Source organism: Deltaproteobacteria bacterium (assembly GCA_029210625.1).
GTDB lineage: Bacteria > Myxococcota > Myxococcia > SLRQ01 > SLRQ01 > JARGFU01.
In genome coordinates, this window is sequence record JARGFU010000016.1 from 115,343 (window position 1) to 162,887 (window position 47,545).

Sequence of the window (47,545 nt, forward strand, 5' to 3'; positions counted from 1 at the left end):
CCGAGGTCCGCGTCCGCCTGCGGGAGGCCCTCGCCCGGGACGAGGCCGCCCGGGACGCCCTGGAGCGCCGGGCGATGGAGCTGGCCGAGGCGGCGGTGGACGGCACCGAGGAGCGGGCCGACGAGGACCTCATCGTCTCGGGGCAGGAGGCCCTGCTGGCCGCCCCGGAGTTCGCCACCCGCGAGAAGCTCCAGGAGGTGCTCGAGCTCATCGCCCGGCGGGAGCAGCTCCTGCGGGTCCTCGAGCAGGCCGAGGGCTCCCAGGGCATCCAGATCTACATCGGGACCGAGTCCGAGTTCGGCGGCGAGGACCTCTCCCTGGTGGTCACCACCTACCAGCGCGGGGGCCAGGTGCTCGGCGCCCTGGGTGTGATCGGCCCCACACGCATGGACTACGGTCGCGTGGTAGCTTCGGTGCGGTATACGGCGGCGCACCTCTCGCGCGCCTTCGATGCCTGACGCGACCCACCGACCGATTGCTTTTCACCTGAAAGATCGGATAGTTCGACCCCGATGACCAACGAGCCCAGCGATCTGACGCCGCCCGGCGAGGGCGACGAGCAGGAGAAGGCCACCGAGGAGGAGGCTGCGCCCGAAGAGGGCGCGCCCGAGCCCCCCCCGGGGACCTTCGACATGGACCCCGCCCTGGCCGCCGCCATGGCCGACGCCGACGCCGCCTACGCGAAGCGCAAGGCGGAGGCCTCTGGTGAGGTCTTCGTCGACGAGTCGGACGACGACGAGGGCGAGGAGATCCCGATCGAGGCCCCCTCCCGGGCGCCGCCGCTGCCCTCCGGGGCCGGCGAGGGCACCATCCGGGCCCTCGCCCAGCTCAAGGAGACGATGGAGCGGCTCGAGCAGGTCGAGGCCGAGAAGAAGCAGCTGGAAGAGCGGCTGCTGCGGGCCCGCGCCGATCTCGAGAACTACAAGAAGCGGGCGCAGCGAGAGGTCGAGCAGGAGCGCAAGTTCGCCAACGAGAAGCTCCTCAAGGAGCTCTTCCCGGTCATGGACAACATGGAGCGGGCCATCGACGCCACCGAGAACACCACCCTGGAGGCCTACGCCCAGGGGCTCGAGATGGTGGAGAAGAGCTTCATGGACGCGCTGGCCCGCTTCGGCGTCGAGAAGTTCAGCTGTCTGCACGAGCCCTTCGATCCCGAGCGGATGGAGGCCATGCAGCAGATGGAGTCCGCCGACCACCCTCCGGGGACGGTCGTGATGGAGTACATGAAGGGCTACCTCCTCAAGGGACGGCTGGTCCGCCCCTCCATGGTGGTGGTCTCCAAGGCCCCGGCCGGCGCTCCGCTTGCGGCGGAAGGCCAGCCGGATCAGGATCAGGGGGGGGCGCCTTCGACGGATGAGGCGTCCGCTGCAGCAGCCGGGGGTGGCGTCGATGCGGGGACCAGCGACGCTGCGGGCGAGAACGAAGGTGATGGATGAGCAAGGTCATCGGGATTGACCTGGGGACGACCAACTCTTGCGTGGCGGTGATCGAGGGCGGGGAGCCCGTCGTGATCCCCAACTCGGAAGGCAGCCGCACCACGCCCTCCATGGTCGCCTTCACGGAGTCGGACGAGCGCCTGGTGGGGCAGATCGCCAAGCGGCAGGCGGTGACCAACGCCGACAACACGCTCTATGCGGTCAAGCGCCTCATCGGCCGGAAGTTCGACGAGCCCGAGGTGCAGCGCACCATCGAGCTGGCGCCCTTCGCGATCGTCAGGTCCGACAACGGCGACGCCTGGGTCGAGGTGCGGGGCGAGAAGATGAGCCCCCAGCAGATCAGCGCGATGATCCTGGGGAAGATGAAGGAGACCGCCCAGGACTACCTGGGAGAGGAGATCACCGAGGCGGTGGTCACGGTCCCGGCCTACTTCAACGACGCCCAGCGGCAGGCCACCAAGGACGCTGGCAAGATCGCCGGCCTCGACGTCCTGCGGATCATCAACGAGCCCACCGCGGCGGCGCTGGCCTACGGCCTCGACAAGGAGGCCACCGAGAAGATCGCGGTCTACGACCTGGGCGGCGGCACCTTCGACGTCTCGATCCTCGAGCTGAACTCCGGGGTCTTCGAGGTCAAGAGCACCAACGGCGACACCTTCCTGGGCGGCGAGGACTTCGACCAGGCCATCGTGACCTGGCTCAACGAGCGCTTCATGGAGGAGAACTCCGGCAAGGACCTCACCGAGGACCGGATGGCGCTGCAGCGCCTGAAGGAGGCCGCGGAGAAGGCCAAGCACGAGCTCTCCAGCTCCCACGAGACCGACATCAACCTGCCCTTCATCACCGCCGACCAGACCGGCCCCAAGCACCTGGTGGCCAGCCTCGACCGCGCCACCCTCGAGGGGCTGGTCGAGCACCTCGTCGAGCGCAGCCTCGAGCCCTGCCAGAGGGCGCTGGCCGACGCCGGCCTGAAGAAGGGGCAGGTCGACCAGGTCCTGCTGGTCGGCGGCATGACCCGGATGCCCCTGGTGCAGTCCAAGGTCCAGGGCTTCTTCGGCCGCGAGCCCCACAAGGGCATCAACCCCGACGAGGTCGTCGCCATCGGCGCCTCGGTGCAGGGCGCGGTGCTCAAGGGTGAGGTGAAGGACGTCCTCCTGCTGGACGTGACCCCCCTCTCCCTGGGCGTCGAGACCGCCGGCGGGGTCTTCACCAAGATCATCGACCGGAACACCACCATCCCCTGCAAGAAGGCGATGGTCTTCTCCACCGCCCAGGACAACCAGCCGCTGGTCTCGGTGCACGTCCTCCAGGGCGAGCGCGAGATGGCCGAGGACAACAAGACCCTCGCCCGCTTCGAGCTGGTGGGCATCCCGCCGGCCCCCCGCGGCGTGCCGCAGATCGAGGTCGCCTTCGACATCGACGCCAACGGCATCGTCCACGTCTCGGCCAAGGACCTGGGCACCGGCAAGCAGCAGTCCATCCGGATCGTCGCCTCCTCCGGCCTCTCCGAGGCGGAGATCGAGGCGATGGTCACCGCGGCCGCCGAGCACGCCACCTCCGACAAGGGCAAGAAGGAGCTCGCCGACCTGCGCAACAACGCGGACGGGCTCATCTACACCACCGAGAAGTCCCTCGAGGAGTTCTCCGAGGACCTCTCCGAGGAGGACGTCAACGAGATCCGCGAGGATCTGGCGGCCCTCAAGGAGATGCTCGGCAAGCCGGACGTCGAGCTCGGCGCCCTCAAGGAGGCCCTCCAGCGCCTGGAGGGCTCGGCCTACCGGATCGCCGAGGCGATGTACGGCGGCGCCGAGGACGACATCTAAGGGGCCGGAAACAGGCACCTTTTCGTGGCTCGGGGCGAGCCGGCGGTCGGCCCCCCCGGGGGGGCTTGATCCCCGCCCGAGCCGCATTAGCTTGGGTGGCGAGCCCCTCCTTCGAGCCCCACCCCGCACCCGCCCCCCGGAAGAGAGCGAAGTTCCCCGACGATGAAGCGCGACTACTACGAGGTCCTGGGGGTGTCGCGCCATGCCGACGCCCGGGAGCTGAAGACCGCCTACCGGAAGCTGGCCCAGAAGTTCCACCCCGACCGCAACCCGGACAACGACGAGGCCGAGGAGCGCTTCAAGGAGGCGGCCGAGGCCTACGAGGTCCTCTCGGACGCCGACAAGCGGGCCCGCTACGACCAGTTCGGCCACGCCGGGGTCGGCGGCGCCGGCGGGGACCCCTTCGCCGGCTTCCGTGGCGGGGGCTTCGGCTCGGTGAGCGACATCTTCGGGGACATCTTCGGCGACATCTTCGGGGGCCGCGGCGGCCGGGGCCGGGGCGCCGACCTGCGCTACAACCTCGAGCTCACCTTCGAGGAGGCCGCCTTCGGCACCGAGAAGGACATCGTGGTCCCCCGCCACCTGCGCTGCGAGACCTGCGGCGGCGGAGGGGCCAAGCCCGGCACCCGCCCGGAGCGCTGCGGCACCTGCGGCGGCGCCGGTGAGGTCCGCTTCTCCCAGGGCTTCTTCGCGGTGAGCCGCCCCTGCCCCCAGTGCGAGGGCCGGGGCGAGGTGATCTCCGATCCCTGCGACGACTGCGGCGGCAAGGGCCTGCGGGTGAAGGAGAGCAAGCTCAACGTGAAGATCCCCGCGGGCGTCGACTCCGGCACCCGCCTGAAGCTCTCGGGCGAGGGTGAGTCGGGGCTCGGCGGGAATCCCCCGGGCGACCTCTTCGTGGTCTGCCGGGTCAAGGAGCACCCGATCTTCATCCGGGACGACTCCGAGGTCCTCTGCGAGCTGCCCATCACCTTCCCCCAGGCGGCCCTCGGCGACGAGATCCAGGTGCCCACCCTCGACGGGAAGGTGAAGATGCGCATCCCCGAGGGCACCCAGACCGGCAAGGTCTTCCGCCTCAAGGGCAAGGGGATCCCCCGCCTCGGCGGCAACGGGCGGGGCGATCAGCACGTCCGGATCGTGGTGGAGACGCCCAGCGGCCTCGACGCCAAGCAGCGGGAGCTGCTCGAGCAGTTCGCGGCGGCGAGTGGGGAAGAGGTGAGTCCGCAGGCGAGGTCCTTCTTCGAGAAGGTCAAGGACCTGTTCGACTAGGCCCCCGGGGCGCCCTGCGCCCCCGCCGTACACGTACACGTACACGTCCACGTACACGGGGTCTCCTCGGTTCCCGTCGACGTCGCCTTCTACCCCGGGAAAGGCCGTGTACGAGTACGTGGACGTGGACGTGCACGGGGAAGCTCAGTGAGCCCCGGCGGTTGTAGCTGACGGCTGATAGCTGATAGCTGACAGCTTCGACTCGAAAGACCGGAGTCCCTCATGAAGCGCCTCGCCTACCTCCTCCCCCTCCTCTTCCTCCTGCCCGCCTGCCCCAAGCGGGTCGTCGTCGTGGATGGAGTCGAGGTCCCCTACGAGGAGGCGGCCGGCAGGGCCTACGCCTCGGCGATGCAGAAGGTCGAGCAGAAGGGGGGCGCCGAGGGGATCGAGGCCCTGCGGGACTACATCGAGCACTACCCCGAGGCCGACGAGACGGACGCGGCCTACTTCCACCTCGCCCGGCTCTACCGGGAGGGGGGGGACGACGCCGCGGCCCGGGGGGCGCTCTCGACCCTGCTGGAGCGGCACCCCTTCTCGGACTTCACCGCCACCGCCCAGCTGATGCTGGGCGAGATGCACCTCGAGGCCGAGCAGTACAACGACGCGATGCAGATCCTGAAGCCCGCCTACAAGAAGCTCGACGGGGCGGGGCAGCAGCGGGCGGCCCGGGCCCTCTCCGAGGCGGCGGTCGGCGTCCAGGACTGGCAGGGCGCGGTGGCCTGGCTCGCCGAGCTGAAGAAGCACGCCCGGGACGACGCCGAGAAGGAGCGCATCGACGCGATGCTCCTCGACCTGGTCGACGGCAAGCTCCCGGCGGTGGGCCTGGCTCAGCTGCGGGCCGACCTCGACGAGGACTCCCCGGTGATGCCGATGGTGGTGATGAAGCTCGCCCTGGTGCAGGTGCACCTGCGCGACTACCGCCGGGCCTACGAGCTGCTGGGGATCTACCTGCGCGAGCACCCCGAGGGGCCCCACGCCGAGCGGGCCCGGGCCCTCTCGAGCCGGATCGAGAAGCTCGCCCAGGTCAGCCCCCTCACGGTGGGCCTCGTCCTCCCCCTCTCGGGCACCTACAAGCCCTTCGGTGAGGACGTCCTCAAGGGCATCGGCATGGCCCTCGACGTCGAGGTGGAGGGCGAGAAGGGCAAGAAGAAGGACCAGAAGAAGGGCGAGGCGGCTCCCCGCAAGTCGCCGGTGCGGCTGGTCATCAGGGACTCCAAGGGCGACCCCGACGAGGCCGCCCGGCAGATCGAGGCCCTGGTGATGGAGGAGCGGGCCGTGGCCGTGATCGGGCCCCTGCTCCAGTCCACCGCGGTCAGCGCCGCGGTGAAGGCCGAGGAGCTGGGCCTGCCGCTGATCGCGCTCTCCCGGGCCGAGGGCCTCACCGAGCTGGGCTCCTGGATCTTCCGCAACGCCGTCACCGATCAGGCTCAGGCCAGGGGGCTGGTGGAGTTCGCCGCCGATCAGCTCGGCGCCAGGACCTTCGGCATCCTCTGGCCGAAGAAGCCCTACGGCGAGGCCCTGGCCCGCCACTTCTGGGACGCCGTCGAGGCGAGGGGCCTCGAGGTGCGGGCCGCCGAGATCTACGAGCACGACCAGACCACCTTCAAGGAGCCCATCAAGAGGATGGTCGGCCGCTACTACCTCTCCTACCGGGAGGAGTACCGCCGCGAGAAGGACAAGATCGAGTGGACGGTGAAGGACGAGTACAAGAAGCGCAAGGCCCTCGAGGCCCTGCGCGACGGTCTCGAGCCGGTCGCCGACTTCGACGTCCTCTTCGTGCCCGACGACTACAAGACCATCGGGCTGATCGCTCCGGCCCTGGCCGCCGAGGACATCATCACCAACGTCTGCGACGCGCGGGACCTCGAGCGGATCAAGAAGACCGTCGACAAGAAGGAGCTGCCCCTGGTGAGGCTGATGGGGCCGAACGCCTGGAACAACCAGGCCCTGGTCGAGCGGGGTGGGAAGTACGTCCACTGCTCGGTGCTGATCGACGGCTTCTTCTCGGACAGCAAGCGCCTCGAGACCCGCAACTTCGTCGACGCCTACCAGCGGACCTACGAGACCGAGAAGAAGCCCGGCTACCTCGTGGCCCACGGCTACGACACCGCGCGGATCGTCCGGCAGATCATCGAGGGCGCCTCGCCCCAGACCCGGGCCGCCTTCCGCGAGACCCTCCTCTCCGTGAAGGCCTTCCCCGGGGCCACCGGCGACATCGACGTGCGGGCCTCCGGCGAGCTGGAGAAGCGCCTCTTCATCCTGACCGTGGACCGCGACGGCATCCACGAGTGGGAGGCCGAGGGCGCCGCCGGCGACGTGCCGGCGGAGGCGGACAAGAAGGCCAAGTAGCGCCCTTCGCGCGCGAGCCCGCCCGACCCTAGAAGCGCCAGCCCGCGCCGCCCGAGACGAGCACCGACATCTGCTGGAAGCGCTGCAGGTTCAGCAGGTAGTTCTCGTAGCCGCCCTCCACGAAGAGGAGGAGGCCGCCGAGGCGCACCTCGATCCCGAAGGCGCCGCGGGGGGCGAGGGCGGGGTTCGAGAAGGAGAGGCCGGCCAGGAGGTAGGGGTGCACCGGCCCCAGGGCGAAGGGGGTGAGCCGCGCCTCGAGGCGCAGGATCGCCGGGCTCGAGGACAGCAGGGTCACCTGCGGCGCGATGATCGCGTTGCGGCCCCAGCCCAGGGTCAGGCCCCAGCCGATCCCCCCGTCGTAGACGAGGTCGTAGTCGACCCGGGCCTGCAGGTAGAAGTCCTCGGAGATCTTCGCGAAGAGCGAGGGGCCGCTCTTCACCGGAGGCTCGGGGGCCTCCACCACCGCCGGGGCCTCGGGCCCGGGGGCCGGAGGCGGGGCAGCCGTCGAGGTGACCTCGGCCTCCAGCGGCCGGAAGAGCTCGTTCGCCGCCTCCTCCAGGAGGTCGAGGACCGGCTCGAGGGTGTCCTCGAGCTTCACCGTGCGAGAGAGGCGGCTGACGACCTGGGTGTTCTCCACGTCGAGGAGCACCAGGTTGAAGACGATGGTGGAGCCGAGGCGGGAGAGGTCGGCGTAGGCGGCGTGGCGGGCGCCCAGCGCGCCGCCGAGCTCGGCCAGGCAGCTGGTGTCCGACTCGCAGCCCAGCAGCTGCTTCTGCCCCTCGAGGCCGAGCATGGCCTGGATGTCCGAGGGGCCGATGACCTTGTTCTTGCCGCCCTGACCCAGGTGGGTCTGGAGGATCCCCGAGATGGTCTCGGCGTCGGCGGGCTCGACCCCGTTGGTGCGCAGCATGCCGAGGTAGGCGATCTGCCGGGGCTCGCTGGCGGTGGCCCCGGCCGGCAGGAGCGCGACGATCAGCAGGGCCAGCCACCCGCGGCGGGGCAGGGCGAAGAGGGCGACGAGGAGGAGGGCCAGCCCCACCTCGGCGCCCGCGCCGCTGGCGCAGTCCTGGGCGTTGTAGCGCGAGGGCAGCCGGGGGCCCTCGTACTCCATCGTGATCACCTCGGTGGCGCCGCCCCCCCGATCGATGCCGCCGTAGAGCAGGATGTTGCCCCACTGGCGGTCGGAGGCGAAGGCTGCCCCCCACACGGGCGGGGCCGCCGAGTCGATCGTGTGCCACTCCCAGCCGTCCCACTCCCAGATGCCGGCCATCCCCGGGCCCTCGCCGGTCTCGAAGTCCCGACCGCCGGTGAGCACCAGCCGCCCCCGGGCGGGATCGACCGCGAGCACGGCGTCGCGCCGGGCCGGGGGGGCGTCGCCGGAGACCCCGTAGTCGTTCCAGCAGGTGTCGGTCAGGCCCCAGGTGTAGGTGTAGAGGGTGCCGTCCTGGTTCACCGTGCCCGCCACGATCAGCTCCTCGCGGTAGGGGTCGTAGGCGGCGGCGGAGCCGTAGGCGTCCGGCGGCGTCTCACAGTCGGTGGGGGGCGGGCTCTCGATCCAGTCCGAGCCACTCCAGAACCAGAGATCGTGGAGCTGGTCACCCGCGGCGTTCATGCCGCCGTAGAGGCCGATCCGCTGACGCTTGGTGTCGTAGAACATCACCGCCCCGCCCCGGGCCTCGGGGGACGGCTGCATGGTGTGGTCGGTCCAGCCAGCGAGGTCCCGGATGAAGAAGCTGGCCGTGGGCTCGTTCGTCAGCCCGAAGCCCCCGAAGACCAGGAGGGTTCCGTCCTCCTCGTGGTAGGCCGCGGCCGCGGCGTAGCGGTCCGGCGCCGCGCTCGAGCTGGTGAAGGTGGTCCAGGCCTCGTCGACCACCCACTGGCCCTCGGAGTCCGTCTCGGCGGTGCGCTGCCAGCGATGGGTCTGGCTGCTGGCGTTTCCCGTGGCGTCCGCCTCGGTGCCGCCGATGAGGAAGAGCCCGCTGGGCGCCCCCGCGGCGCCCTCGCTCAGGGCCGAGGCGTCCACCAGGATGGCGTGGTAGGGCGTGGTGGGCGCCGTGTCCTGGGCATCCAGGTTGAACCAGCGGGCCTCCGCGTTCGACACGCAGCCGGAGAGCAGCAGGCCCCCCAGAGCGACTCCGACGATGGATGCTCTCATGGCCGAGAGGTCTATCAGAGGGAGGCGGTCGTCAGAAGCTGGCCATCTCGATGGCGAAGATGATCGGCTGCTGCCCGCCGAGCTCGCCGGTGATCGGGAAGGTCACGTGGGCGGAGGGAGAGAAGCGGCCGATCTCGAAGCGCAGGCCCGCCGAGATCGTGAGCAGGTGCCCCCGGCTGTCCTCGGGGAGGCCGATCGCGCCGTCGGCGCCGGCCAGCTCGACGAGGGTCCACATCCCCTTGAAGGCCTTCGCCGCGAAGAGCAGGCCGTAGTGGAGGGCCATCACCGCCGGACGATCGTCGATGGGCAGGATCCCGCTGCCGCCGACCTCGAGGTCGATGGCGAAGGGATCGAGGTCGAAGGCCAGGCCCAGATCGAGGCGCACCGCCGCGGCGCCGGGGCTCCAGCGCTCGGACCGGTAGAAGCTCACCGGCCGCAGCGAGGCCGAGCGCATGGAGGCGGCCTCGGCCCCGAGCCCGGGCGCGGTGGGGACGCGGCCGCGCAGGGCCGCGCCGTAGCGGAAGCCCCCGTCGAGGCCCATCTGCACGTACCGGCTGCCCCGGGCGCCGATGGCGAGGTTGCCGAGCACCGGCTGGGCCACCGAGCCGCTCGGGCCGGCGTAGCCGAAGGGGAGCTCGGCGACGAAGGCGATCTCCTCGGCGATGCGCAGGTCGATCCCCACCGGGAGGACCAGCCCGTTGTCCGAGCCGAGGCGGGCGAAGGAGGTGCCCAGGGAGAAGACGTTGGCCGGGGTCAGGTCGGTGAGGTGCAGGGGGCGGGGCCCCACCGCCTGGGCCGCCGCGCTCGCGGGCGCGAGGGCCAGCCCGGCGAGGACGAGGAGGGCGAGGATCGGTCGGCGCACGCTCACGGGCCGCGCTCCAGGCGCCGCTCGAGGAAGTCGAGGCGATCGTTGCCCCAGAAGAGCTCCTCCCCGACGAAGATCGCGGGCGCCCCGAAGGCGCCCCGGGAGACGGCCTCCTCGGTGTTGGCCTTGAGGCGCTCCTTCACGTGCCCGGAGTCCGTGCGCTCGAGCAGACCCTTCGGCGCGCCGATGGCCTTCAGCGCCTCGGCCAGGACCGCCGGATCGGCGAGGTCCTTCCCCTCCACCCACATGTCGGCGAAGAGGCGGCGGGCCAGGGGGACCTGGTGACCCCGCTCCTCGGCCGCCACCGCCAGGCGCATGGCCCGCAGGGTGTTCACGGGGAAGTGAGGGTTCATCCGGTAGGGGACCTCGTAGAAGGCCGCCCACTGCTCCAGATCCCGCAGCATCCAGCGGGCCTTGGACGCGCTGGTCTCGGCCGGCGAGATCGTCCCGAGGGACTTGAAGACCCCCCCGAGGAGGAAGGGGCGCCAGGCCAGCACCGCCCCGGTGCGCTCGATCAGCGCCTCGATCCGGGTGGAGGCCAGGTAGCTGTAGGGACTTCCGAAGTCGTAGAAGAGCTCGACGGTCTCGGCCATGGGAGAGAGAGGATACTACGGGCCCCCCCTCGCGCCAGGCGGTGATTTCGGGCGCCTCGCCCGGGCGCCACACGGCGCTGGTGGCTGGCGCGAGCCTGGCATAGAGTGACGACATCATGGCGCGCATTCTCGTGGTCGATGATTCGCTGGCTGCCGGCCGGCAGCTCGAGCGCCTGCTGGTCGAGCAGGGCTCCCACGACGTGATCCACCATGCCCGCAACGGGGCCGAGGCCGTGAAGCAGTTCGTGGCCGACGCTCCGGAGCTGGTGATGATGGACATCGTGATGCCGGTCATGGACGGCCTGCAGGCGCTGCGGGCGATCCTCGGGCGGGACGCGGGGGCGCGCGTGATCATGGTTTCCTCTGTCGGGGGCGTGGGTGAGAAAGTGAACGAGGCCCTCCGACTGGGTGCGCGAGCAGTCGTCTCCAAGCCTTTCGAGGCCGAAGAGGTGCTCGCCACGGTGGAGCGAGTCCTGGCGGAAGAGAGCTAGAGGCAAGCGTGTCGGTCAAATTCTTCGGACAGTATCTTCTAGAGCGCGGCACCATCTCCCGCGAGGCGCTCCTGAAGGCCCTCGAGCTTCAGGACACCCGCAACCTGCGGCTGGGCGACTACGCCGTCCGGCGCGGCTACCTCACCGAGGCCCAGAGTGAGCAGATCAACCGGATCCAGCTCACCGAGGACAAGCGCTTCGGCGAGATCGCCAAGGAGAAGGGGCTCCTCACCGAGGAGCAGATCGGGGAGCTGCTCACCCTCCAGCAGAACGACTACCTGATGCTGGGCGAGGCCCTCCTCGAGGTCGGCCCGCTCGATCGGCAGACCCTCGAGGCCGAGCTGAAGAACTTCAAGGCCGATCAGGAGAAGTACCTCACCGACGACGTGATCTTCCCGCCGGGCGTGAAGGAGCCCTCGCTCCTGGCCATCCCCATCGATCTGACCGCGAAGATGCTGCTGCGCATCGCCGCGGTCACCTCGAAGATCGGCGAGGGCGAGCGCAGCGAGCGCCCGCCGGTGGCGCGCCTGATCTCGGTGGCGGTGGACTTCAGCGGCGGCCTCACCGCCAAGTACCTCCTCTCGCTCTCCGAGGACATCGCTCGCAAGGTGGCCCTGCCCATGCTGGGCGAGGATCCCGGCGACGATCACGAGGCGGTGATCGACAGCGTGCGCGAGCTCTGCAACGTGATCTGCGGCAACTCGGCGGCCAAGCTGGCCCAGCTGGGCAAGGCCGTGGAGATCGGTCCGCCGATGATGGTCGAGGGGCCTCTGCCTGCGCACGAGCAGGCGATCCTCTTCCCCCTCCACGTCGCCGACGGAGCAGCCGAGGTCCGCATCCTGCGCTAGCAGGGCCCTGCCTTGAGCGAACCCGGGCTGATCGAGGTGCTCGGCCCGGGGGGCCGGCTGGCCGAGGCGAGTGAGGGCTACGAGGACCGCCCGCAGCAGCGGCGCATGGCCGACGCCGTCGCGCGGGCCCTCGCCCGGGGGCACCACCTCACGGTGGAGGCCGGCACCGGCACCGGCAAGACCCTGGCCTACCTCCTGCCGGCCGTCCTCTCGGGCCGGCGGATCGTCGTCTCGACGGCCACCAAGGCGCTGCAGGATCAGGTCTTCGAGAAGGACCTCCCCCTCCTCGCCGAGGTCCTCGGGCGGCCCATCTCCGCCGCGCGCCTCAAGGGTAGGGGCAACTACGTCTGCCTGACCCGCAAGGCCCGCTTCGACGCCCAGCCCACCTTCGAGCGGCGGGAGGAGGGGGCCACCTACGACGCGATCGACGCCTGGGTGAAGACCACCGAGAGCGGGGACAAGGCCGAGCTGCACGCCGTGCCCGAGACCCACTCCGCCTGGTCCCAGATCTGCTCGACCTCCGACTCCTGCACCGGCCAGAAGTGCGAGGCCTGGGAGCTCTGCTTCGTGACCCGCGAGCGGGAGAAGGCGGCGCAGGCCCAGGTGGTCGTGGTCAACCACCACCTCTTCTTCGCCGATCTGTCCCTGAAGTCCTCCTCCGCCGGGCAGCTGGGGGGCGCCGAGGTGATCCCCCCCTACGAGGCGGTGATCTTCGACGAGGCCCACGCCCTGGAGGACGTGGCCACGACCTTCTTCGGGGTGAGCTTCTCCTCCCGTCAGTGCACCGACCTGGCCCGGGACGCCGGCCGCGTCGCGGCGGCGCAGCCCGAGCTCGCCAGCGCGTTGGGCGAGGCGGCCGCGAGGCTGGAGCGGCGCGCCAAGGCCTTCTTCGCCTGCCTCCCCGGCGAGGAGGGGCGCGGCGCCCTCGAGCCCCGCACGGTCGAGGACTGCCTGGAGGAGCGCGACGCCCTGCGGGAGGCCCTGAAGCTGCTGGCGGCGGTGGCCTCGGAGGCGCGGGAGGACGAGGAGGTCCAGAGCCTGGGCCGCCGGGCCCGGGAGGGCGAGTCGGCCCTCTTCCTGGTGACGACCCTCGACGATCCCACGCTGGTCTACTGGATGGACCGGCGGGCGCGCAGCACGGTCCTGCAGGCCTCGCCCATCGACGTGGCGCCGGTGCTGCAGGAGATCCTGCTGCGGCAGGTGGACGTCTGCACCTTCACCTCGGCGACCCTGGCCACCAACGGCGGCCTGGGCTTCTTCCAGAACCGGATCGGTCTGGTGGAGGAGGGCGAGGAGCGCTTCGAGCAGGAGAGCCTGATCCTCGACTCCCCCTTCGACTACGAGCGGCAGGCCGCCCTCTACGTCCCCACCGGCCTGCCCGAGCCCAACCGCCCGGGCTTCGTCGAGGCGGTGGCCGAGGAGGCCCTGCAGCTCATCGAGCTCACCGGCGGGCGGGCCTTCGTGCTCTGCACGAGCCGCCGCAACATGTTCGCGATCCACGATCTCATCGCGGGCCGCTTCGACGCGCCCCTCTATCTGCAGGGGCAGGCGCCCAAGCAGGCCCTCCTCGAGCGCTTCCAGGAGGCCCCCTCGGTGCTGGTCGCCACCCAGAGCTTCTGGGAGGGCGTGGACGTCCCGGGGGACGCGCTCTCCCTGGTGATCATCGACAAGCTCCCCTTCGCCTCCCCGGGCGATCCGATCGTCGCGGCCCGGATGCGGGCCCTCGAGGAGGCGGGGAAGAGCGCCTTCGGTCACTACCAGCTGCCCCAGGCGGCGCTGGCCCTCAAGCAGGGCTTCGGCCGGCTGATCCGGACCCGCCGCGATCGGGGCATCGTCGCCATCTGCGACGAGCGCCTGGCGACCCGCCGCTACCGGGGTCACTTCCTGCGTACGCTGCCGCCGGCGCCGCGCTTCCGGGACCGGGACGCGCTCGCGCTCTGGTGGGCCGAGGCGCGGGAACAACTGGATTCCAGGGCAGGGGCTTCTCCGGTAGGCTAGCGCCGGTCATGCAGCTGAATGCCGCTCAGCGCGAGCTCGCGCTCAAGATCGTCTATTACGGGCCCGGGCTGTCCGGAAAGACGACCAACCTCCAGGCGATCCACAAGCGCCTGGATGCGGCCTCCCGCGGCCGGCTGATGACCCTGGACACGGCGGACGATCGGACCCTCTTCTTCGACCTGCTGCCGATCTACTTCCAGTCCGAGGGCGGGCTGAAGGTGAAGATCAAGCTCTACACGGTGCCGGGGCAGGTCATGCACAACTCGACCCGCCGGCTGGTGCTGCGCGGGGCGGACGGGATCGCCTTCATCGCCGACAGCCAGCGCAGCCAGAGCCGCGCCAACAACGAGTACTGGCAGAACATGCTCTCGAACCTGCGGGAGAACGGCATCGAGTACGGGAAGATCCCGATCGCGGTGCAGTTCAACAAGCGGGACCTGCCCGACATCCGTTCGAGCGAGGAGCTCGGCGAGATCGCCGAGCGGGGCCGGGAGCCCATCTTCGAGGCCATCGCCATCCAGGGGATCGGCGTCCTGGAGACCTTCCACGGGCTCCTGCGCATGACCTGGCGGGACCTCGAGGCGAAGCATGACCTGAAGCGAAAGTTCGGGCTCAGAGAGGACGAGTTCCTCCGGTCGGTCTTCGAGAAGCTCGACACCACGGGCTGCGACCTGCCGCCCGAGATCCTGGGGGGGGAATCGTGATGGAAGGCTCGGCGCCGAGCTCCGGCATCGACCGGACGCCCACCCTCAAGGAGCTGGTCCCCCGGGAGGCCTTCACGGACCTCTGCCGCAGCTACGTCGACCTCTACGGTATCGGTATCAAGGTCTTCGACGCCGACGGCACCCGCCTGGTCGACCTCAAGGTCGGCAACGGCGACTTCTGCGGCTACGTCTTCAGCAAGGGGAACGGGCGGCAGCAGTGCACCGCAACCGTCGGCCGGGTGAAGGACACCCCCTTCGAGCTCGGCGCGCTCCAGGGCAAGGCCCTCCCCGAGAAGGTCGCCATCGCGACCTGCTTCACGGGCCTCCGCTACGTGACCCTGCCGATCATCCACGAGCTCGATCTGCTCGGGAAGGTGATCTTCGGGCCCTTCCGCCCCGCCGAGCTGGCCGAGCTGCCCGCCACCGTGACCTCCCTCTCCGCCGACTTCGACGTCGCGGAGGCCCTCGGCTACATCGAGAAGGTCCGCCAGGCGCCGGACGCCACCATCCTGAAGATCATGGAGCACTTCTGGCTGGTGCTCGAGGTGATCATCCACGCGGGCTACCAGGCGCAGCTCACCAGCACGATGCACATCGAGTCGGTGACCGAGTCGCACCGGGAGCTGATGCACAAGAACCGGCAGCTCGAGGAGTCCCTCGAGAAGCTCAAGGAGCTCGACCGCCTCAAGTCGAACTTCCTGGCCACGGTGAGCCACGAGCTGCGCACCCCCCTGACCAGCGTCATCGGCTACTCCGAGATGCTCCTCGAGGGGCTCGCCGGCGACCTCCAGCCCGAGCAGACCGAGTACGTGCGCACGATCATGGAGAAGGGCGAGAACCTCCTCCAGATCATCTCGTCGATCCTCGACATCTCGAAGATCGAGAGCGGCAGCGTGCAGCTCTCCCTCGGGGAGGTCGACATGGCCGAGGTCGCGCGGGCGGCGATCAGCACGGTGCTGCCGCAGGCTCAGCGCAAGGAGCTGAAGCTCGACACCCGCCTCGAGACCGCCCTGCCGCGGGTGCCCGCCGATCGGTCCAAGGTGCGGCAGTGCATGGTGAACCTGCTGGCCAACGCCGTGAAGTTCACGCCCGACGGGGGCACCGTGATCCTCGAGGTGCAGCGCTACACCGGCCCGCGGCGGCGGGTGCCCGACGATCCCGACGGCGCCTTCGATCTCTTCGAGCCGCGCGAGAACCACTTCGTCCGGGTGGCGGTGATCGACTCGGGGATCGGCATCCCGCCGGACAAGCTCGATCGGGTCTTCGACACCTTCTACCAGGTCGACAACAGCCCGACCCGCGAGTACGGCGGCACCGGGCTGGGCCTCTCGATCGTGAAGTCCTACGTCGAGGCGCACGGCGGCGAGATCTGGGTGGACAGCAACATGGGCGGGGGCAGCACCTTCGCCTTCCTGCTGCCCCTCGAGGCCACCACCGGCGTCCCCCTGCCTCCGGAAAAGAGCAGCCGGTGAGTCGCATACTGGTGGTCGAGGACGATGAGGCCATCCGCAAGATGGAGGAGCGGATCCTCGTCGAGGCGGGGCATCAGGTGGACCTCTGCGTGGACGTCGCCGGGGCGCGGATCCGGCTGGCCGCGCCGAACCTGCCCGACCTCGTGGTCCTCGACCTGATGATGCCCGGCGACTCGGGCCTCGACCTCTCCCGGGAGATGCGCGCCGATCCGCGCCTCGAGAAGATCCCGGTGGTGGTGGTCACCGCCCGCACCGGGGCCGAGGCCATGCGGGCCGGCTTCGACGCCGGCGCGACCCACTACCTCTCCAAGCCCTTCACCAAGCAGAAGCTGCTGGAGATCGTCGAGCTCGCCCTGGGCGAGAGCGAATGAGCCGCGCGGGGGCGCCGCCCGGGGACGAGCTGCGGATCCTCGCCGACTGGCTCTCCCTCTTCCCCACGGCCGGCCCCCGGGTGGTGATCGGCCCCGGTGACGACGCCGCGGCCCTGCGCTGCGCGCCGGGGAAGGTGCTGGTGACCACCACCGACGCCATGGTGGAGGGCGTCCACTTCCTCCGGGAGGCCTTCCCGGCGCGGGCGGTGGGGCGCAAGGCCCTGGCGGTGAACCTCTCGGATCTGGCCGCCATGGGGGCGAGCTCCCGCTGGCTGCTCTGCTCCCTGGTGATCCCCCCCGGCCTCGGCCGCCGCTGGCTGCGCGAGGCGGGCGAGGGCATGGCCGGGCTCTGCCGGGCCGAGGGCGTGACCCTGGTGGGCGGCAACATCAGCGCCGGGCCGAAGCTCGAGCTGCACCTCACCCTCCTGGGGGAGGCCGACCCCGCCCGCCTGCTGCGCCGCTCCGGCGCCCGGGAGGGGGACGGGATCTGGGTCAGCGGGACCCTGGGCGACGCGGCCCTGGGGCTCTCCCGGCTCCAGGGCCTCTCGCGGCCCCCGGCGCGGCCGGGGAAGCTGCAGCTGCGCCAGCTCGAGCCCACCGCGCGCACCGTGCTCGGGAGGGCCCTGGCCGGCCGGCAGCTGGCCAGCGCCTGCCTCGACGTCTCGGACGGGCTGGCCCTCGACCTGCGGCGCCTCTGCGAGGCCTCGGGGGTGGGGGCGAGGATCGCCCTGGAGCACCTGCCCCTCTCCGCCCCCGCCCGCCGCGCCCTCTCCCGGATGGAGGATCCCTGGGCGCCGCCGGTGAGCGGCGGCGAGGACTACGAGCTGCTCTTCACCGTCCCGCCCGGGAAGACCCGCGCCCTGGAGCGCTTCCTCGCCCGCAGCGGCCACGCGGCGACCCGCATCGGGGAGATCACGCAGGAGCGAAGGGTGAAGCTGGTGCTGCCGGGGGGGAAGGTGTACCGGCCGGCGAGCCTGGGGTACCGGCACCAGGCCTGAGCCCTCCGGGGAGAGGCCGTGTACGTGGACGTGCACGTACACGGGTTTTCCCCGGCACCTCGGATTCGCGTTATGCTGCCCGTCTCGACATCAAAAGGGGGCATAGCGGGCGTGCGGGTCACCCTCTTCACCAAGATCTTCCTCGGTTACTTCCTGCTGCTGGCGGTCTCGCTGGCGATGCCGGAGATCCTCTCCCAGACCTCGGCGCCGCTGGACATGCGGCCCTGGATCACCCTGGGCCTGGGCGTGGCCCTCTCCCTCGGGCTGGCCTGGCTCCTCTCCCGGATCCTGGGCCGGGTGAGGACCCTCAACGCCTTCGCCGAGCAGATCTCCCGGGGCGATCTCTCCCGCCCCCTCGAGGCCGGCAGCAGCGTGCTGGGCAAGGACGAGGTGGACGACCTCACGACCTCGGTCATCCACATGCAGGAGAACCTGCGCGATCTGGTCGGCCACATCCAGCGCTCCTCCAGCGCCCTCTCCGAGGCCTCCAGCGACCTGCAGTCCTCCGCCCAGCAGATGAGCTCCTCCTCCTCGGGGGTGAGCGAGTCCATCGAGCAGATCGCCTCGGGCACCGAGCTCCAGAAGGAGCTGGTCGATCGCACCTCGATGCTGATCGCCGAGATCGCCTCCTCGATCTCCCGCACCGCCATCTCCGCCGAGGACGCCGCGCGCAGCTCCTCCCAGAGCAGCGCCTCCGCCCAGTCGGGCGGCCGGGCCGCCAACCTCGCCGGCGAGCGGCTCGGCAAGGTCTTCGAGCGGATCGAGAACGCCTCGGAGACCGTCTTCGACTTCGGCACCCAGACCCAGCAGATCGGCAAGGTGGTCTCGGTCATCGCCACCATCGCCCAGCAGACCAACCTGCTGGCGCTCAACGCCACCATCGAGGCCGCCCGCGCTGGCGAGTATGGCCGGGGCTTCGCGGTGGTCGCCGAGGAGGTGCGCAAGCTCGCCGAGCAGGCCGGCCGCTCGGCGGATCAGATCTCCCGGATCGCCGAGGACATCGACCACTCCGCCGAGACCGTCGTCAGCGCCATGCGCGAGGCCACGGAGGAGCTGCGGGCGGGCCGCACCGACCTGACGGCCCTGATCGAGTCCCTCCAGGGCATCGTCCGTCAGGCGATGCGGGGCGCCGAGAAGGTCGACCTCATCTCCGAGTCCGCGCGCCAGCAGCTCGAGGGCAGCGAGGAGATGGTGAAGGCGACCAAGAACATCTCGGCCGTGGCCCAGAACAACGTCGAGGCCACCGAAGAGGTGCGCAGCGTGATCGGCGAGCAGGCCCGCTCGATGCAGCAGATGGCCGACAGCGCGCAGGAGCTGCTCTCCCTCTCCCGGGAGCTCGAGGACATCACCTCCAGGTTCCGCCTGTGAGTGGGGATCTCCACTACGTCCGCTTCGAGGCCCGGGGCGATCTCTTCGCCCTCCCTCTGCGGGAGGTGCGCGAGGTGATCGAGCCCTCGGCCCTCACGCCCATCCCCCACGGGCCCCGCTCGGCCCTGGGGGTGATGAATCATCACGGTCGGGTGGTCACCCTGATCGACCTTCGCTCCCTCCTGCTGGGTGAGCAGCCGGCCTCTCCCGCGATCTGCCTCCTCCTCGACGCTCCCGACCGGAGAGTGGCGCTGGGGGTGGACCGCGTCGAGGGGATCGGCCCGCTGCACGTCGAGGAGGGGCTCGCCCGGCTGGGTCAGAGAGCCGTCTCGGTTCTGAACTCGGCCCGTGTCTTCGATGCGGTGGACTTGTCCTTCGACCAAGGGGGCATGGTAGAGTCCACTTCGCAAACTTTGGAGGAGCTCTAGATGCCCAAGCGTGTTCTGGTGGTGGACGACGCCATCTTCATGCGCAACATGATCAAGGACATCTTCGCCCAGGCGCCCGATTTCGAGGTCGTCGGCGAGGCCGTCCACGGGCTCGAGGCCGTCGAGAAGTACAAGGAGCTCAAGCCCGACGTCACGATCATGGACATCGTGATGCCCTTCAAGAGCGGCATCGATGCGACGCGTGAGATCGTCAAGTACGACGCGGAAGCGACCATCGTGATGTGCTCTGCCCTCGGGCAGGAGCAGCTGGTCATGGAGGCCATCGAGGCGGGAGCCGCCGACTTCATCGTCAAGCGCTTCAACGCCGACGAGGTCCTCAAGGTGGTGCGCAAGGTCCTCGGCGAGGGCTGAGGCCCGGAGGGCTAGCGCCATCGCCAACCCGGAGCCGTCGTGACGCTCGACATGTCCCGCTACCTGGACCTCTTCGTCCAGGAGGCCGGTGAGCATCTCGAGGCCATGGGGCGGGGTCTGGTCGAGCTCGAGAAGAGCCCCGGCCCCGAGCACCTCGACGCGATCTTCCGCCACGCCCACTCGCTCAAGGGGATGGCGGGCTCGATGGGCTTCATCCCCATCACCGAGCTCGCCCACCGCCTCGAGGATCTGATGGCCGCCGCCCGCTCGGGGGCGCTGGAGCTCGGGGCCGAGCACATCGACGTGGCCCTGGAGGTCACCGATCTCCTGGTGGGGCTGGTCGGCACCGCGGCCGAGACCGGCTCGGTGGACACCTGGCCGGCAGGGGGCGAGGCCCTCTTCAAGCGCCTCGAGGAGCTGACGCCCGAGCCGGACGGGGAGAGCGCCCTGCTGCCGGCGGCCGCCACGGCGCTGCCCGCGCCGGCCCCCGCTCCCCAGGCCCCCCTGCAGGCGAAGGAGGGCGGCGCGCCGCTCTTGCGGGTGAGGGCCACCATCGACCCCGAGTCGAAGGTCCCGGGGGTGCGGGCCTTCCTGGTGCACAAGCGCCTCTCCGAGCACGGCGAGGTCCTGCGCTGCGCCCCCAGCCTGGAGGAGATCAAGGCCGGCCGGCTGCTCGACGGCGGGGTCTCCATCGTCCTGCAGACCGAGGCCGGGGTGGGGACCCTGGACCGGGTGCTCTCGAACATCGCCGAGGTCGAGGAGATCTCGATCGAGCTCTACGAGGCCGAGGGCGAGCGAGAGCCCTCCTCCGCGCCGAAGCTCGAGCCGGCGGGCGGGCGGGGCAACACCATCCGGGTGAGGACCGATCTGCTCGACGAGCTGATGGACAGCGCCGGTGAGCTCCTCCTGGGGGTCCATCACCTGCGCAGCCTGCTGCCGGACGACGACCTCGAGGGGGCGCCCGGGCCGATGCACGACGCCGTGGACCGCCTCGACAAGGTGGTGCGGGAGGTCAACCGCCAGGTCGTCCAGGCGCGGATGACGCCGATCGGGGTCCTCTTCGATCGCCTGCCGCGCACCGTGCGGGACGTGGCGCGGAAGGTCGGGAAGCCGGTGGAGCTCAAGCTCGAGGGCTCGGAGATCGAGCTGGACCGGGCGATCCTCGACGAGATCGACGCACCGCTGACGCACCTGGTGCGCAACGCGGTGGATCACGGCTTCGAGGCGGCCGAGCAGCGCAACGCGCGCGGCAAGCCCTCCACCGGTCAGCTGGTGGTCAGCGCGCAGCGGGACCGGGACCGGGTGATCATCTCGGTGCGCGACGACGGCGGCGGGATCGATTCGGCGCGGATCGGCGAGAAGGCCGTGGCCACCGGGAAGATCAGCGAGCTCGAGCTCGATCAGCTCACCGAGCGCGAGGTGTTGATGCTGGCGGCCCTGCCGGGGCTCTCCACCAAGGAGGAGGTCTCCGAGGTCTCCGGCCGCGGCGTGGGCCTGGACGTCGTGCGGGACACCGCCGAGGGCCTCGGCGGCACGATGGAGATCGACTCGGTGGTGGGAGAGGGGACGACCTTCACCCTGCGCCTCCCCCTCACCGTGGCGATCCAGCGCCTGCTCCTGGTGGCCTCGGAGGCCCAGACCTTCGCCGTGCCGGTGAACAAGGTGCTGCACGTGGAGCAGGTCGAGCCGGAGTCCTGGAGCCAGGCCCACGGTCAGCCGGTGGTGCCCTTCCAGGACGGCCTCATCCACGCCTACGACCTGCGCGACTGGCTCGGCCAGCGCGAGCCGCCGGACCTGCCGCGGCCCCACGTGATCGTCGAGAACGAGGCCGGTGAGCCGATCTCGATCGCCGTCGATCGCCTCAAGGGGCACCTCGAGGCGCTGATCAAGCCGCTCGAGGCACCGCTCCAGCGCGTCTCGGGGCTCTCGGGCGTCGCCTTCCTGCCGGAGGGGCGGCCTGTTTTCGTGATCGATCTTGCGTCCGTGGCGCGTACATCCGAACATTGGACGCGTCGGGGCGGCTACTAGGAGGGGAGCGACAACGTGACCGAAGCGCCTCAGCAGACCACTCCCATGGATCCCAGCAAACTCACCCACGTCCAGCTCGACGCCCTGCGCGAGGTGACCCACACCGGCTGCGGCGCCGCCGCGACGGCCCTCTCCCAGCTCATCGGGGGCCAGCCGGTGGACCTGCAGGTGGTCGAGGCCGGCGTCGTGGCGCCCGGCGAGGTCGCCCCGCGCCTCAACGGTGAGGCCGGCGAGATCTGGGGAGTGCAGCTCGAGCTGCGCGGCGGCATGGAGGGCACCCTCCTGCTGGCCTACAACCACCAGGACGCCCGCGCGCTGACCACCCTCCTGGCCGGCGAGAAGGCCCTGGACGCCGAGGGCGCCTTCACCGACCTGGGCCTCTCCTCCCTGGCCGAGCTGGGCAACATCCTCGCCTCCGCCTACCTCACCGCCGTCGGCACCGTCACCGGCCTGATCCTCCTGCCCTCCGTGCCCACCGTCGTGCACGGGACCAACCAGTCCCTGGCCAGCTCCATCCTCCGGGAGGCCGAGGGCGAGGAGCGGCTGCTCCTGCTCGAGACGCGGCTGACGGCCGAGGGGCCGGCGCCCTTGAGCGGGCATCTGATCATCGCGGCTCGGCCCAAGGGGATCGGGACGCTGCTGTCTGCGCTGAATCTCTAGATTCCTCGGGGATCTACGGCGCTCCCCTGGTTCTTGGCCCGATTTGCGCGGCGTGGTTTCGAGGTGTTCGGGTTTCCGACACGGCTCACGGCTCACGGCTGACGGCTCACGGCTGACGGCTGACGGCTCACGGCTGACGGCTCACGGCTGACGGCTGACGGCTCACGGCTGACGGCTCACGGCTCACGGCTCATCGAGGTCGAAGTCGGGAGCTGGGGGTGAAGCGGGTCTGTCAGGGTCGGGTGGTATCTGCACGATTCACCTTCCGGGGCGTGGCCGCTCTCGTCGCCGGCCCCACTGCGGGTGAGGGCCGTCGCCGAGAGCGGCCCTCTCCCCCATCAAGGAGGTCGTTCATGCAGACCCAGGCACTCCCCCCGGTCCTTCCTCACAAGCGCTACCAGGCCTTCAAGCTGGCAGTGGAGCTCGCCTGCCAGATCAACGAGGCGAAGGTAGGTGGCGGCCAGGGTGCGCTCCGCGACCAGGTGCGCAGAGCCGCCAACTCTGTTGCGCTCAACATCGCAGAAGGCGCTGGCCGAGCGGGCAACGATCGCCTGGCGTTCTTCCGCATCGCGCGGGCTAGCGCCTGCGAGACCTCGGCTGCCATCGAGCTCCTCGAGGCCTTCGGGGCCCTCTCCCCGCAGGTCGCCAGCGAGACCCAGCACCTCTGCGACCGGCTCTACGCACTCCTCACGAAGATGGCCGAGCTCGACAGGCCCTAGGCGCACCCCTTTCAGACCCTGGCTCCGCTCGAACCCTTGCCGGGCCGTGAGCCGTGAGCCGTGAGCCGTGTCGGTCCACTGGAGCCCTCGAAAGCTCGCCGGATCACGACCGGGCTCGCTCCCCCTCTTGTGCCCCCCCGAAGTCGGAGTACCTTCTCTCCCCATGGATCGCCGCGCCCTAGAGGCCCTCCTGAAGAAGGTCGCCACCGGAAAGACCTCCCCGAGCGCCGCCCTCGAGCAGCTCGAGGGCTTCCCCTACGCCGAGCTCGAGGACCTTGGGGTCACCCTGGACACCCACCGCGCCCTGCGGACGGGCTATCCGGAGGTGGTCTACGGAGAGGGGAAGTCGGACGCCCAGCTGATGGCGATCGTCGGGAAGCTGCTCGAGAAGGAGACCCGGGTGCTGGTGACCCGCCTCGACGAGGCGCGGGGCCAGGCGCTGGTGGAGCGCTTCGGGGGGACCTTCCACGCCCTGGCGCGCTGCTACGAGCGAGAGGCCGGGGCGAAGCTGCGGCCGAAGGGCAAGACGGTCACGGTGGTGAGCGCGGGGGCCTCGGACGCGCCGGTGGCGGCCGAGGCGATCTTGAGCGCCCGGGTGCACGGCGCCCGCACCGAGCAGATCACCGACGTCGGCGTCGCGGGCATCCACCGCCTGACCCGGCACAAGCGGGGGCTGATGGAGGCCGGGGTGCTGGTGGTGGTCGCGGGCATGGAGGGCGCGCTGGCCTCGGTGGTCGCGGGCCTGACCGGCCGGCCGGTGATCGCGGTGCCCACCTCGGTGGGCTACGGGGCGGCCTTCGAGGGGATGGCGGCCCTCCTGGGGATGCTCAACAGCTGCGCCCCGGGGGTCAGCGTGGTGAACATCGACAACGGCTTCGGCGCCGGGCGGCTGGCGGCGCAGCTGGCGAGGGAGCTGAAGTGACGCGCTGGCTGCACCTCGACCCGGTCGGCGGCATCGCCGGCGACATGACCCTGGCGGCGCTCATCGATCTGGGCGCCTCCCTGGAGCGGATCCGCGAGGGCCTCGAGGCCCTCGGCCTGGAGCCCTTCGAGATCGTCACGGCCCGGGCCGAGGTGGGCGCCCTGGTGGGCACCTCCCTCGAGGTGGTGGTCGAGGGGCACCCGCCCTCCCGGGACTGGCGCGACATCCGGCCCCTCCTTCAGGGGGCGGCCCTCCCCGAGCGGGCCCGGCGCCGGGCGCTGGCGGCCTTCGAGGCCCTGGCCGTCGCCGAGGGGAAGGCCCACGGCGTGCCCCCGGAGACGGTCCACTTCCACGAGGTGGGGGCGGTGGACGCCCTGGTCGACATCGTCGGCTGCGCCCTGGCCCTGGAGGAGCTCGGCGTGGAGAAGGTCAGCGCCAGCCCGCCGCCGCTGGGCCGGGGGGTGACGGACTCCTCCCACGGGCCGATCCCGATCCCGGTGCCGGCGGTGCTCCGCCTGCTCGAGGGCCTCCCGGTGGTGGGCACCGAGGTGGAGGGAGAGCGGGTCACCCCCACCGGCGCGGCCCTGCTGGCCTCCCTCTGCGAGGGGCGGGTGGGGGCGATGCCCGCCCTGCGGATCGAGGCCACCGGCCACGGCGCCGGGCGGGCCCGCTTTTCCGACCGTCCGAACATCGTCCGGGCGATCCTCGGCGAGGTCGAGGAGGCGAGCGTGGGCGCCGGCGAGGTCTGGGTCCAGGAGACGAACCTCGACGACCTCTCCCCCGAGCTGATCGCCGCCTGCGCCGAGGCCGTCTTCGGCGCCGGGGCCCTCGACGTCTGGGTCACGCCGGTGGGGATGAAGAAGGGGCGCCCGGGTCACCTGATCACGGCGCTCTCCCGGGAGGAGGAGCGGGCGGCGGTGGCCGAGGCCCTGCTGCGCCACAGCTCCTCCTTCGGGCTGCGGGCCCACCGGGCCCAGCGGCTGGAGCTCGAGCGGGACTTCGTCCGGGTGGTGACCCGCTTCGGCGAGGTGCAGGTGAAGGTCGGCCGGCTGCGGGGCGAGGTGACGAGCCGCACCCCCGAGCTCGAGGACTGCGCCCGCCTCGCCCGGGAGGCCGGGGTGCCGGTGCGAGAGGTCTACACGGCGGCCCTGGCCGCCGCCGACGCCCTGGCCGCGGCCGGCGGCTGACGCGCTCACTTCCTCGGGGGCAGGCCCCGCGCGTGATACTCTCCCGGGGGCGATGAAACCGGGTCGGCAGCACATCATCATCGCCGCGGACGACCGCTCCGTCGGCGAGGAGCTCGAGCGGATCCTCCAGGAGGAGGGTCACGAGATCGAGCTGGTGCCCTTCTCTCCGCCGCCGCAGGTGGTCGAGGCCAACGTGGTGCTGGTGGTCCCGCCCCAAGAGGGCGCGCTGGAGACGGACACCTGCCACGCCGTCAGCGAGTGGAACCTCGAGGGCAAGACCGTCCTCGCGGTGCTCGACCCGGAGGCGCCCTGGGTGGCCGAGATGGAGAGGATGGAATGCACCGACATCATCCGGCTGCCGCTCTCGCCCCTGGAGGTGCGCACCCGCGTCCGGGCGACCCTGCAGGCGGTGGACCTGCGCCGGGAGCTGACGGTCCAGGCCGCCGACCTCGAGCACCTCCTGGCCCTCGGCCGCCAGATCAGCGCGACCCTCGACGTCGAGGAGATCCTCTACCAGCTGGTCACCGAGCTGGCCGAGCGGGTCCACGTCTCCCGCTGCTCCCTGGTCCTGGTGGACGAGGCGAAGAACCGGGGCCTGGTGATGGCCACGAGCGACGACCGGCAGGTGCACGACCTCGCCATCGATCTCGCCGACTACCCCGAGCTGCAGGAGGTCATCCGCTCCCGCAACTCGCTGGTGATCGACGACATCGCCTCCGAGCCCCTGCTGGAGGGGGCTCGGGGCACCCTCTCCGAGCAGCAGGTGGGCTCGCTGGCCTGCTACCCCCTCATCGTCGACGAGGAGATCCTCGGGGTGCTGGTGCTGCGGGGCGATCGGGGCCGGGCCTCCTTCAGCGACCGCGAGCTCTCCTTCGCCGGCGCGGGCGCCCACGCCGTGGCCATCGCCGTGCGCAACGCCCGCCTCATCGAGCGGATCCGCTACGAGCGGGAGGAGGAGAGCGAGAAGCGCGAGGAGGTCGAGCGCCGCCTCGAGGACCTGCGCAGCTTCGAGGATCTCTTCCAGCACGTGGGGGAGGGGCTGCTCCTGGTCGACCGCGAGGGCGTGATCACCGGCGCCAACCCCTGGGCTCACACCCAGCTGCACTTCCTCGATCCGCTGGTGGGCACTCGCTTCGACTCGATCGTCGAGAGCGAGGCCGATCGCCAGCGCCTCCTCACCCTGCCCACCGGTGAGCGGAGCGAGAACCGGGGCGAGATCCGGGTCCCGGGCCGGGAGGGCGGCGAGCGCGTCCTCTCCGTGCTGGCCTCGGCCCTCTCCGAGGGCGCCACGGTCTTCTCCCTGCGGGACGTCACCGAGCAGCACCGCCTGGCCGAGGAGCTGCGCAAGACCGGCGACTTCCTCGAGAACCTCATCGACTCCTCGGCCGACGCCATCGTCGCCGCCGACGTGCGCGGCCGGATCATCCTCTGGAACGACGCCGCGGCGCAGATCACCGGCTGGACCCGGGACGAGGCCGTCGAGGAGCTGCACGTCACCCGGATCTACCCCGACGAGTGGGCCTTCGAGGTCATGCGCCAGCTGCGCGCCCCGGAGGGCGGCGGCCGCGGGCGGATCATGAGCACCCGGGTGGATCTGCTGGCCAAGAACGGCGAGCGCATCCCGGTCTCCCTCTCGGCGGCGATCCTCTACGAGGGCGATCGGGAGATCGCCACGATGGGCATCTTCACGGACCTGCGCGAGCGCCTGAAGATCGAGCGCAAGCTCTCCCGGGCGCAGGATCGCCTGGTGCGGACCGAGCAGCAGGCGATGATCGCCGGCCTGGCCGGCATCGCGGCCCACGAGCTGAACCAGCCGCTGACCTCGGTCATGGGCTACGCCGAGCTGCTGCGCCGGCGCCTGGCCGAGGACGACCCGAACCACCGCGCGGTGGAGATCATCTACCGGGAGAGCGAGCGCATGGCGGAGATCGTGCGCAAGATCGGCCGGATCACCCGCTTCGAGACCAAGACCTACCTCGGGGACACCCGCATCGTGGACCTCGAGCGCTCGGCGGAGGACGAACAATGAGCGCCGGTGAGATTCGCCCCGTGGACTCGGCCGGGCTCTCGGCGGCCCTCCACTGGTTCTTCGAGACCTCCGAGATGCCGGTCGTCATCTGCGACCCCCAGCTGAAGATCATCATGGCCAACCACGCCTTCGGCGTGAGGGTGGGCGTGAAGTCCGAGGCAGAGCTGCCGGGGCAGGAGCTGGGCCGGGTGCTGCGCATCGATCTGCCGCCGGTGCGCGACGCCGACGCCGATCAGGAGGTGCTGGTCATCCTCCCCGGCGGCGCCGAGGCGATCGCGACCCTCCGCAGCGTCGAGGAGCACGTGATCGTCTCCCTCGACGCGGGCATCGAGGGCGCCCGCCTCGCCCGCGCCCGCCGGGCCCTCGAGGATCAGGAGCGGGTCTTCGCCATCGGCCGCCTCCTCTCGCTGCTGATGAGCGAGGACGACCTCGTCGGCGTGGTGGCCCAGGCCCTGGGCGACCTCTTCCCCGGCCGGCACTACTGCGTCCGGACGGTGGACGGCGAGAGCCACCAGCTCCTCTCCCTCTACGCCGAGGGGACGCTGCGGCCCAAGGCGCGCGCGGTGATCAGCCTCAAGCGCTCGGCGGTGCGCAAGCTGCGGCTCTCGGATGCGGTGCTCGCCAGCGAGCAGGTCGAGGTCTGCACCGAGCACGAGTTCGTCTTCGAGGAGGGGGAGGTCGGCATCGGGGTGCCCCTGGTGGCCGGCGGCCAGCTCCTGGGGCAGATCGACGTCGAGGGCACGGAGGGGCAGTTCGACGATCGCGAGGCCGACGAGCGGCTGGCCATCGGCCTGGCCAACCAGCTGGCGGTGGCCCTGCGCAACGCCCGCCTGCTCACCGAGGCCCGCTACCTGCGAGGCTACCTCGAGAAGCTCATCGAGCAGGCCAACGCCCTGGTGCTGGCGGTCGATCGCCACGGGCGGATCAACATCTTCAACCGGGCCTGCCAGCGGCTCTCCGGCTTCTCCCGGGCCGAGGTGGCCTCCATGCCCTTCAGCCAGCTGGTGGTGCCCGACCAGCGCGAGCGCCTCGAGCGCCTGCTGGATCTGGCGATGCACGGCCAGAGCGGAGAGAACATCGAGGTGACCGTCCTGCGCCGCGACGGCAAGGAGCGGCAGGTGGCCCTCAACACCGCCCCCATCCTCGGGAAGGACGGGCTGGTCGACAGCGTGGTGGTCATCGGCACCGACCTCTCCCGCCTGGTCGAGCTGGAGCGGCAGGTGGTGCACGCCGAGAAGCTCGCGACCCTCGGGCAGCTCGCCGCCGCGGTGGTCCACGAGCTGAACAACCCGCTGACGAGCATTGTCGCCTACGCCGACGCCCTGCGGGGGCGGATGGAGCTGCTGGGGAACGCCGGCGACCGGAAGAAGGCGGAGAAGATCATGAACGCCGCCGAGCGGATCCTGAAGTTCTCGCGGGATCTGCTCACCTACGCGCGCCCGGGCTCCGAGCAGCGCAGCCGGGTCTCGCTCCAGGACGTGATCGCCGAGTCGGTCCGCTTCTGCGACCACGTCCTCAAGACGGAGGGGGTGGAGGTGCGGGTGGACTGGGAGGAGGGCATCCCCACCATCCACGGCAACCGCGGGCGGCTGCAGCAGGTCTTCGTGAACCTCATCACCAACGCCTGCCACGCCATGAAGGGGGGCGGGAGCCTGGAGATCGTCGGCCGCCTGAGCGAGGGCGTGGCCGAGGTGCGGGTGAACGACAGCGGGCCGGGGCTCTCCCCCGAGATCGCCGCCCGGATCTTCGAGCCCTTCTTCTCCACCAAGGCGCCCGGGCAGGGCACCGGCCTGGGGCTCTCCATCGTCCGCGAGATCATCGGGCGGCACACCGGCACCATCGAGGTCGAGGAGGCGCCAGGGGGCGGGGCGGGCTTCGTGATCCGTCTGCCCGTCGCGGGCTAGGCGAGGCCTAGTCCTTCTTGAACTGGGTGTCCCACTCCTCCCGGGAGATGGCGCCCTTCTTGGCCAGCAGCCGCATCAGGGTCCAGAAGTTGCGCTCGAGCTTCTCGAGGCGCGCGGTGTCCTGGTCGCTCACTCCGAAGAGGTAGTCGAGGTCGCCCTGCACGGCGGCCATCTCGCTGCGCTTCTTCACCAGCACCTCGTGCTCCCGGATGATCTCGGCCAGGGCGGTGCGATCGGTGACCTCGCGGCTGGGATCCTTGCCGGCGCGCGCGGCCAGGCCCGGCGGGACCAGCTGCCCCTTCAGGGCGGGGCTACCGCTGGGGACCTGCTCGGAGTTGCCCTCGGCGTCGAGGGTGATGATCTCGTGGCTGCCGGTGCCGTCGGCGTGGAGGATCTCCATCCGCTCGGGGACCTTGCGGGAGGTCTCCTCGAAGGAGGGGATCTTCACCTTGATGCCCCGGTAGACCCACTGCATCACGGCCCGGATCTGGGAGAGGGGGGAGAGCACCGCCTTGAGCTTGCAGTCGGCGGTGAACTCGATCTCGTCGATGGCGGCCATGTCCATCGGATCGGTCATGGCGCAGGTGAGCACCTTGCGGTTGCCGCTGTGATCGACGGCGATGGGGACCAGCTCGTGGGTCTGGCAGAAGCGCTGGTCGAGGACCCGGGCGGCCTGGGGATCGGGGCGGATCTCGGAGAGATCGATGACCGGGATGGCCAGCGCCTCGCCCAGGGCCTGGCAGAGCTCGCCCTCCGAGAGGAAGCCCTTGGCGACCAGGGCGGCGCCGAGGCGGTGACCCCACTGGCGCTGGTAGGCCAGGGCCGAGGCCAGCTGGTCCGTGTCGATCACGCCCCTCTCGAGGAGCAGCTCACCGAGTCGCTTTCTTGCCACGTGGATGGGTCCTTTCGCTGGCCCGGCAGATAGCACAGGCCGGACCTCGTGCCACCTCGGTCATCGGGACGCCGCCGGAGGGTGTCGATCGGGGCGACACCCCCCTCCCGATCGACCTGAATCCAGACACCCGCCGGAGGGTGTCTGAAAACAAGTCAATTCCAGATGTAACGAACCGTTACGTGTAGGACAAGGTAGACAAAGCACAAGTGGCCGTAAATACGGATGAAACTGTGGTGCACCGGTGTCCGGCCGTCAGCCGCGCCCCGAGGCACCACCGCTGCAGTGTGCAGAGGTCAGGAGGAATGCTCATGACCCGCACCAACCGCCAGCCTCACACCGCCCCCCGCAAGCCGAACCTGATCGTCGCCCTGATCGGCGCGGCGCTCCTCACCGCCTGCGGAACCCCCCTCGAGCCCAACTCCGGCGAGCGCTACGAGAGCTTCGTGGACGCCTCGGCCGAGTCGGGGGTCCCCGCCGAGATCCTCCTGGCCGTCTCCTACGAGGCCACCCGCTGGGAGACCCCGGACCTCCACGATCACGAGGGCGCCGAGGGTCCGCCCCGCCACGGCATCATGGGCCTCTCCGAGGCGCAGGTCGCCGTCGGCGCCGCCCGCACCGGCCTGACCTACGAGGAGATCCTCACCGACACGGCCTCCAACATCCGCGCCGGCGCCGCCGCCCTGGCCGCCGCCGCCGAGGAGGTCCTCGGTGAGGACTTCGCCGAGACCTCGACCCTCGAGGACTGGCGGGACGTCCTGGCCGCGACCGCCGACATGCCCGACGAGCAGGCCATCGACTACGCCGACGAGGTCATGACCTTCGTCACCCACGGCGCGGGCCTGACCCTGGAGAGCGGCGAGGCCATCGAGCTGATCGGCTCGACCACCCTGCCGCCGGTGCTGGAGAGCGAGACCGACGAGAGCGCCCTGCAGACCACCTCCCAGAACCTCTCGGCCTCCTCCTCCCTGGTCGACCAGGTCTCCGCGGCGCACAGCTCCAACTACACCCGCGGCCGCAGCCAGCGGGTGAACCTCATCGTCATCCACACGGTGCAGGGCAGCTACAACGGCTGCATCTCCTGGATCCGCAACCCCAGCTCCAACGTCTCGGCTCACTACGTGGTCCGCTCCCGCGACGGCCACATCACCCAGATGGTCGCCGAGTCCGACACCGCCTGGCACGCCCGCTCGGCCAACAGCCGCTCCATCGGCATCGAGCACGAGGGCTACGTCTCCAACGCCTCCTGGTACACCGACGCGATGTACCGGCGCTCCGCGGCGCTGGTCTGCGGCATCGCCCGCCGCCACGGCATCCCCCTCGACCGCCAGCACATCATGGGTCACGTCGAGGTCCCGGGGAACGACCACACCGATCCGGGCCGCTACTGGGACTGGACCAAGTACATGCGCATGGTCCGTGAGGCCTGCGGCCAGAGCGGCGGCGGCTCCTCGGGTGGCTCCTCCGGAGGTTCGTCGGGCGGCTCCTCCGGCGGCTCCAGCGGCGGCTCCTCCAGCGGCAGCGTGCAGCTCCAGGGTCTGGTCTACCAGGCCGGCAACACCAACGCCCGCATCGCCGGCGCCACCGTCCGCGTGGCCGGCCGGACCGCAACCACCAACTCCAGCGGCTACTACAGCGTGAGCGTGCCCCGCGGCACCCACAGCATCACCGCCAGCAAGTCGGGCTACGAGGCGCGCAGCATCCGGCGCTCCGTGAGCAGCGGCACCTGGGGCTCCATCGGCCTGCCCCGGGCGACCTCCTCCAGCGGCGGCTCGAGTGGCGGCTCCTCCGGTGGCTCCTCCGGCGGGTCCAGCACCAGCTCCGGCTCCGGCTCCGGCCAGCTGGTGGGCGTGATCTACGCGGCCCCGAACTCGAGCAACCGCCTGGCCGGCGCCACGGTGAAGCTCTCCAGCGGCCAGAGCACCACCACCAACGGCCAGGGCTACTTCTCCTTCTCGGTGCGCTCCGGCAGCTACACCGTCACCGCCAGCAAGTCCGGCTTCAACAGCGGCAGCGTGTCCCGCACGGTGACCACCGGCCAGAAGGCCTGGGGCTCGGTGGGCCTGCGCCGCCCGACCGAGACCGCCCGCGGCACCCTGATCGGCGTGGTCTACAAGGCCCCGAACACCGGCGACCGCCTGCCGGGCGCGAGCGTGAAGCTCTCCAACGGCGCGACCGCCACCTCCGACGGCCAGGGCGTCTTCCGCTTCTCGGTGGCCCCCGGCTCCTACCGGATCACCGCCAGCGCCTCGGGCTACCAGGCCGCCAGCGTGACCCGCACCGCCCAGGCCGGCAAGGAGGTCTGGGGCTCGGTGGGCCTGGCCCGCGCGAGCACCTCGACCGGCTCCGGCTCGCTGATCGGCGTGGTCTACGACGCCGCCAGCGGCAGCAGCGCGCGGCTCTCCGGGGCGAGCGTCTGGACCTCCACCGGCCAGCGCACCACCACCGGCAGCGACGGCGTCTACACCCTCACCGGCGTGCCCTCGGGCTCGGTGATCATCTACGCCAGCAAGAACGGCTTCCGTGACGGCGGCGTGACCCGGGTGGTCGACAACGGCAAGCGCACCTGGGGCTCGGTGCCTCTGACCCGCCGCAGCGCCGGCGCCGGCGCCGAGAGCGGCGTGGACACCATCGGTGGCAGCCTCTACGAGGGCGAGGAGGAGCCCGACTTCCTGGTCATCTCCCCCCGCGACCTGGTGACCACCGACGCCAACCCCCCGCTGATCTGGGAGGCCGTGACCGACCTGGATCCCGCGACCCACTCCTACATCGTCGCCATCGCCAACGGCCCCGAGGAGGAGGACCTGACCTTCTACAACGTGGCCATGGAGACCCCCGACCCCGCGGCCGAGCCGGTCGACCCGGAGAACCCCGAGGCCAAGCCCGAGATGACCTTCATCCTGCCCGCGCCCCTCGAGGCCGGCGGCTGGAGCTGGGCGGTGGGCGTCATCGACGAGAACGGCGAGCCCGTCCTGATGAGCGACGTGGGTGAGTTCAGGGTGGAATAAGGGTCCCACCTGACGGGCCCGGGCACGAGGCGAGCCCGGGTCCCCCTCCTGCCGGGGTCTCCAGCGATGGAGGCCCCGGCTCTTTTGCGTGTACAGCCGCTGGACGCAAGGACGGGGTGTCCAGGGGCTGTACAGGTTTGAGTCAGTGTTTTCGGGCGGTTGCGTGGGCATACGGCTTGCTGTCTGCAGGCCCGTTCCTTCGCTCCACAACCCTCGAAGAAGACCCCGATGAAGACCGCCCGCCTCGCCCTCGCCGCCCTCCTCCTCTCCTCCACCGCCTGCTTCCCCGCGGCCGATGATGACGCCACCCCGCCCGCCGTCGGCCGCTACTCGGCCGAGACCCAGAGCGGCCTCCTCGCCTTCCTCAACGATCAGGTGGAGACCGACCAGCGGCGCCTCGACGTGGACTGCGGCCTGCGGGCGGACACCGCCGAGAACCTGATCCGGCACCGTGACGGCCTCGACGGGCTGGTGGGCACCGAGGACGACGATCTCTACGAGAGCGTGGACGAGGTCGACGCCGTGGGCGGCGTGGGGCCGGCCTCCCTCGAGAAGCTGCTGCAGTGCGCGGAGTGGTTCGCGCCCACCGAGCCGGTGGTCGACCGGGTCGACGTCTTCACCGAGCTCGCGCAGGTGGACCCCGCCCTCGCCGGCCTGATCACCGGCGAGCTGCAGGCCGAGGCCGAGCGCCGGGCCGATCCCTCCCGCGACGCCCCGGTGGTCTTCGAGGCGGTGACCGTCCACTCGGCCGGCGGCAAGGCCGTGCGGATCGAGGTCGACTACCTCCAGGGCGAGCTGCGCATCCGGCTGGTCCTCGACGGCGAGTACCAGCTCGTGACCGACGACGTGCTGGGCTGAGCCTCTAAGGGCGGCAGGCCGCGCCGCTGCGGGTGCCGAAGATCGACTTCAGCCCGTCCGTGCGGGTCGGGCTGATCAGGAAGGCGTAGCAGGGGTAGGTGGTGGGCGCGGCCGCGTCGCTGTAGGTGGTCGCGGTCTGGCCGGCGACCAGGGTGAGCCAGTTGCCGACCAGGGTGCAGGTCCCCGAGCAGTCCATGATGCCCCGGGAGACGGAGTAGCTGCCGGCCCCGGCGACGTTGGTCCAGGAGACCTCGAAGCGGTCGGTAGCGGCGACGTAGGTGTTCGCCACCGAGCTCGGCCCGAGCATCGGGGTGCCGTTCGCGAGCACGTAGGCGGCGTCGCTGAACCCGTAGGTGTAGGCCACGCCCAGGATCTCGGACTCGTGGCCGGCGGGGCTCACCGCCACCACCTTGTAGAGGTAGAGGAAGCCCAGCTCGACGGTGGTGTCCCAGTGCTCGGTGGCCGGCGCCGTCTCGCTGCCGACGAGGGCCATCGGAGTGCCGTAGTCGTGGGTCCGGTAGATCCGGTACCCGGCGGCGCCGCTGACCTCCTGCCAGCGCACGACGATCCCGGTGTCGGGGCGGGTGTCGGTGGGGGTGGAGGCGGTGGTCGCGCTCTGTCCGGTCGGGTTGGTGAGCCGCCGGGCGGCGCCCTGGACGGTGGTGCTCGGGGCGGACTCCCCGGCGGGGCCCACCGTCGTGATCCGGTAGGTCAGCAGCTGGTCGAGCCGGGCGAGGGAGGGGTAGTCGTCGTAGGGGGGACCGAGGAGGTCGCCGCCGAGCTGGGTCCAGCCCCCGTCGTCCCGGTAGAGGCGGTAGGCCGTGGCTCCGGAGACCTCGTCCCAGGAGAGGCTCACCCGATCGAGGAGGTCCTGCGAGGCGGAGAGGTTGGCCGGGGGCAGGAGCGCCGGCAGGGTGATCGCCAGGGTGGCGCCGGAGGTCATGCCCCGCCGCCCGGAGGCCGTCACCCCCACCACGGCGTAGTAGTAGGGGGTGGCGGGGAGCAGCCCGGTGTCCTCGTGGGCCGCCGCCGCGGGGGTGCCCACTTCCTGGACGACGCCAGCCGGATCGTCGCCGCGCAGCACGACGTAGGAGGCGGCCTCGGGCACCGCGGTCCAGGTGAGGCTCACGGTGTCGCTGCCGGTGGGGGTGGCCGTCAGGTGCATCGGGGGAGGCAGCGGCACCAGGGAGCCGGTCGCCCGGTTGCTGAAGGGTGAGCTCTCGCCGGCCAGCGTGAAGGCCCGCACGTGGTAGTAGGCGGGGGCGTCGGCCAGGGGACCGGAGTAGCTGGCGCTGGGCCCGGCGACGTCACCGGTCACCGGCGTGCGGGCCAGGTTGCCGGCGCCCTGGTGGTAGACCCGGTAGAAGTCCGCGCCCGTGACGGGCTGCCAGGTGAAGTCGATCCGGTCGGCGAAGGTCGTCGAGCCCTGCAGGCCCACCGGGGCCGGCAGGGTGGGATCGGCGTCGAGGGTCACCGAGACCGGGGTGCTCATCGGCCCCGCGGGGGAGGTGAAGTCGGCCAGCGCCCGCACGCCGACCCAGAAGGTCGCGCCCGGGGCGTACACGCCGTAGCCCATCCGCGTCTCGCTGGTGCCGCCGATCTGCGAGCCGGGCAGGGCGAGGTCGGCGGCGGAGCCCGCCACGTGGACCTGGTAGGCGCCCGCGCCGGCGACCGCGTCCCAGGTCACCGTCATCCCGTCGGGGCCGGTGGCGAAGGCCTGCACGTTGACCGGCGGCCCGAGCAGGGAGGGATCGTCCATGGCCCGGGAGCCGAGGGCGCGGCTGCTCGGCGCGCTCTCGGTCGCCGCGTCGAGGGCGGTGAGCTCGTACCAGTAGGGGACCCCCGGTGAGGCGGAGGTGTCCTCGTGGCTCTCCCGGGCCGGGCCGCCGGGGCCGCCGGGCTGCTCGAGGATGTCCCGGGTGGCCGGCAGCTCGGCCAGCAGGGTGGCCGGGCCGAGCTCGTCGTCGGCGCGGTAGAGGCGGTAGCCCGCCGCGGCCGGCTGCGGCAGCCAGCTCAGTGAGACCCGGTCGAGGTAGAGGCCATCGGTGGCCTGCAGATCCGTGGGGGCCGTCAGCGGAAGGGGAGAGCAGTCGGGATCGAAGTGGCGGCAGGCCTCGCAGGTGCCGTCGCCGTAGTCGGTGTCGGTGCAGGGATCGGTGGCGAGAGCCTGACAGTCGGAGTCGAGCTGGGCGCAGGCGTCGCAGGGGCCGTCGGAGTAGCGGCCCTCGCTCTGGCAGGTATCGACGGGGGCGTTGCAGTCCGGGTCCGGCTGGGGACAGTCGAGGTCGCAGGTGCCGTTGCCGTAGCGCCCCTCCACCGCGCAGGGATCGACGTTGTTGCAGTCGGGGTCGGGGTGGAGGCAGTCGAGGTCGCAGGTGCCGTCGCCGTAGCGGTCGGGTCCGTAGCAGGGATCGACGCTGTCGCAGTCGGGATCCGGCTGGGGACAGGCGTCGTCACAGGTGCCGTTGGCGTAGCGGCCCTCCTCCTCGCACCAGTCGCCGCCACCACCGCCGTCGTCGCGGCCGCCGCGACCCTCACCGCAGGCCACGCCGAGGCCGAGCAAGAGGATCAGTGCCAGAGAACTCGGGGCGAGGCGGCTGCGGGGCAAGGTTGCTCCCTCCTGAGGGTCGGGAGAGAGCGTAGCAGAACCAGGGGCCGCTAGAGGATGGCCTCGTCGATCCGCCGCTCGTGGAGCCGCCGCACCTTGGCGAAGAGGACGGCGGGCAGGAGCTTCATCGGGATCAGGCCGACCACGATGGCCGCCGGGCCGAGGAGGTCGATCAGGGTGTAGACGCCCGGGTGGACCTCGGGGGGCTCGCTGAAGGTGCCCTGGAAGAAGAGGGCGACCCCCACGTAGAGGGCGAGGAAGAAGAAGGGCGCGGCGAAGAGGGTGAGCCAGGTGACGAAGACCGGCGCCCGGTGGCCCTCCATCATCGCGGCGCTGTCCGAGAGGGCGTCGGCGCCCTTGCCGCGATCGGTGAGGACCACCGGGAGGATCACGGCGTAGGAGAGGGCGCGCAGCACGCCGGGCACGATCAGCAGCAGGGTGAAGAGGAGGGTGATCAGGTTCGAGAGGATGCTCGCCCAGATCATCGCGCCCCAGCGCTTCATCGTCTCGGACAGCGCGATGCCCACGGTGGCCTCGCGGCCCTCGATGAGCCGCAGCGCCAGGATGATCATCGCGCCGTCGGCGATGATGGTGATGAACCAGGAGAAGCGGTCGACGGTCTCGGCCTCGGGGACGAGGGCGGTGAGCAGGAGCAGGGGCAGCTCGAAGATCGCCACCAGCGCCAGGCAGGGCAGCCAGAGCTCCTTGAGCATCATCCAGACGCCCGAGAGCAGGCTGCCCACGCTGAGCTCCTCGCGCTCGATGACGTGCAGCACCTTCTCGGAGCAGGGGGCGCAGAGCATCTGACCCCGCATCGGCCGCAGGTCCTCGAAGGTGCCGCAGCGATCGCAGGGGGTGGGCTCCGCGGGCCGGGGAGGGGGAGCGTCGGCCAGAGGGTTCATGGGAAGAGGAGTACCACGGGGGGCGCGCGGGGACAGCCGAGCTCAGCGTTCGCGGACGCCCTCGAAGTAGCCGAGGCGGCCGAAGCCGAAGAGCAGGCGCCGGTGCGTCACCTCGCGGGCGCCGGCGAAGCCCGCCTCCTCCAGCTCGCGCACGAGGCCGCCCCGGTAGTTCTCGGCGATGTGCTGCTTGTGGAAGGTCCGGCCGAGGAAGCCGTCCTTGCGCTCGCCCTCACCGGCGAAGTCGAGGAGGTGCAGCGAGCCGCCCACCTTCAGCACCCGCAGGACCTCGCGCAGCGCCGGCCCGCGCAGCTCGCCCGGCAGGTGGTGGAACATCAGGGAGGAGAAGACCCGGTCGAAGCTCGCGTCGGGGAAGGGCAGCTCCTCCGCCGAGGCCTCGACCAGCTCGGCGGTGAGGCCCTCGGCCTCGAGCTTGGCCCGGGTCCGCTCGAGGGCCTTCGGGTCGGGGTCGATCCCCGCCGCGGTGATCCCCGGGTGGGCCCGCAGCAGATCGCGCAGGAGGGTGCCGGTGCCGCAGCCCAGGTCGAGCACCCGCTGGCCGGCCTCGACCCGCGCCTGGGGGATCAGGCCGCGCCGCGCCCGGTCGCCCCCCGAGAGCCGCAGGAGCGGATCGTAGAGGGGCAAGAGCAGGTCGTGGCCCATGGCCGGGATGAAGCCGTGATGCTCGTGGGTCATGGCGGCACCCTAGGGTCTGCTCGTCTAGAGGGCCTCGTCGGCCCCCACGTCGTAGCCGGCGCCCCGCGGGCGGGCCTCGCCGTCGAGGTCGTCGGAGGGCGGGAAGCCGCCGGGAGACGAGGCGACGCCCGCGTCGACGCAGGCGTTGGGGCTCGAGAGGTTCAGGCTGTAGTCGCCGCCCGTCGGGTCGGTCAGGGCGCAGACGGCGAGTGTGTTGGACCCCCAGGTCTGGCCCGAGGTGTTGCAGAGGGTGCCGCTGGCCGCGTTCAGGTCCGCGAGGTCGGCGGTGTCGGTGCCGTTGCAGTGGGCGAGGAAGGCTCCGGCGGGGTTGAGGATGTTGCCGTGGAGCTGGGTGGGCAGGGCCTCGGGAGTGGCCAGGTAGATCCCGTAGGGGAAGCCGGTGACGTAGCTGTTGCCCATCACGAAGGCGCGGGAGCCGCGGACGCCGGAGCCCGGTCCGGTGGTGATGCCGTCGCCCAGCATCGTCGTGTTCCAGATGGAGACGTTGTTGCTGGCCACGAACACCGCGGAGACCCTCCCGCCCATCGTGTTCGAGAGCACCGAGTTGCGAAGGTTCAGCACGCCGGAGTTGCCGGAGAGGCCGACGGTGATCACCGCGAAGTTGTCGAAGTTCGAGTAGGCGTAGGTGTTGCCGTCGACCTCCAGCACCGAGCGCTCGACGATCGCCTCACCCGAGCCGGCCACCCCGATGGCGCGGGCCGCGCCCGTGACGTTGCTGACCCCGATGACGCTCACCCGGGAGTCCTGCACCGTGAGGAGCCCTCCGTTGAGGAAGATGCCGTTCGTGTTGAAGCAGCTCTGTGCGCTGACGATCTCGCTGCGGGTGACCGTGAGGTCGCTGCTGTTGTCCACGCGGACGGGGATGCAGGTGTAGCTCGAGGCACCGGCGATCGGGTCCATCTGGTAGGAGATCCGGGCATCCCGGAGCTCGAGCGTGCAGCCGGCGCACTGGAGGGCACGCATGAGGGAGTTGATCCCGCAGGAGTTGGCCCAGACGAGCTCGAGGCCCGAGAAGAGCAGCCCGCCCCCCGGCGTGGGGGGCACCTGGATGACGCCCTCCCCGGCCGGGGAGGACGAGCAGAGATCCTGCTGTCTCTGGATGAGGAGGCCGCTGGTGACCCCCCGCGCGAAGGTGACCGGGTCGCGGCCCGCGAGGAGGTGTACTCCGGTGGGCCAGAAGATGTTGGAGTCGGTGAGGAACTCGTTGTAGGCGCCCGAGAGCATCAGCAGGTGGCGGCCGTCCCCGGCGCCGGTGGCCCCGGGATCGACCACGGCGAGGGCGCCCCGCAGGGAGCGGCAGGGCGTGGCCTTCGGGCCGCAGCCCGCGCCGTCGGCGGCCCCGGCGGCGTCGGAGACGAAGACGAAGTTGGTATCCGAGGGCTCGACGAAGACGGTGACCTCCACCGGCAGCGAGTCGAGGTCGCCGTCGTTGATGACCAGCTCGTAGCGGGCCCAGCTGTCGGCGTCCGAGAGCTCGAGGGCGGCGAAGCCGGGGGTCGGGTCCGGCGGCACCGCGCCGTTCAGCGTCGCCGGGAAGAGGCTCGAGCCCTCCAGCCGGGCCCAGGTGAAGACCAGGGGGTCGCCGTCGACGTCGAAGGAGCCGCTGGCGTCCAGGCCCAGGGGTCCGCCCTCCAGGGCGACGACGGTGTTGCTCGGCACCACCACCACCGGGCGGTGGTTCACCTGGAGGATCAGCTGCTCCATCGGGCTCCAGGCGCCGGCGGCGTCCTGGACCTTCAGGCCCAGGAAGAAGACGCCCCGGCCGCTCAAGGTGGCGGTGGCGTTCTCCACCGTGGCCGAGGGGGTGAAGACGACGTCGCCCGAGGCGGGCTTGGAGATCACGCTCCACTCCCAGCCGGTGAGGGCGTCGCCGTCGGGGTCGGTCGAGGCCGAGGCGTCGAGGTCGACCACGGAAGGGTCGGCCACGCCGGGGGTCGCCACCGGCACCGCCGCCGGGGCGTTGTTCAGCGCCTCTACGACCAGGGGCACGGCCAGGCTGCTGACCTCGCCGTCGGAGACGACGAGCTCGAGGTCGTAGCGGCCCTTCATCACCGGGGTGAAGAGGGGGGTGCGCGAGGCCGGGTCGTCCAGCAGGCCGGTGAGGTCGGCGCCCACCGGCCCGGTGAGCACGGTCCAGCTCCAGCTGGCGATGGGCTGCCCCTCGGGGTCGGTCCCGCCGCCGCGCAGGCGCAGGGGGGTGCCGTTGGGGGTGGTGACCCAGCCGTCGGTCTGGGCGACCGGCGGGGCGTTGTAGTCGACCGTGATCGCCACCAGGTCCTCGGCGCTGGTGGCGCCCTCGCTGTCGGTCGCGGTGGCCGAGAAGACCAGCACGGTGTCGGCCAGGGGCGCGGTGAAGGTCGCCGTGCCGGCGGAGGCGTCGGGCACGAGGGTCACGCCGGGGCCGGCCACCTGCTCCCAGGTGTAGGTGAGGGCGTCGCCGTCGAGGTCGGTGGCGCCGGCCTGCAGCGTGACGCTCTGGCCGCCGTCCACGGTCTGGTCGGGACCGGCGCTCACCGTGGGGGCGAGGTTGAGCACCTCGATCCGCAGCAGGTCGGCCGCGCTGGAGATCTGGCCGTCGGAGACGACGAGCTCGAGCTCGTAGCCGCCCCGAACGGTGGGGCTGAAGAGGGGGGTGCGGGTGCTGCTCTCGGTCAGCAGGGTCGTGAAGTCGACGCCGACCGGGCCGGAGACCGCGGTCCAGCTCCAGCTGACGATGGGGTCGCCGTCGGGGTCGCTCGCCCGGCCGGTGAGGCGCACCGGCGCGAGGTTCGGCGTCTCGAGGTAGGTGCCGGCGTCGGCCACCGGGGCCCGGTTGTAGTCCACGGTGACGATCACGGGGTCGGCCGCGCTGCGGGCGCCCTCGCTGTCGGTGGCGATCACCGAGAAGACCAGCACCGCCGAGGCCAGCGGGGCGTCGAAGCTCGCCAGGCCCGTGCCCGCGTCCTCGATCAGGGTCACCGTGTTGCCGGCCACCTGCGACCAGTCGTAGGTCAGGGCGTCGCCGTCGAGGTCCGTGCCGCTGGCCTGGAGGACCACCGCGGCGCCGCCCGCCACGAGCTGATCGTTGCCCCCCGAGACCTCCGGGGCGACGTTCAGCACCTCGATGGCGAGGGTGTCGGCGGCGCTCTCGAGCAGCCCGTCGGAGACCACCAGCTCGGCCCGGTAGCCGCCGCGCAGGGTGGGCGAGAAGAGGGGGGTGCGGGTGTCGGTGTCGGTGAGCAGGCTGTCCAGCTGCGCCCCCGGCGGGCCGCTGACCAGGGTCCAGCTCCAGCTCGCGATGGCGTCCCCGTCGGGATCGATGGCGTTGCCGGCCAGGCGCACGGGCACGCCGTTGGGGGTCTCGAGGAAGGCGCCCGCGTCGGCCACCGGCGGCAGGTTGTGCTCGACGACGATCCGCAGGAGGTCGGGCTCGCCCACCACGTCGGGGTAGGCGGTCTCGCGCCCCGCCACCGAGAGGACGATGACCGTGCTGGCGTCCGGGGCGGTGAAGCTGGCGACCCCGGTCTCGGCGTCGGCCTCGAGCACCACCGGCAGGCCGGCCACCTGGCTCCACTCGAAGGTGAAGGCGTCGCCGTCGGCGTCCTCGCCGATGGCCTGGAGCAGCACCTCGACCCCGGAGGCCACGAGCTGATCGTCGCCCGCGTCGACCACCGGCGGGTTGTCGGGCACCGCCTCGCGCGAGAAGTCGGGGCAGCCGGCGGCGGCCAGCAGACAGACGAGTCCGAGGGAGAGCGTGCGCATCAGGGAACCCCAGCCTGTACGGGTGAAGCCCGATACTGCCACAGCGATCTGGCGGGTCGAAGACTACTCGGCGGGCTCGGCCCAGACGGCCAGCTCGTTGCCGGCGGGGTCGCGGAAGTGGAAGCGCCGCCCCCCGGGGAAGTCGAAGGGCTCGACGGTGATGGCGCCGCCGGCGGCCTTCACCTTCTCGAGCGTGGCGGGGAGGTCGGTCGAGAAGAGGATCACCAGGGGCCCGCCCGCCTTCACCTCGTCCACCGGCCGAAGGCCCCCCACCTCGGCGGAAGGGTCACTCATCATCTTGATGCCCGAGTAGTCGGGGCCGTAGTCGTTGAAGCTCCACCCGAAGGCCTCGCCGTAGAAGCGCTTGGCCTCGGCCAGGTCGGTGACGGAAAGCTCGATGTAGGAGATGGCGTGGTGGGTCAGCTGCTCGCGGGGCATGGCGGGGGTCTCCTGGGTCGGGGCCGCTGCCCCGTGGGCGCAGGCCACTCCGAGGAGGGCGGCGCAGAGGGGGAGGGCGAGGCGGGGGATCATGGTGGGGAACTTAGCTCGGCGGCGGAATTCGGAGGATGGACCGCGAGGTAGACCGGCGGAGGTCCTTCAGACACCTTGTGAGGAAGATCGCGCCCCGAGCCCCTTCGTTCACGAGCCCGTTCGATGGCACGGGCCAGCTGACGTTCGAGGAGCTCACGTGGTGGAAGCTGGGTGAGGTAGCTCGCCACCCGGAGGGTTCCCCGATCGAGCTCCAGGAGCTCGATCTGCTCCTGATTCCGGTCGGCGCAGAGGATCAGGCCGAGTGGGGGATTTTCGTCCGGACCTCGTTCGTGGCGGTCGAGCCACCGCAGGTAGAGCTCCATCTGGCCCTTGTCGCGGGCATCGAAGCGGCCGAGCTTCAGCTCGATGGCCACGAGCGCCCTGAGGGGGCGATGGAAGAAGAGCAGGTCGAGATAGTAGTCGTCCGGTCCGATCGAGATCCGCTTCTGCCGGGCGACGAAGCTGAAGCCCTCCCCGAGCTCGGTGAGAAAGCGCTCGAGGTCGTGCAGGATGGCTGCTTCCAGCTCTCTCTCTCCGTGTTCAGCGGGGAGGGCGAGGAAGTCGAGGACATAGGGGTCACGGAAGACGAGGTCGGGTGACATCCGGCCCTCGTCGCGCAGGGCTTCGAGAGCCTCTTCGACGATGGCCTCTGGCCGCCTGGCGATGGCCGTCCGCTCGTAGAGCATCCCGGCGATCCTGGCCTGTAGCATACGGGTGCTCCACCGTTCGAGGCGGCACAGCTCGGCGTAGAACTGCCTCTGGAGGGGGTCTTCCAGGGCGATGATGTGCCGGAGGTGGGTCCACCCCAATTGTGCACGCAGCGCGTGCACAATCTCGAGGTCCGGGAAAACTTCAGCGAATCTCATCATGTAGTGGAGGTTTCGCTTCCTGAAACCTCTCCCGAACTCGGCGGAGAGGGTTCGGGAGACGGCCGCGACGACTTCTTTGCCGTACTCGGCCCGCCCCTCCCCGACGACCTCCGATCGCAGCCGCCGCCCCACCTCCCAGTAGAGCAGAACCAGCTCGCTGTTCACCATGCGCGCCACCCGCTGCCGCGACGCCTTGATGAGTTCTCTCAGCTCCACGGTCAGCGGCTCGGCCATCCCCGGCTTCAATTCCTTCGCCATGACGCGGAAGCTACCAGCACCCCCTGACACTCTCTGGGTCCCACGAGAAAGACCGCTGAGGCTGAGGCGGAAGCGGAGGGGGTCGTCGAGGGCGATGATGTACCGGAGATGCGTCCAACCCAATTGTTGCCGCAGCGAGGCAACTTTCTCCGGATCGCTGAAGAGTTCGGCTACCCCATCTCGAGGTCTCAGTCCCGAGACCGGCGCGCCTCCTCCCGCCACTGATCTTCCAGTTCCAGCTGCCAGCCGAGCAGGCTTCGCATGGGTTCCGGATCGAGCGGAGGCACGATCCCGTCGGTGGCCCGGAGCTGCTCCCGATGCCGCCTCAGCAGTCCGGAGAGGGTCTTCGGGCCCCGGAGGTTGAGCCAGCGGCCTTCGTCTTCACCCTCGGCCACGAGCTTGCGAGAGAGGGACGCCAGCAGGTTCCGAGCCCCCGCCGTGACTCCGGGGAGGGCGATCGTCTCGACGAGGAGGAGCTGGTTCCCCTTCACGTAGGTGTCGAGCCTCACATCGTCACAGGTGGCCTCGGTCGCCGATGCCCAGCCACCCAGGGTGAGGAAGTGGCCGGTTTCCTCCCCACCGAAGAAGGTCTCCTGCAGCCTGTGGCGCCCCTCGAGCTCACCGAAGAGGGCGAGGTCGAAGCTCACGAAACCCAGATCGGTGGCGGCTCTCCGGTAGGGCGCGAGGTCCGCCTCCCACCTCTCGTGGACCTCTTTCGACGGCCGGTAGAGGTGGCGACGGATGGGTGAGTCCTTGGCATCCATGTCGCCGAGGAAGGGCCGAAGCTGGGTGGGGACAGCCTCGTAGGCGAGGCGAAGCGCCTCGAGGTTCTGCGGGTTCGGATCGCCCTGGAAGCTCTTCAGGGCCCTCCAGCAGAGATCGGAGGTCGTTGGTTCACCGTTGAGCTCGCGAACGATGTCGTCGGCTTCCTTCAAGAACTCGTCGATCTGGGTCGGGAAGCGCCCCTCCTGGAGGGTCGCCTCACCGAGCCAGGAGATGCTGATCCGGGCCCCGTCGGGTGGAGAGAGGGTGAGCCTTCCGCTCGCGAGCTGCTCTTCGAGCTCCTTCCGATCGAAGCGCTGGTACTGACACTCGAAGAAACCGTCGGCCAGGATCCAGAGCTGGGTCAGGTAGTGGAGGTCGCCGTTCTTGAAGAAGATCGGACACTCGACGGCCGGAGCCGTCTTGTCTCTTCGCTTCGGGAAGCCGTGCCGACCCGTCATCAGCAGATCAAGAGAGCGCTCATCCCTTGCTCCTCATCGCGTCGCGTGTGTCGAGGGGGCCACCGTCATGGGGTTCTTCCCTGGTTCGCCGAGATGGCCGCCCGCACCTTCTCGCCGCGCAGCGCCCGGAGGACGAGCAGCGGCACGAGGCACCAGGCCAGGCCGCCGAGGCCGATGACGATCGCGAAGATCCCGGCGATCACCTCGAAGCCATCCCCGGAGCCGCCCTGGCGGGTGGACTCGGAGTGGATCCCCCAGACCGCGAAGGCGGTGAAGGCGAGGCAGTAGGCGAGGTAGAGCCAGGTGATCGCCTCCACGAGCGCGCGGCCCCAGGCCCGGAGTCTCAGCAGACCCACACCACCCGCCATCGCCGTCGCCCCGACGATCACGGAGCCGACCGCTACCAGCGGCAGGTTGTCGGCGAAGAAGGCGGCGAAGACGAAGACCGGGCGCTCGGGTCCGGAAAGGAGGGCCTCGGCGGAAGGGTAGGGGGCGATCAGTTGGAGCGGACTGAAGAGCACCATCAGTCCGCCGAAACCGGTAGCCAGCCAGCCGATCAGGGTGATGGAGCCGGGGCGCTTCATGTCTGCGACCACCGGGTCACCGGCCGCGCCTACTGCCCCTCGGGAGGCTGCCAGAGCTCGATCTTGTTGCCCTCGGGATCGAAGACCCAGCCGAAGAGGCCGTACTCGGACTCGTCGACCTTCTCGAGGACCTCGCAGCCCTCCTCGCGCAGCACCGCGAGCAGCGCGCGCAGGTCGGCCACCCGGTAGTTCACCATGAAGGGGGACTTGCTCGGCTCGAAGTAGCTGCCATCGCTGATGGACCAGGTGGTCGAGCCGGCGGCGGGCTTGCCGTCGTCGGCGGCCCAGCGAAAGACGGTGCCGCCCCAGTTCTGCACGTCGATGCCGAGGTGAGCGCGGTACCAGTCACGCAGCCGCTCGGGGTCCTTCGCGGCGAGGAAGATCCCGCCGATGCCGGTGACACGCTCCATCTGATCTCCCCGGGCGCTAGCCCTCGTCGAGCCCCAGCTCGTGGGTCCCGGTGTTCAGCTTCACCCGGAAGTGGTGCGCCCCGAGATACCAGGAGGGCGGGCGCTCCTCGCGCAGCCAGCCGTTGAGGGCGGGCAAGATGCGCTCCTCGATGGCCTGCTGCAGGTCGCGCTTCTGGTTGCTCGGCACCGGGAAGATGGTCAGCGCCCAGGCCGCGTCCCCGGCGTCCTGGCCGGCGTAGGTCAGCTCGAGGACGAGCAGGTCGGGATCGACGGCCTTCTGGGAGTCGGGGCCCGGGAAGGTGAGGCCGATCTCCGGGATCCGCGGATCCTCCACCAGGTGGTCGGCCAGGAGCTCGGAGCCAGCGGGGTGGCTCCAGCCCTTGGGGAGCTTTTCTCTGTTCTTCGTGGAGAGCTTCATGGCTTCACCTTCGCGGCGCCAGGGGGATCGTCAGGCGCTTCTCGTGCGGACGACAAGATCTACCTCGCAGTCGAGGATGTGGAGAAGCTCCAGGACCTGATCGATCGACTTGCGGGTGTTGGTCTGGTCGAGGAGCCGATAGAGCTGGGTCGCGGAGGTCCCGAGCCGTCGCACGATCTCCCTCCTGGACAGCCCGCACTCCTCGATCCGGTTGCGGGCCTCGAGGGTCAGCCGGTAGAGCAGCAGCTCTCGCAGGTAGGCCGGATCCTGATTGTAGTCGAGGACCTGCTCGATGTGGATGGTCCCCTCCTGTCCCGACTCGAGCACGTAGACGAAGGCTTCCCGGCCGAGCTCCCTGTCGACGTGGAGCTCCACGATGCGATCCGCCGGTCCGGGGGGCGGGTCGGCCTTGACGTAGGGGAAGACGAGCTCCTTCGAGTGGGTTCGAAGCTCGAAGACCTTCTTCCGGTTGTTCGCCTTCACGGAGCGGATCTTCATAGCAGTCCCTCTTCTTCCAGCTCCTCGATGAGCTTCAGGATCCGGCGGGTCATCTTCCCTTTCATCTCGATCCGGTTCTCCAGGTCCCACTTCACGACGAGGGCTCCGTCCCGGTAGACGTGGACGTGACGGGGGGTGTGGTCCCCCGCCCAGGAGAGGAAGATGTAGCCGCCACGGCGGAATCTCGACACGACTTAGTGTTACCTTTCGAGGTAACGGTTGTCAAGGTGGGTTGGCGGCTATCTGCCGCCCATGGCCTCGAGGTAGATGCGGTAGCCCTCGAGTTCGTCCTCCTCGACGGTGGTCTTCTTCAGGAGGGTGTGCTCGCCGGAAAGGAAGCCCTGCCTGGCCAGCGGGAAGTGGCCGATCCCGAACTCTCCGCTGTCGATGGAGCCGAGGGTCAGGGTGGAGGGGTCGAGGTCGGCCGGCAGGCTCTCGAAGCGGTTGGCGTAGGACCTCAGGTGCACGGCGAAGTCATCGAGGGCGAGGACCTTGAGGACGCGGTAGCTGCCGTCCTCCTGCTTCGAGGCGTAGAGACCGCCGACGATGGGGGCGTCCTGGGGCATGGCGCGGCTCGGGGTAGGAGGTTCGGAGGCAGGCTCCCTGGAGGCGGGGCAGGCGGTGAGGCCGACGAGGAGCAGGAGGGCGAAGGGGGGCAGTAGGCGAGTCATCATGCAGACTCCCGGGAGTCGAGCCACTGCCGAGCTGTCGAGCAATCTGGGTGGCCGAGGACCCCGCGCAGATTCCTCTCGAGATCTCCTCCCTCTCGGCAAGCGAGAGCGTCCGCTGGCTTCGTTTCCGGACCGGTGGCGGAATGCCCCCCGTTGGGACCAGGAGGTGGCGGATTCCCGTGGAGGAGATCCGCAGAATCCTGCCGATCCCAACCTGTGTTTCGCCCCGCTTCCAGCGCTCCCATACCTCCAGCTTCTCTGCCGCGGTCAGCCGGTCTCGTGACTTCCTGCTCATCACTTTCGCCCTCCGATTCACTAGGTGCGGATTTCGGTCGATCGTGAACACCCAGATCGGCCGAACGTGAACACCTAGA

The 47,545-nt window shown here is 70.7% G+C and carries 41 protein-coding genes (1 of these 41 only partly in view); 24 read left to right on the top strand and 17 right to left on the bottom strand.

Annotated features, from left to right (window positions below; translation table 11 throughout):
• From hrcA to P1V51_16045, 5 genes are all read left to right on the top strand, one after another.
• A protein-coding gene (hrcA, locus tag P1V51_16025) for a heat-inducible transcriptional repressor HrcA (GenBank protein MDF1564553.1) crosses the window boundary here: on the top strand, nucleotides 1-458 show its 3' portion. The gene continues 622 nt to the left of window position 1, outside the view; 458 of the gene's 1,080 nt are visible here — the last part of the coding sequence; its start codon lies off the left edge, out of view; its stop codon occupies nucleotides 456-458.
• Nucleotides 459-512: 54 nt separating this feature from the next.
• A complete protein-coding gene (gene grpE, locus P1V51_16030) occupies nucleotides 513-1,436 on the top strand; it encodes a nucleotide exchange factor GrpE (GenBank protein ID MDF1564554.1) in 924 nt (307 codons plus the stop codon).
• Nucleotides 1,433-3,259 (top strand): molecular chaperone DnaK, encoded by a 1,827-nt coding sequence (dnaK, locus tag P1V51_16035; protein MDF1564555.1) that lies wholly within the window; start codon nucleotides 1,433-1,435, stop codon nucleotides 3,257-3,259. The genes grpE and dnaK overlap by 4 nt, the downstream gene beginning before the upstream one ends.
• A gap of 162 nt (nucleotides 3,260-3,421) precedes the next feature.
• Entirely contained in the window at nucleotides 3,422-4,525 is a 1,104-nt protein-coding gene (gene dnaJ / locus P1V51_16040; GenBank protein MDF1564556.1) for a molecular chaperone DnaJ, read from the top strand.
• Between the two features lie 222 nt (nucleotides 4,526-4,747).
• Nucleotides 4,748-6,874 (top strand): penicillin-binding protein activator, encoded by a 2,127-nt coding sequence (locus tag P1V51_16045; GenBank protein ID MDF1564557.1) that lies wholly within the window; start codon nucleotides 4,748-4,750, stop codon nucleotides 6,872-6,874.
• Nucleotides 6,875-6,902: 28 nt separating this feature from the next.
• Here P1V51_16045 and P1V51_16050 read toward each other — a convergent pair whose 3' ends face one another.
• From P1V51_16050 to P1V51_16060, 3 genes are read right to left on the bottom strand one after another with little or no spacing between them, the layout of a single operon-like run.
• Nucleotides 6,903-9,029 (bottom strand): hypothetical protein, encoded by a 2,127-nt coding sequence (locus P1V51_16050; GenBank protein ID MDF1564558.1) that lies wholly within the window; start codon nucleotides 9,027-9,029, stop codon nucleotides 6,903-6,905.
• A gap of 31 nt (nucleotides 9,030-9,060) precedes the next feature.
• A complete protein-coding gene (locus P1V51_16055) occupies nucleotides 9,061-9,897 on the bottom strand; it encodes a hypothetical protein (GenBank protein ID MDF1564559.1) in 837 nt (278 codons plus the stop codon).
• Nucleotides 9,894-10,487 (bottom strand): 2-hydroxychromene-2-carboxylate isomerase, encoded by a 594-nt coding sequence (locus P1V51_16060; protein ID MDF1564560.1) that lies wholly within the window; start codon nucleotides 10,485-10,487, stop codon nucleotides 9,894-9,896. Before P1V51_16060 ends, P1V51_16055 begins: the two co-directional genes overlap by 4 nt.
• Before the next feature lie 116 nt (nucleotides 10,488-10,603).
• Between P1V51_16060 and P1V51_16065 the strand changes: the two genes are divergently transcribed.
• The 17 genes from P1V51_16065 (at nucleotide 10,604) to P1V51_16145 (ending at nucleotide 28,986) form a co-directional block, all read left to right on the top strand.
• Nucleotides 10,604-10,978, top strand: a complete 375-nt coding sequence (locus tag P1V51_16065) for a response regulator (GenBank protein MDF1564561.1) — start codon at nucleotides 10,604-10,606, stop codon at nucleotides 10,976-10,978.
• Nucleotides 10,979-10,986: 8 nt separating this feature from the next.
• Entirely contained in the window at nucleotides 10,987-11,826 is an 840-nt protein-coding gene (locus P1V51_16070) for a chemotaxis protein CheX (protein MDF1564562.1), read from the top strand.
• Between the two features lie 12 nt (nucleotides 11,827-11,838).
• Nucleotides 11,839-13,824, top strand: coding sequence for an ATP-dependent DNA helicase (locus P1V51_16075; protein ID MDF1564563.1), 1,986 nt, complete (start codon nucleotides 11,839-11,841; stop codon nucleotides 13,822-13,824).
• An 8-nt stretch (nucleotides 13,825-13,832) separates the two neighbouring features.
• Nucleotides 13,833-14,528: a GTPase domain-containing protein gene (locus P1V51_16080; protein MDF1564564.1), complete on the top strand. Its 696-nt coding sequence runs from the start codon at nucleotides 13,833-13,835 to the stop codon at nucleotides 14,526-14,528.
• Nucleotides 14,528-16,000: an ATP-binding protein gene (locus P1V51_16085; GenBank protein ID MDF1564565.1), complete on the top strand. Its 1,473-nt coding sequence runs from the start codon at nucleotides 14,528-14,530 to the stop codon at nucleotides 15,998-16,000. Before P1V51_16080 ends, P1V51_16085 begins: the two co-directional genes overlap by 1 nt.
• A complete protein-coding gene (locus P1V51_16090; GenBank protein ID MDF1564566.1) occupies nucleotides 15,997-16,371 on the top strand; it encodes a response regulator in 375 nt (124 codons plus the stop codon). The genes P1V51_16085 and P1V51_16090 overlap by 4 nt, the downstream gene beginning before the upstream one ends.
• Nucleotides 16,368-17,369: a thiamine-phosphate kinase gene (gene thiL / locus P1V51_16095; protein MDF1564567.1), complete on the top strand. Its 1,002-nt coding sequence runs from the start codon at nucleotides 16,368-16,370 to the stop codon at nucleotides 17,367-17,369. The genes P1V51_16090 and thiL overlap by 4 nt, the downstream gene beginning before the upstream one ends.
• Before the next feature lie 111 nt (nucleotides 17,370-17,480).
• Nucleotides 17,481-18,737 (top strand): HAMP domain-containing methyl-accepting chemotaxis protein, encoded by a 1,257-nt coding sequence (locus P1V51_16100; GenBank protein ID MDF1564568.1) that lies wholly within the window; start codon nucleotides 17,481-17,483, stop codon nucleotides 18,735-18,737.
• Entirely contained in the window at nucleotides 18,734-19,165 is a 432-nt protein-coding gene (locus P1V51_16105; GenBank protein ID MDF1564569.1) for a chemotaxis protein CheW, read from the top strand. Before P1V51_16100 ends, P1V51_16105 begins: the two co-directional genes overlap by 4 nt.
• A complete protein-coding gene (locus P1V51_16110) occupies nucleotides 19,166-19,537 on the top strand; it encodes a response regulator (GenBank protein MDF1564570.1) in 372 nt (123 codons plus the stop codon).
• A gap of 51 nt (nucleotides 19,538-19,588) precedes the next feature.
• The gene (locus P1V51_16115) at nucleotides 19,589-21,565 is read left to right on the top strand and encodes a chemotaxis protein CheA (GenBank protein MDF1564571.1); all 1,977 of its coding nucleotides are present in this window, start codon (nucleotides 19,589-19,591) and stop codon (nucleotides 21,563-21,565) included.
• A 45-nt stretch (nucleotides 21,566-21,610) separates the two neighbouring features.
• Nucleotides 21,611-22,225, top strand: coding sequence for a chemotaxis protein CheC (locus tag P1V51_16120; protein MDF1564572.1), 615 nt, complete (start codon nucleotides 21,611-21,613; stop codon nucleotides 22,223-22,225).
• Between the two features lie 353 nt (nucleotides 22,226-22,578).
• Nucleotides 22,579-22,944: a four helix bundle protein gene (locus P1V51_16125; protein MDF1564573.1), complete on the top strand. Its 366-nt coding sequence runs from the start codon at nucleotides 22,579-22,581 to the stop codon at nucleotides 22,942-22,944.
• A gap of 163 nt (nucleotides 22,945-23,107) precedes the next feature.
• Nucleotides 23,108-23,866: a nickel pincer cofactor biosynthesis protein LarB gene (larB, locus tag P1V51_16130; GenBank protein MDF1564574.1), complete on the top strand. Its 759-nt coding sequence runs from the start codon at nucleotides 23,108-23,110 to the stop codon at nucleotides 23,864-23,866.
• Nucleotides 23,863-25,053 carry a nickel pincer cofactor biosynthesis protein LarC gene (larC, locus tag P1V51_16135; protein ID MDF1564575.1) on the top strand — a complete coding sequence of 397 codons (1,191 nt, stop codon included), beginning with the start codon at nucleotides 23,863-23,865 and terminating at the stop codon, nucleotides 25,051-25,053. The genes larB and larC overlap by 4 nt, the downstream gene beginning before the upstream one ends.
• A gap of 52 nt (nucleotides 25,054-25,105) precedes the next feature.
• Nucleotides 25,106-27,082, top strand: coding sequence for a PAS domain S-box protein (locus P1V51_16140; protein MDF1564576.1), 1,977 nt, complete (start codon nucleotides 25,106-25,108; stop codon nucleotides 27,080-27,082).
• 20 nt (nucleotides 27,083-27,102) lie between these two features.
• Nucleotides 27,103-28,986, top strand: a complete 1,884-nt coding sequence (locus P1V51_16145; GenBank protein ID MDF1564577.1) for a PAS domain-containing protein — start codon at nucleotides 27,103-27,105, stop codon at nucleotides 28,984-28,986.
• 7 nt (nucleotides 28,987-28,993) lie between these two features.
• Here the strand turns inward: P1V51_16145 and P1V51_16150 are convergent, their stop codons facing one another.
• Entirely contained in the window at nucleotides 28,994-29,878 is an 885-nt protein-coding gene (locus P1V51_16150) for a hypothetical protein (GenBank protein MDF1564578.1), read from the bottom strand.
• A 311-nt stretch (nucleotides 29,879-30,189) separates the two neighbouring features.
• Between P1V51_16150 and P1V51_16155 the strand changes: the two genes are divergently transcribed.
• Both P1V51_16155 and P1V51_16160 read left to right on the top strand, forming a co-directional pair.
• Complete coding sequence (locus tag P1V51_16155; protein ID MDF1564579.1) at nucleotides 30,190-32,886, top strand: carboxypeptidase regulatory-like domain-containing protein; 2,697 nt, start codon at nucleotides 30,190-30,192, stop codon at nucleotides 32,884-32,886.
• A gap of 228 nt (nucleotides 32,887-33,114) precedes the next feature.
• The gene (locus tag P1V51_16160; GenBank protein ID MDF1564580.1) at nucleotides 33,115-33,744 is read left to right on the top strand and encodes a hypothetical protein; all 630 of its coding nucleotides are present in this window, start codon (nucleotides 33,115-33,117) and stop codon (nucleotides 33,742-33,744) included.
• A gap of 4 nt (nucleotides 33,745-33,748) precedes the next feature.
• Here the strand turns inward: P1V51_16160 and P1V51_16165 are convergent, their stop codons facing one another.
• The 13 genes from P1V51_16165 to P1V51_16225 all read right to left on the bottom strand — a co-directional run bounded on the left by P1V51_16165 (nucleotide 33,749) and on the right by P1V51_16225 (nucleotide 47,174).
• Entirely contained in the window at nucleotides 33,749-36,352 is a 2,604-nt protein-coding gene (locus tag P1V51_16165) for a hypothetical protein (protein MDF1564581.1), read from the bottom strand.
• Between the two features lie 50 nt (nucleotides 36,353-36,402).
• A complete protein-coding gene (locus P1V51_16170; protein MDF1564582.1) occupies nucleotides 36,403-37,254 on the bottom strand; it encodes a hypothetical protein in 852 nt (283 codons plus the stop codon).
• 42 nt (nucleotides 37,255-37,296) lie between these two features.
• On the bottom strand, nucleotides 37,297-37,947 hold the full coding sequence (locus tag P1V51_16175) for a class I SAM-dependent methyltransferase (protein ID MDF1564583.1): 651 nt from the start codon (nucleotides 37,945-37,947) through the stop codon (nucleotides 37,297-37,299).
• Nucleotides 37,948-37,971: 24 nt separating this feature from the next.
• The gene (locus tag P1V51_16180) at nucleotides 37,972-41,709 is read right to left on the bottom strand and encodes a hypothetical protein (GenBank protein MDF1564584.1); all 3,738 of its coding nucleotides are present in this window, start codon (nucleotides 41,707-41,709) and stop codon (nucleotides 37,972-37,974) included.
• A gap of 63 nt (nucleotides 41,710-41,772) precedes the next feature.
• On the bottom strand, nucleotides 41,773-42,147 hold the full coding sequence (locus tag P1V51_16185) for a VOC family protein (protein MDF1564585.1): 375 nt from the start codon (nucleotides 42,145-42,147) through the stop codon (nucleotides 41,773-41,775).
• 89 nt (nucleotides 42,148-42,236) lie between these two features.
• Nucleotides 42,237-43,367 carry a PDDEXK nuclease domain-containing protein gene (locus tag P1V51_16190; GenBank protein MDF1564586.1) on the bottom strand — a complete coding sequence of 377 codons (1,131 nt, stop codon included), beginning with the start codon at nucleotides 43,365-43,367 and terminating at the stop codon, nucleotides 42,237-42,239.
• 188 nt (nucleotides 43,368-43,555) lie between these two features.
• Nucleotides 43,556-44,590: a hypothetical protein gene (locus tag P1V51_16195; GenBank protein MDF1564587.1), complete on the bottom strand. Its 1,035-nt coding sequence runs from the start codon at nucleotides 44,588-44,590 to the stop codon at nucleotides 43,556-43,558.
• 65 nt (nucleotides 44,591-44,655) lie between these two features.
• Nucleotides 44,656-45,174, bottom strand: coding sequence for a hypothetical protein (locus P1V51_16200; protein MDF1564588.1), 519 nt, complete (start codon nucleotides 45,172-45,174; stop codon nucleotides 44,656-44,658).
• Nucleotides 45,175-45,203: 29 nt separating this feature from the next.
• Nucleotides 45,204-45,584 (bottom strand): VOC family protein, encoded by a 381-nt coding sequence (locus P1V51_16205; protein MDF1564589.1) that lies wholly within the window; start codon nucleotides 45,582-45,584, stop codon nucleotides 45,204-45,206.
• A gap of 16 nt (nucleotides 45,585-45,600) precedes the next feature.
• Nucleotides 45,601-46,002 carry a hypothetical protein gene (locus P1V51_16210; protein MDF1564590.1) on the bottom strand — a complete coding sequence of 134 codons (402 nt, stop codon included), beginning with the start codon at nucleotides 46,000-46,002 and terminating at the stop codon, nucleotides 45,601-45,603.
• Nucleotides 46,003-46,032: 30 nt separating this feature from the next.
• Entirely contained in the window at nucleotides 46,033-46,500 is a 468-nt protein-coding gene (locus P1V51_16215; GenBank protein MDF1564591.1) for a hypothetical protein, read from the bottom strand.
• Complete coding sequence (locus P1V51_16220; protein ID MDF1564592.1) at nucleotides 46,497-46,691, bottom strand: DUF4160 domain-containing protein; 195 nt, start codon at nucleotides 46,689-46,691, stop codon at nucleotides 46,497-46,499. The genes P1V51_16215 and P1V51_16220 overlap by 4 nt, the downstream gene beginning before the upstream one ends.
• A 48-nt stretch (nucleotides 46,692-46,739) precedes the next feature.
• A complete protein-coding gene (locus P1V51_16225; protein ID MDF1564593.1) occupies nucleotides 46,740-47,174 on the bottom strand; it encodes a hypothetical protein in 435 nt (144 codons plus the stop codon).
• Nucleotides 47,175-47,545 lie beyond the last annotated feature (371 nt).

What these genes read in the sequence shown, in the direction of transcription:
- dnaJ (MDF1564556.1), top strand. Translation starts at nt 3,422, where the DNA reads ATGAAGCGCGACTACTACGAGGTCCTGGGGGTGTCGCGCCATGCCGAC.
- P1V51_16085 (MDF1564565.1), top strand. Translation starts at nt 14,528, where the DNA reads ATGGAAGGCTCGGCGCCGAGCTCCGGCATCGACCGGACGCCCACCCTC.
- P1V51_16045 (MDF1564557.1), top strand. Translation starts at nt 4,748, where the DNA reads ATGAAGCGCCTCGCCTACCTCCTCCCCCTCCTCTTCCTCCTGCCCGCC.
- grpE (MDF1564554.1), top strand. Translation starts at nt 513, where the DNA reads ATGACCAACGAGCCCAGCGATCTGACGCCGCCCGGCGAGGGCGACGAG.
- P1V51_16060 (MDF1564560.1), bottom strand. Translation starts at nt 10,487, where the DNA reads ATGGCCGAGACCGTCGAGCTCTTCTACGACTTCGGAAGTCCCTACAGC.
- P1V51_16190 (MDF1564586.1), bottom strand. Translation starts at nt 43,367, where the DNA reads ATGGCGAAGGAATTGAAGCCGGGGATGGCCGAGCCGCTGACCGTGGAG.
- P1V51_16155 (MDF1564579.1), top strand. Translation starts at nt 30,190, where the DNA reads ATGACCCGCACCAACCGCCAGCCTCACACCGCCCCCCGCAAGCCGAAC.
- P1V51_16180 (MDF1564584.1), bottom strand. Translation starts at nt 41,709, where the DNA reads ATGCGCACGCTCTCCCTCGGACTCGTCTGTCTGCTGGCCGCCGCCGGC.
- P1V51_16050 (MDF1564558.1), bottom strand. Translation starts at nt 9,029, where the DNA reads ATGAGAGCATCCATCGTCGGAGTCGCTCTGGGGGGCCTGCTGCTCTCC.
- larB (MDF1564574.1), top strand. Translation starts at nt 23,108, where the DNA reads ATGGATCGCCGCGCCCTAGAGGCCCTCCTGAAGAAGGTCGCCACCGGA.
- P1V51_16080 (MDF1564564.1), top strand. Translation starts at nt 13,833, where the DNA reads ATGCAGCTGAATGCCGCTCAGCGCGAGCTCGCGCTCAAGATCGTCTAT.
- P1V51_16200 (MDF1564588.1), bottom strand. Translation starts at nt 45,174, where the DNA reads ATGAAGCGCCCCGGCTCCATCACCCTGATCGGCTGGCTGGCTACCGGT.
- P1V51_16160 (MDF1564580.1), top strand. Translation starts at nt 33,115, where the DNA reads ATGAAGACCGCCCGCCTCGCCCTCGCCGCCCTCCTCCTCTCCTCCACC.
- P1V51_16210 (MDF1564590.1), bottom strand. Translation starts at nt 46,002, where the DNA reads ATGAAGCTCTCCACGAAGAACAGAGAAAAGCTCCCCAAGGGCTGGAGC.
- P1V51_16065 (MDF1564561.1), top strand. Translation starts at nt 10,604, where the DNA reads ATGGCGCGCATTCTCGTGGTCGATGATTCGCTGGCTGCCGGCCGGCAG.
- P1V51_16175 (MDF1564583.1), bottom strand. Translation starts at nt 37,947, where the DNA reads ATGACCCACGAGCATCACGGCTTCATCCCGGCCATGGGCCACGACCTG.
- P1V51_16125 (MDF1564573.1), top strand. Translation starts at nt 22,579, where the DNA reads ATGCAGACCCAGGCACTCCCCCCGGTCCTTCCTCACAAGCGCTACCAG.
- dnaK (MDF1564555.1), top strand. Translation starts at nt 1,433, where the DNA reads ATGAGCAAGGTCATCGGGATTGACCTGGGGACGACCAACTCTTGCGTG.
- P1V51_16205 (MDF1564589.1), bottom strand. Translation starts at nt 45,584, where the DNA reads ATGGAGCGTGTCACCGGCATCGGCGGGATCTTCCTCGCCGCGAAGGAC.
- P1V51_16225 (MDF1564593.1), bottom strand. Translation starts at nt 47,174, where the DNA reads ATGATGACTCGCCTACTGCCCCCCTTCGCCCTCCTGCTCCTCGTCGGC.
- P1V51_16140 (MDF1564576.1), top strand. Translation starts at nt 25,106, where the DNA reads ATGAAACCGGGTCGGCAGCACATCATCATCGCCGCGGACGACCGCTCC.
- P1V51_16110 (MDF1564570.1), top strand. Translation starts at nt 19,166, where the DNA reads ATGCCCAAGCGTGTTCTGGTGGTGGACGACGCCATCTTCATGCGCAAC.
- thiL (MDF1564567.1), top strand. Translation starts at nt 16,368, where the DNA reads ATGAGCCGCGCGGGGGCGCCGCCCGGGGACGAGCTGCGGATCCTCGCC.
- P1V51_16170 (MDF1564582.1), bottom strand. Translation starts at nt 37,254, where the DNA reads ATGAACCCTCTGGCCGACGCTCCCCCTCCCCGGCCCGCGGAGCCCACC.
- P1V51_16120 (MDF1564572.1), top strand. Translation starts at nt 21,611, where the DNA reads ATGGATCCCAGCAAACTCACCCACGTCCAGCTCGACGCCCTGCGCGAG.
- P1V51_16185 (MDF1564585.1), bottom strand. Translation starts at nt 42,147, where the DNA reads ATGCCCCGCGAGCAGCTGACCCACCACGCCATCTCCTACATCGAGCTT.
- P1V51_16195 (MDF1564587.1), bottom strand. Translation starts at nt 44,590, where the DNA reads ATGACGGGTCGGCACGGCTTCCCGAAGCGAAGAGACAAGACGGCTCCG.
- P1V51_16115 (MDF1564571.1), top strand. Translation starts at nt 19,589, where the DNA reads ATGTCCCGCTACCTGGACCTCTTCGTCCAGGAGGCCGGTGAGCATCTC.
- P1V51_16215 (MDF1564591.1), bottom strand. Translation starts at nt 46,500, where the DNA reads ATGAAGATCCGCTCCGTGAAGGCGAACAACCGGAAGAAGGTCTTCGAG.